This is a genomic window from Flavobacterium sp. FlaQc-28, from assembly GCF_044007415.1.
Taxonomy (GTDB): domain Bacteria; phylum Bacteroidota; class Bacteroidia; order Flavobacteriales; family Flavobacteriaceae; genus Flavobacterium.
This window is the reverse complement of sequence record NZ_JBIPCM010000004.1, coordinates 173015-230685: the sequence shown is the minus strand read 5'-3', so window position 1 is coordinate 230685 and position 57671 is coordinate 173015. Positions and strand designations below refer to the sequence as shown.

42 protein-coding genes (2 of these 42 running past the window's edge) are annotated in these 57671 nt (G+C 34.3%); 38 read left to right on the top strand and 4 right to left on the bottom strand.

The window, feature by feature from the left end:
- The 17 genes from ACHRVL_RS12895 to ACHRVL_RS12815 form a co-directional block, all read left to right on the top strand.
- Nucleotides 1-628, top strand: the final stretch of a protein-coding gene (locus ACHRVL_RS12895) for a SusC/RagA family TonB-linked outer membrane protein (RefSeq protein WP_395413325.1). It extends 2504 nt beyond the left edge of the window; 628 of the gene's 3132 nt are visible here — the last part of the coding sequence; its start codon lies beyond the left edge, outside the window; it ends in the stop codon at nucleotides 626-628.
- A 16-nt stretch (nucleotides 629-644) separates the two neighbouring features.
- Complete coding sequence (locus ACHRVL_RS12890; RefSeq protein WP_395413323.1) at nucleotides 645-2117, top strand: RagB/SusD family nutrient uptake outer membrane protein; 1473 nt, start codon at nucleotides 645-647, stop codon at nucleotides 2115-2117.
- Nucleotides 2118-2146: 29 nt separating this feature from the next.
- The gene (locus ACHRVL_RS12885; protein ID WP_395413321.1) at nucleotides 2147-4072 is read left to right on the top strand and encodes an arylsulfatase; all 1926 of its coding nucleotides are present in this window, start codon (nucleotides 2147-2149) and stop codon (nucleotides 4070-4072) included.
- A gap of 197 nt (nucleotides 4073-4269) precedes the next feature.
- Complete coding sequence (locus tag ACHRVL_RS12880; protein ID WP_395413320.1) at nucleotides 4270-5334, top strand: sterol desaturase family protein; 1065 nt, start codon at nucleotides 4270-4272, stop codon at nucleotides 5332-5334.
- Between the two features lie 70 nt (nucleotides 5335-5404).
- Nucleotides 5405-6121: a thioredoxin domain-containing protein gene (locus tag ACHRVL_RS12875; protein ID WP_395413318.1), complete on the top strand. Its 717-nt coding sequence runs from the start codon at nucleotides 5405-5407 to the stop codon at nucleotides 6119-6121.
- Between the two features lie 160 nt (nucleotides 6122-6281).
- Nucleotides 6282-7901 (top strand): sulfatase-like hydrolase/transferase, encoded by a 1620-nt coding sequence (locus tag ACHRVL_RS12870; RefSeq protein ID WP_395413316.1) that lies wholly within the window; start codon nucleotides 6282-6284, stop codon nucleotides 7899-7901.
- Nucleotides 7902-8022: 121 nt separating this feature from the next.
- Nucleotides 8023-9285, top strand: a complete 1263-nt coding sequence (locus tag ACHRVL_RS12865; protein WP_395413314.1) for a YeiH family protein — start codon at nucleotides 8023-8025, stop codon at nucleotides 9283-9285.
- A 215-nt stretch (nucleotides 9286-9500) separates the two neighbouring features.
- Nucleotides 9501-11156: an arylsulfatase gene (locus ACHRVL_RS12860; protein WP_395413312.1), complete on the top strand. Its 1656-nt coding sequence runs from the start codon at nucleotides 9501-9503 to the stop codon at nucleotides 11154-11156.
- A 771-nt stretch (nucleotides 11157-11927) separates the two neighbouring features.
- Complete coding sequence (locus tag ACHRVL_RS12855) at nucleotides 11928-15113, top strand: SusC/RagA family TonB-linked outer membrane protein (protein ID WP_395413311.1); 3186 nt, start codon at nucleotides 11928-11930, stop codon at nucleotides 15111-15113.
- 34 nt (nucleotides 15114-15147) lie between these two features.
- Entirely contained in the window at nucleotides 15148-16620 is a 1473-nt protein-coding gene (locus ACHRVL_RS12850; protein ID WP_395413309.1) for a RagB/SusD family nutrient uptake outer membrane protein, read from the top strand.
- Between the two features lie 38 nt (nucleotides 16621-16658).
- Complete coding sequence (locus ACHRVL_RS12845; RefSeq protein ID WP_395413306.1) at nucleotides 16659-18359, top strand: amidohydrolase; 1701 nt, start codon at nucleotides 16659-16661, stop codon at nucleotides 18357-18359.
- 18 nt (nucleotides 18360-18377) lie between these two features.
- Nucleotides 18378-18539 (top strand): hypothetical protein, encoded by a 162-nt coding sequence (locus tag ACHRVL_RS12840; RefSeq protein ID WP_395413305.1) that lies wholly within the window; start codon nucleotides 18378-18380, stop codon nucleotides 18537-18539.
- On the top strand, nucleotides 18532-19698 hold the full coding sequence (locus tag ACHRVL_RS12835) for an LLM class flavin-dependent oxidoreductase (protein WP_395413303.1): 1167 nt from the start codon (nucleotides 18532-18534) through the stop codon (nucleotides 19696-19698). The genes ACHRVL_RS12840 and ACHRVL_RS12835 overlap by 8 nt, the downstream gene beginning before the upstream one ends.
- 20 nt (nucleotides 19699-19718) lie before the next feature.
- The gene (locus ACHRVL_RS12830) at nucleotides 19719-21152 is read left to right on the top strand and encodes an APC family permease (protein ID WP_395413301.1); all 1434 of its coding nucleotides are present in this window, start codon (nucleotides 19719-19721) and stop codon (nucleotides 21150-21152) included.
- 74 nt (nucleotides 21153-21226) lie between these two features.
- Nucleotides 21227-22039: a serine O-acetyltransferase EpsC gene (gene epsC, locus ACHRVL_RS12825; protein ID WP_395413299.1), complete on the top strand. Its 813-nt coding sequence runs from the start codon at nucleotides 21227-21229 to the stop codon at nucleotides 22037-22039.
- Between the two features lie 181 nt (nucleotides 22040-22220).
- Nucleotides 22221-23141: a family 2A encapsulin nanocompartment shell protein gene (locus ACHRVL_RS12820; RefSeq protein WP_089053260.1), complete on the top strand. Its 921-nt coding sequence runs from the start codon at nucleotides 22221-22223 to the stop codon at nucleotides 23139-23141.
- A complete protein-coding gene (locus ACHRVL_RS12815) occupies nucleotides 23125-25059 on the top strand; it encodes a family 2A encapsulin nanocompartment cargo protein cysteine desulfurase (RefSeq protein ID WP_395413297.1) in 1935 nt (644 codons plus the stop codon). Before ACHRVL_RS12820 ends, ACHRVL_RS12815 begins: the two co-directional genes overlap by 17 nt.
- A 134-nt stretch (nucleotides 25060-25193) precedes the next feature.
- Here ACHRVL_RS12815 and rocD read toward each other — a convergent pair whose 3' ends face one another.
- The gene (gene rocD / locus ACHRVL_RS12810) at nucleotides 25194-26444 is read right to left on the bottom strand and encodes an ornithine--oxo-acid transaminase (protein ID WP_129056386.1); all 1251 of its coding nucleotides are present in this window, start codon (nucleotides 26442-26444) and stop codon (nucleotides 25194-25196) included.
- A gap of 194 nt (nucleotides 26445-26638) precedes the next feature.
- Between rocD and ACHRVL_RS12805 the strand changes: the two genes are divergently transcribed.
- From ACHRVL_RS12805 to ACHRVL_RS12785, 5 genes are all read left to right on the top strand, one after another.
- A complete protein-coding gene (locus tag ACHRVL_RS12805) occupies nucleotides 26639-27091 on the top strand; it encodes an Lrp/AsnC family transcriptional regulator (RefSeq protein WP_089059802.1) in 453 nt (150 codons plus the stop codon).
- Between the two features lie 10 nt (nucleotides 27092-27101).
- A complete protein-coding gene (locus ACHRVL_RS12800; protein ID WP_395413296.1) occupies nucleotides 27102-29303 on the top strand; it encodes a penicillin acylase family protein in 2202 nt (733 codons plus the stop codon).
- Nucleotides 29304-29404: 101 nt separating this feature from the next.
- Complete coding sequence (locus ACHRVL_RS12795; protein ID WP_395413294.1) at nucleotides 29405-30178, top strand: dienelactone hydrolase family protein; 774 nt, start codon at nucleotides 29405-29407, stop codon at nucleotides 30176-30178.
- 49 nt (nucleotides 30179-30227) lie between these two features.
- A complete protein-coding gene (locus ACHRVL_RS12790) occupies nucleotides 30228-31292 on the top strand; it encodes a DUF3667 domain-containing protein (protein WP_395413292.1) in 1065 nt (354 codons plus the stop codon).
- Between the two features lie 6 nt (nucleotides 31293-31298).
- Nucleotides 31299-32315, top strand: coding sequence for a M28 family peptidase (locus tag ACHRVL_RS12785; RefSeq protein WP_395413290.1), 1017 nt, complete (start codon nucleotides 31299-31301; stop codon nucleotides 32313-32315).
- Between the two features lie 169 nt (nucleotides 32316-32484).
- On the opposite strand, the gene rho is transcribed toward ACHRVL_RS12785, so the two are convergent.
- Entirely contained in the window at nucleotides 32485-34323 is a 1839-nt protein-coding gene (rho, locus tag ACHRVL_RS12780; protein ID WP_395413288.1) for a transcription termination factor Rho, read from the bottom strand.
- A gap of 183 nt (nucleotides 34324-34506) precedes the next feature.
- On the opposite strand from rho, the gene ACHRVL_RS12775 reads away from it, so the two are divergent.
- The 3 genes from ACHRVL_RS12775 (at nucleotide 34507) to ACHRVL_RS12765 (ending at nucleotide 36702) form a co-directional block, all read left to right on the top strand.
- Complete coding sequence (locus ACHRVL_RS12775) at nucleotides 34507-34923, top strand: DUF4293 domain-containing protein (RefSeq protein WP_089053251.1); 417 nt, start codon at nucleotides 34507-34509, stop codon at nucleotides 34921-34923.
- Nucleotides 34924-35086: 163 nt separating this feature from the next.
- Nucleotides 35087-35749, top strand: a complete 663-nt coding sequence (locus ACHRVL_RS12770; protein WP_089053250.1) for a response regulator transcription factor — start codon at nucleotides 35087-35089, stop codon at nucleotides 35747-35749.
- Nucleotides 35750-35808: 59 nt separating this feature from the next.
- Nucleotides 35809-36702, top strand: a complete 894-nt coding sequence (locus tag ACHRVL_RS12765) for a sensor histidine kinase (RefSeq protein WP_395413286.1) — start codon at nucleotides 35809-35811, stop codon at nucleotides 36700-36702.
- Between the two features lie 5 nt (nucleotides 36703-36707).
- Here the strand turns inward: ACHRVL_RS12765 and ACHRVL_RS12760 are convergent, their stop codons facing one another.
- Both ACHRVL_RS12760 and ACHRVL_RS12755 read right to left on the bottom strand, forming a co-directional pair.
- Nucleotides 36708-37202, bottom strand: coding sequence for a metallophosphoesterase family protein (locus ACHRVL_RS12760; protein ID WP_395413285.1), 495 nt, complete (start codon nucleotides 37200-37202; stop codon nucleotides 36708-36710).
- A gap of 270 nt (nucleotides 37203-37472) precedes the next feature.
- On the bottom strand, nucleotides 37473-39392 hold the full coding sequence (locus ACHRVL_RS12755; RefSeq protein ID WP_395413283.1) for an SPFH domain-containing protein: 1920 nt from the start codon (nucleotides 39390-39392) through the stop codon (nucleotides 37473-37475).
- Between the two features lie 475 nt (nucleotides 39393-39867).
- On the opposite strand from ACHRVL_RS12755, the gene truA reads away from it, so the two are divergent.
- The 13 genes from truA to ACHRVL_RS12690 all read left to right on the top strand — a co-directional run.
- On the top strand, nucleotides 39868-40602 hold the full coding sequence (truA, locus tag ACHRVL_RS12750) for a tRNA pseudouridine(38-40) synthase TruA (protein ID WP_370432931.1): 735 nt from the start codon (nucleotides 39868-39870) through the stop codon (nucleotides 40600-40602).
- Between the two features lie 82 nt (nucleotides 40603-40684).
- The gene (locus tag ACHRVL_RS12745) at nucleotides 40685-42439 is read left to right on the top strand and encodes an ABC transporter ATP-binding protein (RefSeq protein WP_089053245.1); all 1755 of its coding nucleotides are present in this window, start codon (nucleotides 40685-40687) and stop codon (nucleotides 42437-42439) included.
- Between the two features lie 23 nt (nucleotides 42440-42462).
- Complete coding sequence (locus ACHRVL_RS12740; protein ID WP_395413278.1) at nucleotides 42463-44028, top strand: sensor histidine kinase; 1566 nt, start codon at nucleotides 42463-42465, stop codon at nucleotides 44026-44028.
- A gap of 86 nt (nucleotides 44029-44114) precedes the next feature.
- Entirely contained in the window at nucleotides 44115-46709 is a 2595-nt protein-coding gene (locus ACHRVL_RS12735) for a zinc-dependent metalloprotease (RefSeq protein ID WP_395413277.1), read from the top strand.
- Nucleotides 46710-46725: 16 nt separating this feature from the next.
- Complete coding sequence (locus ACHRVL_RS12730; protein WP_395413275.1) at nucleotides 46726-50064, top strand: SusC/RagA family TonB-linked outer membrane protein; 3339 nt, start codon at nucleotides 46726-46728, stop codon at nucleotides 50062-50064.
- Nucleotides 50065-50075: 11 nt separating this feature from the next.
- Entirely contained in the window at nucleotides 50076-51395 is a 1320-nt protein-coding gene (locus ACHRVL_RS12725) for a RagB/SusD family nutrient uptake outer membrane protein (RefSeq protein ID WP_395413273.1), read from the top strand.
- A gap of 125 nt (nucleotides 51396-51520) precedes the next feature.
- Complete coding sequence (locus ACHRVL_RS12720) at nucleotides 51521-52285, top strand: LytR/AlgR family response regulator transcription factor (protein WP_395413271.1); 765 nt, start codon at nucleotides 51521-51523, stop codon at nucleotides 52283-52285.
- 237 nt (nucleotides 52286-52522) lie between these two features.
- On the top strand, nucleotides 52523-53107 hold the full coding sequence (locus ACHRVL_RS12715) for an NUMOD4 domain-containing protein (protein WP_395413270.1): 585 nt from the start codon (nucleotides 52523-52525) through the stop codon (nucleotides 53105-53107).
- Nucleotides 53108-53449: 342 nt separating this feature from the next.
- Nucleotides 53450-54838 (top strand): dihydrolipoyl dehydrogenase, encoded by a 1389-nt coding sequence (lpdA, locus tag ACHRVL_RS12710; protein ID WP_089053238.1) that lies wholly within the window; start codon nucleotides 53450-53452, stop codon nucleotides 54836-54838.
- 210 nt (nucleotides 54839-55048) lie between these two features.
- Complete coding sequence (locus tag ACHRVL_RS12705) at nucleotides 55049-55492, top strand: copper resistance protein NlpE (RefSeq protein WP_395413267.1); 444 nt, start codon at nucleotides 55049-55051, stop codon at nucleotides 55490-55492.
- Nucleotides 55493-55750: 258 nt separating this feature from the next.
- The gene (locus ACHRVL_RS12700; protein ID WP_395413266.1) at nucleotides 55751-56704 is read left to right on the top strand and encodes an SPFH domain-containing protein; all 954 of its coding nucleotides are present in this window, start codon (nucleotides 55751-55753) and stop codon (nucleotides 56702-56704) included.
- Nucleotides 56704-56946 (top strand): hypothetical protein, encoded by a 243-nt coding sequence (locus ACHRVL_RS12695; RefSeq protein ID WP_395413264.1) that lies wholly within the window; start codon nucleotides 56704-56706, stop codon nucleotides 56944-56946. Before ACHRVL_RS12700 ends, ACHRVL_RS12695 begins: the two co-directional genes overlap by 1 nt.
- 11 nt (nucleotides 56947-56957) lie before the next feature.
- Nucleotides 56958-57671, top strand: partial view of a hypothetical protein gene (locus ACHRVL_RS12690; protein ID WP_395413262.1) — the 5' portion only. 225 nt of this gene lie beyond the right edge of the window; the window shows 714 of its 939 coding nt (coding positions 1-714); its start codon is at nucleotides 56958-56960; its stop codon lies beyond the right edge, outside the window.

Sequence of the window (57671 nt, the reverse complement as noted above, 5' to 3'; positions counted from 1 at the left end):
AACGCAGGAAGAGGTAAATACACAGCCAAAAATAAACAGTCTAGCCAATACAAAAGTAGGAGACAGAAGATATGTTGATACTAATGGCGACGGCGTTATTACAGCTCTTGACAAAGGAGATCTTGGAACATCACAGCCAAAATTTGTTGGAAGTTTCAGTAATACCATTTCATACAACGACTTCGATTTAAATTTCTCTTTTCAAGGATCGTATGGCGGAAAAGTATTTAATGCTTTAAACCAACAATTAGAAATTTCGACTCTTGGTACAAACGCGGCTACAACTTTAGTCGATCGCTGGACACCAACAAACCCAAGCAACGAAATACCTAGAGCGTCAAGTTCTCCTTTAGGAATAGTTTCTGAACGTTACGTTGAAGACGCTTCTTTCTTACGATTAAAACTAATCACTCTTGGCTACACTTTACCAAAAAGTGTTTCTAAAAAATTGGGGACCAAAAGCGTAAAGTTTTATGTCTCTGCCGAAAACCTAATTACATGGACAAAATACACTGGTTATGATCCAGAGGTAAGTTCATACGAACAAAACAACTTATATCCGGGAATTGACTTTGGATCTTATCCAAACTCAAAAACATTCATCTCGGGCTTGAACGTAACTTTCTAAGTAAAAAAAATATAAAATGAAAAAGATTATTATAACATTCCTTTTAAGTGCCGGACTATTGGTATCGTGCACCGATCTGGAGGTAACACCAACCTCTTTTGTAACCGAAGACAACTATTTTAAAACCCAAGACGATGCCATTGCAAGTGTAACCGCAGTTTATGCTTCTTTAAGCCTTGATCCGGGAGAACAAAGTTTATTTGGTCGAAACCTTTATTTCCTGACTGATATGGCTTCAGATTATGCTGCTGCAGGAGTTTCAGCAACAAATCCGCAAGTTCGAGCATTAAGCAGTTTAACACATGATGCAACTTCAGATCGTGTTCAAGTAGCTTGGCGTCAAATTTATGCCGGAATAAACAGAGCCAATGTTTCAATCGATAACATTTCGAAAGTATCAGGTTCTGAAGTTGTTAAAACAAGATTAATCAACGAATCTAAATTTATTCGAGCCTTATTATACTTTCAAGCAGTTCGTCTTTGGGGCGCAGTTCCAATCGTTCTGCATGAACCAACTTCAATTCAGTTACAAAGTTTAAAAGCAAACAGAGCGCCGGTTGACGAAGTATATGCGCAAATTATTGCCGATTTAAAAGATGCCGAAAGTCTGCCTCCAACTTACCCAGCTTCTGATGCCGGCCGTGCAACATCTGGAGCAACAAAAGCTATTTTGGCTAAAGTGTATTTAACTCGAAAAGATTGGCCAAATGCCGTTTTAAAAGCTAGAGAAGTTGTAAACGGCGGTTATGGATATGCGTTGTTTGAAAACTTTCAAGACATATTTACTAAAACTAAAAAGAACGGAAAAGAACATATTTTTTCTGTTCAATTTGAACCGAATCAAGCAGGAAATGGATCTAGCGGAAGTACTTTTCAAGCCACTTCTTTTACGGGATTTACAGCGACAGAACCTGCTGATATTATTTCGGATGTAGCCTTGTTCTATGATATTTATGCTGCCGGCGATACACGAAGAGATGTTAGTTATGCCAAACAACTTCCTAATCCAGCAACGGGAACTTTGTACACTTTTCCTAAACCAATTTTCAAAAAGTATTTGGACTTAACCAATCTGGCAACTCCGGGTAACGTAGCAATTAACTTTCCTGTAATTCGCTATGCCGATATTTTATTATCTCTGGCAGAAGCAATCAATGAGCAGGGAACGCCAACTCCTGAAGCTTACGAATTGATTAATCAAGTAAGAAGAAGAGCTTTTGGCAAACCTATTACTACTCCAGATGCAGCAGTAGATTTAAAAGGTTTAACACAAACAACCTTTAGAGCAGCCATACAAGAAGAACGTAAAAAAGAATTTGTTCAAGAAGGACAGCGCTGGTTTGATCTGGTTCGTTGGGGTACGCTGGTTACAGAAGTTAAAAAAGTAACCGCCAAAAACTCAGTTTCAGAAAAAAACAACCTTTATCCGATTCCGCAAAGCGAGCGAAACATTAACCCTGACGGCTTACCACAAAACCCTGGATATTAATTAACATATAACCAAAAAACGAAGTAAAAATGAAAAATTCAAAAAATAACATCACAATCAAAAGTCCGAAAAAAGGGTTTTTGATTACTGCATTACTTATCGCACAATTCGGCTTTAGCCAAACAAATCCTAATGCTGAATTTAAAGGTGTAATTGGCAAAACTTTAGCCGAGTCTAAAGAATACTGGCCAGATCCCGTAAAAGCTCCAAAAGGCGCACCAAACATTGTTTGGATATTACTCGACGACGTAGGTTTTGGAGCTTCAAGTGCTTTTGGCGGATTAATTCAAACTCCAACATTTGATAATTTGGCAAATAATGGTTTACGTTACACCAACTTTCACACTACAGCAATTTGTGCTCCTACCCGTGCGGCATTATTAACGGGAAGAAACTCTGCAAGAGTTCACGTAAGCGGTTTTTCGCATACCGTAATGTCAGCAGGTTTCCCAGGATGGGACGGCCGTATTCCTTCTGATAAAGGAACGATCGCAGAAATTTTACGTGATAATGGTTATAACACATTTGCAGTTGGTAAATATGGAGTTACTCCAGATGAAGAAGCTACAGATGCGGGACCATTTGACAGATGGCCGACAGGAAAAGGTTTTGAACATTTTTACGGATTCTTAGGTTCGCAAACCGATCAATACAATCCTGATTTAGTAGAAGATCAGGTTCATATTAAACCTGATGGGCGTCATTTAAGTGAGTTAATTACGGATAAAGCAATCAGCTATATTCAAAAACAACAAAAAGCAGCACCAGGAAAACCATTCTTTTTGTACTATGCACCGGGCGCAGTTCACGCACCACATCAAGTTGCTGCAAAATGGAGCGATGCTTACAAAGGAAAATTTGATGAAGGTTACGACGCTTACCGCGAAAAAGTATTGGCTAACCAAAAGAAACTAGGCGTAGTTCCTGCAAATGCCGTTTTGCCAGAGCGTAACCCGTTAATTACAGATTGGAAAAAACTAACGCCAGATCAAAAGAAAGTATACGCTAGATTCATGGAAGTATATGCAGGTTATTTAACCTATACTGATTACGAAATTGGAAGAGTTGTAAATTATTTAAAAGAAAGCAACCAATTAGACAATACTTTGATTTTTGTTGCTATTGGAGATAATGGAGCCAGTAAAGAAGGGACTTTACAAGGTACAATTAATCAAAGTTTATTCACTCAAGGAAAATCTGACGAGCAAAATCTGCAAAGCAATTTAGATAATATTGGAGAAATTGGAACTGCAAAAGGTTTAAACACCAACTATCCTTTAGGATGGGCACAAGCCACAAATGTTCCTTTTAAAAACTGGAAACAAGACGCACATTCTGAAGGAGGAACTCGTAATCCGCTTATTGTATTTTATCCAAACGGAATTAAAGACAAAGGCGGTATTAGAAATCAATACAGCCACGTAACCGATTTGCTTCCAACAACTTTAGACATTGCCGGGATAAAAGCGCCAGAATATATTCGCGAAATTAAACAGGATATTATTCAAGGTTCATCGTTTCAAGCCTCTTTAGACAATCCAAAAGCCGAATCACTGCATAAGGTTCAATATTATTACATTTTTGGAAACAGAGCTATTTATAAAGACGGATGGAAAGCTGCGGCAGCGCATTTACCAGATTCATTTGCTTTGAAAAGCTCTTTGGGCAAAAATGAAAAACCAGAACCAAGCAATTTCGACAATGATGTTTGGGAACTGTATAATCTGAACGAAGATTTTAATGAGCGTAATAATCTGGCAAAAAAGTATCCAGAAAAATTAGCCGAGCTTAAAAAACTATTTGATGAGCAGGCAAAAGAAAATAATCTTTATCCGCTGATTGACTGGCAGGATGTTTTTAACCGTAGAATTCATAACAACGGTCAAGACAAAGGCAAAACCTTGCAGGAACTTGCTAGAAAAGCAACACAATCAGGTTCTGGAGCAACCCACTAAAAATAGTAATCAGGTCTTTTCACTAAAACAAAAGACCTGATTCAATTTTGAAATCAAAAAAATAAAACAGCATGAAACGAGTAGATTTTATCATTATAGGAAAAAAGATTGTCGTAGGCACAATCCTATTTTTAGTTCCGCTGGCCATATTAGCTGGAGGACTGGCAGTAATTAATCAATTTTTAAAATAAAAAATCATGGCAGCAGTACAAAACTCAAAACTAACAAGAGATTTAGCCATCAGCCTTTTGTTATACACATTGCCCGTTTTGGCAATATATTTATATTTCAAGTTAAGTAATAATCCCGTAACAGAATCGCATCTTACGATACCTTCATTTTTAGAATTTGCAAAACCGGCTTTCGCCAATATCAGAACTTGGGGATTAACTGTTTTCATGCTTGTTCTGGGTGTTATAGAATTTACAGCAGGTTTATATGACGATCAATGGACGGGTGAAGAACGCAAAATTGATATTGTTTCTTTCTTGGCTCCAAAATTACTTTTACCGCCCATTATTGCTTTTTTCAGCTTAACAGTTTTACCTTTTTTAATTCCTAATCTTGAAAACTCATTATCATGGGTTCCATTTTGGGGAGCATTTTTCTTAATTGCCGTAGCCGATGATTTAACTCAGTATTGGTACCATAGACTTCATCATCAAGTGCCTTTTTTATGGCGTTTTCATAGAACACATCATTCCGCTCCTTATATGGGAATGGCAATGCTTTCTAGACAAAACTTCATTTATACAGTGTTTTTCTCTCAGATATATTTAACCGCAACTTTAACCTATTTAGGTTTAGGTTTACCAGCTTTATTTGTCTTAGTAATAAAAAGTTTCATCACACTTGGTGCTCACTCAAGTATTGCTTGGGACAAACCGCTTTACAAATACAAAGTGCTTCATCCTATTGCTTGGGTTTTAGAACGTTTAATTTCTACGCCAGCTACACATCATGCACATCACGCAGATACGAGCGGAGACGGTATTGGACATTTTAAAGGAAACTTTGGAAATATGTTTTTCATTTGGGATGTGATTTTTGGAACGGGTTTAATTACTCGAAAGTTTCCAAAATCGTACGGAATCAAATCCTACAAACAAGAAGAATGGTATGCCCAATTTTTATGGCCGATATTCAAATCTAAAAAAGAAGGAAGCGCTTTGGCAGAAGGAGTTTTATCCGTTCCGTTAAAACCAAAACCTGTTTTAGCTGCAGATAATCCTGCTCCAATTTTAGAACAAGTTCAATCTTAAAAAAACAAAGTTAAGCAGTGCATTCAAAATTTAACTTGAATACACTGCTTATTTTTTAAAACTACTAATCATGAAAAATAAAACATTAAGAAACAGAATTATAGCTCTATTATTACTTTTTACCTTTATAGGATTTTCACAAAATAAAAGTTCAAACACTATTTCGTTAGAACAGTTTTATGCAAAAATTAAAGCCGAAAAAAATCCGCAGATAATCGATGCCAGAGGTTCTGAAGAATTTGCTTTAAATCATATTATTGGTGCCGTAAATTTTAATCTGGAATCAAAAGATTATGCAGAACAAATAGCAAAACTAGATAAAACAAAACCTGTATTTACCTATTCTATTGGTGCAGGAAGAAGCGTTTGGCTTGCTGATGATTTATTAAAAAAAGGTTTTAAAGAAGCCTATAGTTTAGAAGGCGGAATTGCGAACTGGATTGGTAACGGAAAACCTTTCTTTTCTAATTCTAAAAGCAAATTAACGCTTGCAGAATACAAAAAAATCATTGCCGAAAACAAAGATGTTTTAGTAGATATAGGTTCCGTTTATTGTGGTGCCTGCAAAAAAGTAAAACCAGTTTTAGAAACTATTAAAGCGCAATATGGCAATACACTAAAAATTGTAGAAATCGATCTTGAAGATAGTCCGCAGGTAATTGCCGACTTAAAAACAATAAAAGTTTTTCCGACTTTAATCTTATACAAAAACGGAAAAATTGTATTTAAAAAAGAAGGTTCAGCCGATTTGAAAAACGGTGTTGATGCGGCTTTAGCTTCTAGATAACCTCAATATTGTCATTTCGACGAAGGAAAAATCACAATAGAAGTTCCTCCAAAAATGTCAACAATCCTTGTCGAAGAGCGAGTGCGATTTCTCCTTCGTCGAAATGACAAAAATGACTATAAAACTTTTACAAAGTTCTTCATTCAAAAAAACTACCCCTATGGCAGTCAATAAAAAAACAACCAAGATTGTAATATCCATTTTAATAGTGCTTCTTATTTTCGCAGCATTTTTATTCTGGCCCATCAATACGGACGGAACTTTGATACAACCGGACAAAAAACTGCTCGAAGGGAAAGCTGCATTTCTAGCTGAAAAAGTTTCAGCAGACAGTTCCTTCAATAAACCAAATATCATTATTCTCCTTGCTGATGATTTAGGAAAATACGATATTTCGTTGTACGGAGGAAAATCTACACCAACTCCAAATATAGATTCTTTGGCAGCATCTGGAGTTACATTTCAAGACGGTTATGTTTCCGCTTCTATTTGTTCGCCGTCGCGTGCTGGAATTTTAACGGGGCGTTATCAGGAACGTTTTGGACATGAATATCAACCCGGAGATCGTTATCCTAAAAACAACTTAGAATATTATGGTTTTAAATATTTAATCAACACCAATAACTGGCGGTTAAATCCAAAAATAAAGTATCCGAATGAAGCTTCGATAGCCACTCAAGGTTTACCACAATCTGAAATTACATTTGCTGATCTTGCCAAAAAACAAGGTTACAGCACCGCAATTATTGGTAAATGGCATCTTGGACACAACAAAGGATTTTTTCCTTTAGATCGTGGTTTTGATTATCATTACGGATTTTATCAGGCGTTTTCGCTTTATACTCCCGAAGATGATAATCCAGATATTATTAACCATCACCACAAAGATTTCACCGATAAAATGATTTGGGGAAAAGGCCGAGTTGGCATTGGACAAATTCGTCGTGATACTGCAATAGTTCATAATAAAGCGTATTTAACCGAAACTTTTGCAGACGAAGCTGAAGCTTTTATTGATCAAAATAAAAAGAAGTCTTTCTTGCTTTATGTTCCGTTCAATGCACCGCACACGCCATTTCAGGTTCGTAAAAAATATTACGATCGTTTCCCCAATGTAAAAGACGAAAACAAACGCGTTTATTTTGCTATGATCAGTGCACTTGATGATGCCATAGGAAGAATTAGAGCAAAAGTAAAAAAAGAAGGTCTGGAAGATAATACACTAATCTTTTTTGTCAGTGATAATGGCGGAGCCGATTACACTTTTGCCACTACAAACGCTCCATTAAAAGCAGGGAAATTTTCTCATTTTGAAGGCGGAGTAAACGTTCCGTTTGCACTTTCGTGGAAAGGAAAAATCAAGCCGCACACGATCTATAAAACACCTGTAAGCACATTGGATATTTTTAGCACTATTGCCGCTGCCATACATTCAGATTTACCAAAAGACCGAGTTTATGATGGTGTTGATTTAGTAAAAACTGTAAATGAAAACAAAATCGCACACAAAGATTTATATTGGCGTTCCGGCGATGCAAAAGCCATAAGAAGCGGCGATTGGAAATTAATCATAAGCGGGAAAACACATGAAAAATGGCTTTATAATCTTGCTTCAGATAAATCAGAAACAAAGGATCTCGCTCAGCAAAATCAGCAAAAAGTAAAAGAATTAGAAAATGCATTACAAAACTGGGAAAAGGGTTTGATAAAACCTTTATGGCCAAATCTAACTTATTACGAATTTGATTTTGGAAAACAAAAATACTTTGTCGATTTGTAAACAATAGGCAAAACCAAAAATTAAAATATCCTAACAGGTTCTGAAAATTTTTTAAGCATTTAGAATCAATAAATAAATACCTAACAGGTTTTGAAAACCTGATAGGATAATAAAATAAACAATGTCAACCCAAACCAAAACATTCACCATTCACGAAGATTGGACCGTCGTTATTCTCGGATTTATAATAATCGGACTTTCGCTATTTGTATTTCTTCCTGAAGTTCCCGTTTTCAAATGGTCAAATCAAACCGATTTATTCGCTGATGTCTTCGACTCTGCAAACCTCAAAATCCTCTTATTTCAATTTTTATACCTCATTATCATTGGAGCATTGGGAGCATTTTTAATCGGGAAATCAGTAAAACATTTTCTGTCAGGCTTTCCAATAGTTTATCTCTTAACCGTTATTGCGCTCATTATTGCAGGAAATACCGAGGTAAAAGGACTTAATCTCGAAGCCGTAATCTTTAGTTTAATTATTGGTTTAGCCATCAGCAATTTCTTCAAACTTCCCGATTGGTTCAAATCGGCACTTTCTACTGAAGTATTTGTCAAAATCGGATTGGTTTTATTAGGAACCAGTGTTATTTTTTCAGATATTTTAAAAGCGGGTTCATTAGGGTTAATTCAGGCCCTAGTAGTTGTTTTATCCGTTTGGTATTTTGCTTTTTGGCTGTGTAAAAAACTAAAAGTCGACGACGAATTAACGATGATGATTTCGAGTGCTGTTTCTATTTGTGGAGTTTCTGCAGCAATTGCAACTTCTGGTGCTATCAAAGGCGATTCAAAAAAGCTTTCTTATGTTATTTCGATTGTATTGGTAACCGCAATTCCGATGATGATTTTTATGCCCATGATAGCCAAATATTTCAATTTCCCCGAAGAAGTTACCGGAGCATGGCTGGGCGGAAGCATTGATACTTCGGGCGCAGTTGTCGCTTCGGGTTCATTAGTTGGCGAAACTGCTTTAAAAATCAGCACTATTGTAAAATTCTCTCAAAACGTATTATTAGGAATTGCTGCTTTTGTCATATCGGTATATTGGACGTATTCACATAATTCTTCGGCTGAAACTGCAGCATCTAAACCAACATTAAAAGTAATCTGGGAACGTTTTCCTAAATTCGTAATTGGTTTTATTACAGCATCTTTACTCTTTTCTTTCCTGCTTACAGCCGAAACTAGAGATGGAGTAAAAGACAGCTTAAAAAATCTGCAGGGAATTTGGTTTGCCTTGGCTTTTACAAGTATTGGTCTCGAAACCAATTTTAAAGATTTGTTAAACAACAACAGCCGAAAACCTTTATATGCCTTTTTAATAGCACAATTATTCAATGTAATTATTACGCTGCTTATTGCTTTTTTACTGTTTAGTAAATGATTTAATCCTAAATGCTTATTTTTTTAAACATATAGAAACATAGTTTGGATTGTTTATGAAAGTCGTTTCACTCAAAATAAAACATTTAGCCAATAATAAAAAATAACAGCCATTATTGTCATCCCGAAGAATGACAAAATACGCTAACCAGCTTGAATACAAACTTTGACAAAGTTAAACTCAACGAATTCCAGAAATTAAAAATATCAACTCAAATGAAAAAAACACTTATTACACTAAACCTCCTGTTTGTTGCAGCAGCTTTAGTCTCGGCACAAAATAAAACAACTCAAGAAACCACTAAACCCAATATTGTTTTAATAATGGTTGATGATATGGGTTATTCTGATTTAGGAAATTATGGTTCCGAAATTAAAACACCCAATCTCGATAAACTCGCCAGCGAAGGTTTGCGTTTGCGCGAATTTTACAATAACTCGATTTGCGCGCCAACTCGCGGTTCCTTACTTACGGGACAATATCAGCATAAAGCCGGCATGGGATTTTTTGATGTCAATTTAGGACTTCCTGCTTATCAAGGTTATCTAAATAAAGAGTCGTTGACTTTAGGCGAAGTTTTCCGTTCTGGCGGTTACAGTACTTTACTTTCTGGAAAATGGCACGTAGGATCTGAAGATCAGTCGCAATGGCCAAATCAAAGAGGTTTTGATAAATTTTATGGTATTTTAAAAGGTGCTTCAAACTATTTTGATACCAAACCACTGCCTTTTGGAAAAACGCCATATCCCGTAAAATTGATTCGCAATAATGAAGAATTACATCCAAAAGACGATTCGTATTATTTTACAGATGAAATAGGAAATAATGCTGTCACTTTTCTTGATGAGCAAAACAAAGAAAACAAACCCTTCTTTTTGTATCTCGCTTTTACAGCTCCACATTGGCCTTTGCAGGCAAAACCAGTTGATATTGCCAAATATAGAGGAAAATTTGACGAGGGCTGGGATGTTTTAAGAGAAAAAAGAATTGAAAAACTTAAAGCAAACGGAATTTTACCTGCCAATCAGACCGTTGCTCCTAGAGATCCAGAAGTGCCTGAATGGAGTAAATTGTCGTATGATGAAAAACAATTTTGGAAAGCAAAAATGGAGGTTTACGCTGCGATGGTCGACAATATGGATCAAAACGTTGGAAAAGTATTAAACAAGTTAAAAGCTTTAAAAAAGGATAAAAACACTTTAATTATTTTTATTTCAGACAATGGTGCGCAAGGCGGTTTTAATACTTACAATCCGTTAGGGAGAAATTTTGTTAGAAATGAAGGACCAATTGGTACATCAGGATCGTTTGATTATCAAGAACAAAACTGGGCGTACTTGTCGAACACACCACTGCAGCAGTATAAAAACAATATGCATGAGGGCGGTTTTAGTTCGCCGTTTATCGCTTGGTATCCATTAAAAATAAAAGCGGGACGAATCGATAAAGGAACGGGGCATATTATTGACCTTGCTCCTACTTTTTATGAATTGGCAGGAATTACGTATCCCGCTGCTTATAATGGCGTCAACTCAAATCCGTTAGCGGGAAAAAGTTTGCTTCCAGTTTTGTTCGACAATGTTTCTGAAGTAAACCGCGGTGCGCCTTTATTTTGGGAAAGAGCTGGAAACAGAGCGGTAAGAGACGGAAAATGGAAACTGGTTTCAACATATCCTGCCTATCAATGGGAACTTTACGACCTTGAAACTGATCGCGGCGAAACAAATAATATTGCACAGCAAAATCCTGGAATTGTAAATGATCTCTCCGCAAAATATTTTGACTGGGCCGATAAAACAGGTGTTGTTGAATACAGTAAGTTTAAATTAAAAACAGAAGTTATGCCCGGCGGTGCCTCGTTAAAAAAATGATTTTTAAAATTAAAAACAGATTGAGTCTGATTTTTCTACCAACAAGAACTTTCATTAACTAATTTAAAGATCAAAACAGCAGTTTTCGCATTTCATAAAACACTAAAAGACAGAAAAATAAGTAAAAACGGATCTCCCAAACTTATTTTTTTGTCTTTTTTTACTTTAACCCTTTTGTTTTTAAAAGACTATAAATCAGTTAATTAAATACAAATTTCAATCATTTTATAAGTATCTGTTCTCTAAACATTTAAATAAAAATTAAAAAACTTTTGGTTTTTATTATATTAAATTTAACTTTGTCTATAGAATTAGTAGAGTTTAAAACTATAAACAACTGTATTTTGAAAACAACCGTTAGCATATCATCTTTTATTCTTCCTAAAAAGTATACCTATAACACTTTTCGTTATATGTGCTTCTGTTGTTAATTCTACATCAACATTTCGTTTTTAATTGTTTTTTCTGTAAAACCTTAAAAACGATTTTCTCAAAACCATAGGTTTCTTACTGACATAATTTAATCGTTTTGATTCAATATTTTTTGCATCAATAAGGATTCTTGTATCATAACCATAAATCATCAAAATAATAACTAACACCAACAAACATGACAAAAAACAACCATTTCAACTACACGTAAATACGTTTCTGCGGCAACAGAAATGAGACGGAATTAAAGAATATTTATCACTAAAATAAAAAAATGCAAACAAAGGTTTAAACGAACCTCTTTGTGCATTTTTTAATTGCAAAAACCTATTACCAAGAATGAAAAAAAGTACAAAACTTATTTTATGGATTAGCATTTTGTTTATCTCAGTTGGAATTAAAGCTCAAAACACAGAGCCTACAATTCAATCTAAACTAAATGGAACCATAGTAGATCAAATAACCAATCAGCCCATTATAGGTGCTTCTGTAAACATCAAAGGAACCACTCACGGCGTAGAAACAGATTTAGACGGAAAATTCTATTTTCAAACAGGTCAAAAATTCCCTTACACATTACAAATCAGCTATATCGGATATCTTTCTAAAGAAGTTATCGTAGACGGAAGTCCAATTGTAATAAAGCTGACTGAACAAGTCGAAAAATTAGACGAGATAGTTGTTGTTGGATACGGAACTTCGGCAAAAAAAACCTTTACAGGTTCTACCGCCAAAATCGATGCTAAACAAATTGCAAATCGTCCTGCACAAAGTTTTGACCAATTATTGGGCGGTCAGGCATCAGGACTAAATATTGTACAACCAAGCGGTTCATTAAACAATACTCCGGTTATTAGAATTCGAGGAATAAACTCTATCACCAGTTCGTTATATCCGCTTATTATTGTTGATGGAGTGACCGTATTTACAGGAACTGCAGGCGGAGCAATTGGCAATAACCCATTGTCAGATATTAATCCAAATGATATTGAATCTATCGATGTTTTAAAAGACGCATCGGCGGCGGCAGTTTATGGTTCGCGTGCAGCAAATGGTGTTATTGTAATTACTACTAAAAAAGGAAAAAAAGGAAAAGTAAATATCAATTATGATGTTTGGGTAAGCTGGAACAAAGCTAATAATTTACCCAAACTTTTAAACGCTCAGGATTATGTAACCATCAAAAATGAAGCTAGAACAAATGCCGGATTGACACCTGGTTTTGCTTTAGGACAAAATGCTGACGGTTCTACACAAGAAACCAATTGGTATGATGTTGCTTATCATACAGGTGTTTCTCAAAACCACAATTTGAGTTTTTCTGGCGCGACAAATTCTACCAATTATTTTGTATCGGCAAACTACTCAGATCAAAATGGTATTTTGAAAACAAACGAATTTAAAAGACAGGGAATTCGATTAAACTTTGAACAAAAAGTAACTAATTCGTTTATTCTAGGAACTAATTTCTCTTATAATAATACGCTGAATTCAGGACCAAATTCAGGTTCTTCGACTCCTAATTCTGTTGCTTCTTCATCTGGAAATAGTGTTAATACACAATACATAGGATTACAGCCGCTTGGAAGACTTACTTATATTTTGCCATCAAACGTTTCAGTTTACAATGCTGATGGATCATACAACATAAATCCAGCAAATGGAAATATTGGATATGGTCCAAATAGTCCATCATTAGGAGTTTTTAATGCTTACAACCTGCAGACGATTTTAGATTTAGACAAAAATACTTCTGAGAACAATACTTTTATCGGAAGTGTTTATGCGGAACTTGAAATCCTTAAAAACTTAAAATTTAAAACCGTTTACGGCATTAATAATTTTGTTGTCGAAAACAAAGAATTTAGAAACCCATACAGTGGTGACGGCTTTTCTACCAAAGGAGCTGCAACGAATTCGAACACAAAATACCAAAGATCAAACTGGACAAATACACTTACCTACTCTATTGTATTTAACGAAAAACATAATTTAAAAGCGCTTTTAGGGCAAGAAAAAAATGTTAGAACAATTGACGGCTGGGGAGCAATAAAAACAGGACTTACAGATCCGTTTTTTACCAGTTTTCAAGGCGGATTTACAACTATAAGTCCAGGCGTATCTGTTCAGACTGAAAATGTACTGCTTTCTTATTTCAGCAGTGTTGCTTACGATTATGACAAAAAATATTTATTGAATCTTAACTTCAGAAGAGACGGATTATCGGCATTGGCAAGCGGTAATAAATGGGGAAATTTTGGAGGTGCTTCTGTGGGATGGAATATATCTGAAGAAGATTTTTATAAAAACTCATCTATCAAAGAAGTGCTGAATGCGTTTAAAATTCGTGCCAGCTACGGAATTGTTGGTAACAGCGAATTGAACGATTATGCTTCGTTGTCGCAATATACAGCAGGAACTTATGCGGGAGTGCCTACTCTTAATTTCTCTCAATCTGGCAATTCTAACTTAAAGTGGGAAACCAGCAAAAAGTTTGATTTTGGAGTTAATTTGGCTTTGTTCAATAATCGTATTACTATTGAAGCAGATTATTATAAAAACAATATCAACGATTTAATTTTAAATGCTCCTCAGGCATTATCGCAAGGAATACCAAACAACTCTATTGCTGCAAATGTGGGTTCACTTTATAATAAAGGTTTTGAGCTTACTGTAAATGCCAATATTATAGATGACAATGATTTTCAGTGGAATGCGAGTTTGAATCTATCTACAATAAAAAACAAAGTTACTTCTCTTGGAGGATACGGCGATATTTATCCAACAGCTTTAAGCACTTTCGGAATCCAGAATATTACTAGAGAAGGTTATTCTGTAGGTTCTATTTTTGCGGTTCCAACAACTGGTGTAAATCCTGAAAACGGAAACCGAGTTTATGTAAATGCAAATAATGAAGAGGTGCAATATAATGCACTTACAAAAGCCTTTACATACTTAAACGGCACTGCAGCTCCTGCAATCGACAACTATCGTGACGGACGTATTCAAGGCCCGTCTTTGCCAACTTATTACGGTGGTTTGAACAATAATTTATCCTATCGAAATTTCGACTTAACGATTGGACTTACTTTTTCTGGAGGAAATAAATTGTACAACGGTACAAGATCTACTTTATCTGATCAACGCTTTTTTAATAACGGAACTTTCATAAAAGACCGTTGGACAACACCGGGACAAGTTACTGATATTCCAAAATTAGTGTATGGCGACAGTTTTTCTGGAGGTTTCTCATCAAGTAACTCAGCTTATGTGGAAGACGGATCCTATTTAAAACTTAAAAACATCATTTTAAGTTACAGAATTCCAGTTAAAAATGAATTGATTAATAAATACATCTCATCAGCAAAAGTATATGCTCAGGGATCAAATTTATTGACTTGGACTAAATACAGAGGTTCAGATCCTGAGATTTCAATAAACGGAAATTCAATTAATTCTGGAAAAGATCAAAATGTGCCAGCCAACTCATCTGTATTTACATTAGGCCTTAATGTAGGCTTCTAGGCGCTAATTAATTATACCATTAAATAAAAACATCATGAATTTCAATTATAAAAATTATAGAAAAAGCATCACAAAAGCCTTTATTATTACTCCAATTATAGCCTTATTATTGGCAGGATGCAGTGATGATTCTTTAGATACAGTGCCAGAAACAAGTATTTCTACAGAAACTGCTTTTAGCACGCCTGCAAAAATTTTAGCACAGGTTAACGGACTTTATGCCCAATTCAGCAATCCGTCATTGTACGGCGGCCGATTCATTATTTTTAATGAACAGCGAGGAAATGAATTTAGCCAAAATGACGGAAACAACTCAACTGGTGCCAATGTTTGGAATCAGTCTATAACCTCATCCGGCGATTTTGTAAACTCTGTTTGGAGTGTGGCTTATACCGTAATAAATTTTTCAAATATTCTAATCGATAATTTAGCAAACACAACTGTTGTTACCGACGATTTACGCAAAAATTATATTGCTGAAGCCAAATTTATTAGAGCCATTTCGTACTTGAGTTTAGTACAGACTTATGCAAAACCTTATGCTCAAAATAGTGCTGCGCCTGCGCTTCCACTGCGCTTAAAAGGAAATACATCTGGAGGACTAAATGACTTCGCGTTTAGCACTGTTGCCGATGTTTACACTCAAATACTAAAAGATCTTGACGAAGCCGAAGCCGATTTGCCGGAAAGTTATTCAACAGCAATTCTTAACGCTTCGAGAGCACATAAAGCTACAGCGATTGCCTTAAAAACAAGAGCCTATTTGAGTAAAGGTGATTATGCAAAAGTAGTTTCAGAAGCAAGTAAAATTGTACCGCAGTCGGCACCTTTTCAATATGTTTCAGGAAGCTTAACGCATCGTTTGGAACCCAACATAGCAACCGTTTTTGGAGGTCTTTATGTAGGCAGCGAAGCTATATTTACCATTCCGTTTACAACTGCCGCAGAAGCACCAGGGTTACAAAGTGCTCTTGGACCAAATTATTTAACTCCTGTTCTTTATTTTAATAGTGCTGGAATTATTGCAAATGATGTTTTTGCTTCGCCAACCTCAACAGATGCTAGAAAAGCTTTAGTAATTACCAATTCAACTGGTCAGAAACTGCTAAACAAATTCAAGAAAAACAGCGCTCCTTTTACTGATTTTGTACCCGTTATTAGATACGCCGAAATCATATTAAACTATGCCGAAGCCGCAGCGCAGAATAACAATCTTCCTTTGGCTAGAACTTTATTATCTGCTGTACGAAATCGTTCTGATGCTGCTTATGTTTTTACAACAGGTGTTACTACAAAAGACGAATTGATTGCCACTATTTTAACGGAAAGAAGAATAGAATTAGTTGGCGAAGGATTCCGTACACCAGACTTATTGCGACGTGTGCAGACCCTTCCGGGAAAAACAGGAAATGCAGGTGTAGCGCCAGAAGTGCTGCCAACAGCAGGCAATTATGTTTGGGCAATTCCTAGTAACGAATTGGCTTATAACAAACTGGCTCCGAGATAAAAAAACACTTTAGAAAATATCAATAAAAAAATAACGAAATGAAAAATAATTTTAAATATCTGGCTGTAATCTTTGCTTCGACGATTATTACCGCTCAACAAAAAAATACCGCTGATAAGGTTTTTATCAATGGAAATATAATTACTGTTGATGCCAAAAACAGTACAGCACAAGCCGTTGCGGTAAGTAATGGTAAAATTCTGGCAGTTGGCAGCAATAGCGCAATTGAAAAATTAAAAGACAAAAAAACAATTGTTGTTGATTTAAAAGGTAAAACTGTAGTTCCCGGGTTTATAGATGGACACAGCCATTTTATGGGATTGTCAAGATCTACTACCGTAAATGTAGGTTCACCGCCAATGGGCACGGTTAAAAATATTGCCAATTTGGTAAGTCGTATTCAGGATTTCCAGAAGCAAAAAAATATCGTTCCAGGCGAATGGATTGATGCTTATGGATACGATCAAGATCAATTAGAAGAAAAAAGACATCCTAATAAAGAAGATCTTGATGCCGCATTTCCTAATAATCCTGTAACGATTACGAACATCAACGGGCATATGTCAGTTTCAAATTCTTATGCTTTAAAAATTTCAGGAATTGATGCAAGTACTCCAAACCCTGCCGGCGGTGCCATCGAAAGAAAAAAAGGCACTAACGAACCTACAGGCTTATTACAAGAAAATGCCAGCCGATTATTAAAAAGACCTGCAAAACCAGCACCATCTTTAGAGGAACAGATAAAAAGTTTAAATGAACAGCAATTGTTTTACGCAAGCAATGGTATTACCACAGCTCAGGATGGATATACAAGTTATGAGTCACTGCAATTATTGCATAAAGCAGCCGAAAAAAATGCTTTGTTTATTGATATTGAGGCTTTACCTGGTTATCCAACTTTAGAAAAAGTACTAGAAAATCCTGAGTTTAAGTTTGGTGTACTAAAAAATCACTTAAAACTAGCAGGAACAAAAATGATTGCCGATGGTTCTCCACAAGGTAAAACAGCATTCTTTAGTAAATCGTATTTAGTAGAAGTACCGGGCTGTAATCATGATCAATGTAAAGGTTTCCCTAACATTACACAAGATCAATTTAATGACCTTGTAATTAAAGCTTTTCAAAATAATGTTCGCCCGTTTGTACATTGCAACGGAGATGCAACCATCGATATGTATTTAAAAGCAATCGAAAATGCTAATAAATCTTTAAACACAAACAGTAACGACCGCAGACCTGTAACCATTCACTCTCAATTTGTACGACCAGATCAATTAGACAGCTACAAAAAACTGGGCATAATTGCCGCTTTATTTAGTAATCACGCCTTTTTTTGGGGAGATGTACACGTTCGCAACTTAGGTGCAGAAAGAGCAAACTTTTTAAGCCCATTAAAAACAGCAATTAAAAAAGGAGTTGTCGCAACAAACCATACTGATTATCCTGTTACACCGCTAAACCAATTGTTTCTGTTGTGGACATCTGTAGAAAGAAAATCCCGCTCTGGACAAGTTATTGGTCCTGACGAACGCCTTACTCCTATCGAAGGTTTACGCGCCATTACTATAAACGGAGCATATCAGTATTTTGAAGAAAACAGCAAAGGCTCTATTGAAACTGGAAAACTAGCCGATTTAGTAGTTCTTTCTGATGATTTAACTAAAGTGGAGCCTTCTAAAATAAAAGACATAATTGTTTTGGAAACGATTAAAGAAGGAAAAACAGTTTTTAAAAAATAACCATCTAAAACTCAAAAAATGAATCAGATCAACATTAATCCTGCACCAGCTGTATCAATGAGAGCACCAAAAAAGTCTTCTGAATTTTTCTGGTTTAGTGAAACTGATACAGTAAACTCACAAGATAAAAAGACTACAAAAATAAAAAAGAGCTTAAAAAAGAAGAAAAAAAATGATTGAGGGAAAAATTGAAACTGTCGCCATTAGAACACCCGAAAGAGTCGCAGAGATCTCGTGGTTTAATGATATTATTGGCGGTGATACAGCATATTTAGGCGTTCTAGATAATGATCGTAGAAGCAGTTACGAGCATTGCCGTGACATTACGCTGGAAGCAGAAAAATTAGGTTTCAGTAATATTTTATATCCATCTGCTTATACTGTCGGTCAAGACGGATTGGCTTTTGCAGCAAGTGTTGCACCTGAAACCAACAAGATTACATTTTTGCTGGCAATTCGTACAGGCGAAATACATCCGCCCATGTTAGCGCGCGCCATTTCTTCGCTGGATCATATGCTGAAAGGAAGACTGATTTTGAATATCATTAATTCTGATTTACCCGGAACACGCGAAGATCCAAATGTAAGATACCAAAGATGTTCTGAAGTAATTCAGATTTTACAACAGGGTTGGACACAAGACAGAATCTCACATAAAGGCGAGATTTATCAGTTTGATCTTCCTTCTGATCCTGTAAAATCGTATCAGCAAAACGGTGGTCCGTTATTGTATTTTGGAGGAACTTCACCTGGTTCCAGAGCTGTTTGTGCCAAACATTGCGATGTATTTTTGACTTGGCCGGAATCTGAAGAATCGATGTATGCTACTCTTAAAGAAATGAGCGAACGCGCTGCTGCCGAAGGAAGAACTATTGATTTTGGATTAAGAATACATGTCATTGTTCGCGAAACACAAGAAGAAGCAAGAGCTTACGCCAAAAAGCTGATTTCAAAGTTTGACGAAAAGCGAGGTTTAGAAATTAGAAGCCGTGGTGAAGATTCACGTTCATTAGGTGTTTTAAAACAAGACGAATTAAGAGAAACTGCTGATGACGATGGTTATGTCGAGGATATTTTATGGACAGATATCGGTAAAGTTTTTTCTGGCTGCGGAAGCGGTTTAGTAGGAAGTGCTGATCAAATTATAGAGAAACTAAATCGCTATATGGATATGGGTTTTCGTTCTTTTATTTTCTCAGGATTTCCTTTGATTGAAGAAGCCAATTATTTTGCAAAGCTGGTTCTTCCGCGTTTACCAAATACCTCTTTACCGCATTTGCAAGGAAGAATTCCGCAAGAAACACCTACAACACCTTTAACCAATGCTGAATTGGTTTAGTTATAAAAATAAAATTTAGAATGTCTGAAATAGAAAAAAAACAAGAATACAAAAGAGAACTCGGTCTTGCCGATGCGGCCTTATTGGTTGCCAGCGGAATGATTGGTTCTGGAATTTTTATTGTGAGTGCTGATGTTACCCGAAACGTGGGATCAGCAGGATGGCTTATTTTAGTTTGGCTCATTGGCGGTTTCATGACTTTAATTGCTGCCGTAAGTTATGGTGAATTAAGCGGTATGTTTCCTAAATCTGGAGGCCAATATATTTATTTAAAAGAAGCCTATAATCCGCTTGTGGCTTTTGTTTACGGCTGGAGTTTATTTACTGTTATTCAAACAGGAACAATTGCCGCAGTTTGTGTTTCGTTCTTTAAATTTCTGGCTTACTTTTTTCCGTTTTTTAGTGAAGATTTGATTGCTTTTAGAATTGGAGAATCGTTTACAGTTTCTCCGGCACAGCTCTCCTCTATTGTCTTGTTATTTATTCTAACGTATATAAATACTAAAGGTGTAAAACTAGGAAAGGTCATTCAGAAGTTTTTTACGGGAACTAAGTTGATCAGCTTATTAGCATTAATTATTTTCGGATTTGTATTTTTTAAACCCGAAATCTGGCAGGCAAACTGGACGAATCCGTTTCATCTTCAAAAACTAAATCCTGACGGCACTTTTTTACAATATGCAAATACACCCGCTTTTTGGGGTGCAATAGCTTCGGCATTAGTAGGAACGGTAATTAGTTACGACGCATGGAACAATGTAACTTTTGTATCAGACGAAATAAAAAATCCAAAACGCAATATTGGTTTGAGTTTACTTCTAGGAACTGCAGTTGTAACAATAATTTATGTTTCATTAAATGTCATGTTTACCGCAGTTTTGCCTGTTGAAGCCATTGGAACACCAGAAAAAGATCGCGTTGGAATTGCTGCTGCGCAGGCTATTTTTGGTTCAAGCGGGACTTCGATTATTGCCTTAATGATTTTAATTGCTTCTTTTGGTTGTGCTAATGGAATGATTTTATCAGGTGCAAGAGTCTATCAAAGTATGGCAAAAGACGGCTTGTTCTTCAAAAAAACGGCGATTTTAAACAAACATTCAGTTCCTGCAAATGCACTTTGGATACAGTTTTTTATGGCGGTAATTTTGAGTTTAAGCGGACGTTACGGCAATTTATTAGACATGATTTCCTTTGTCGTGGTTTTGTTTTACGTTATCACTATTGCCGGAATTTTTGTGCTGCGTATTAACAAACCTAAACACGAACGTCCTTATAAAGCTTTTGGATATCCATTTTTACCCGCTGTTTATATTCTTTTAGGAGCTGCTTTTTGCATTTTATTAATCATTTACAAACCTACTTACACTTGGCCCGGATTGATCATTGCAGGAATTGGAATACCTGTTTATTATATAAGAGAGAAATTTTCGACACTTAAAAACTCAGACATTTAGCCTATTTTAAAAGTACAAATTCAGATTAGTTGATTTCTCGTAAATGTTAGTTACTAACCAAAAAACACTTTATTATGAATTCATTTTATCAAGAAATAGCAAAACAGCATCAGGAATTACTAATACTTCCTGAGAAGAAATTAATACATCTGTTTATTGATGACTTATTTGTCATTTTGTTTTCAAATACGTCGAAATCATACGAATCTGAAGCTACAATTAAATACAAATTCAATCAGCTGAAAAAGCGGTTTGATGAATTGGTTCAAGATTTTTCGCAAAGAAATGATCCTGATAAAGAGCAGACACTAACTTTTTTTAATGCCATACCGCATTTGCATAAAAAAACGATAAACGATGCTTTAAGCATTTTTACAAAAGATCCTGCTGCAAAATCGTTAGAAGAAGTATTGTATTCTTATCCCGGCTTTTTTGCTATTGCGATATACCGATTTTCACATCAATTATGGAAACAGGATTTAAAGCTTTTAGCTAGAACTATTTCAGAATATGCGCATATTAAAACCAGTATAGAAATTCATCCGGGCGCACAAATAGGAAATAATTTTGCAATTGACCACGGAACTGGAATTGTAATTGGCGAAACTACAATTATCGGCGATAATGTACAGCTTTTTCAAGGTGTTACGCTGGGTGCTTTGAGTGTAAAAAAAGAAGATGCTTTCATTAAAAGACATCCAACTATTGAGAACAATGTTATTATATATTCGAACAGCACCATTTTGGGCGGACAAACGGTTGTAGGAAGTGATTCAATCATTGGCGGAAATGTCTGGCTTACTTATACTGTCCCGTCAAATTCAATAGTATATCACAAAAATGAAATTAAAATAAAAGACAACAATGCGATCGCATTTAGTGAATAAGCAATTCATAAACACTGTATATCAATAATTTAAAACCAACTTTACTATAAATTAAATCCAATTTATTTTGAGTGCTTTTATTTTTAATCTAAATTTATATATCAAATTAAAAAATGTTTCTAAACATCTAATAATAAGCATTTTTAATCAAAAATCAATTAACCTTTTAAACCTTTAAATCATGGCGGAATCAAAACAACAGCAGACCGCATTAGGAGATGTAGCTGCAAGACAATTAGCAATTGCTACACGTACAGTTCCTCAAATTGGAACTATCAGTCCGCGCTGGCTGACGCATCTTTTACATTGGACACCGGTAGAATCAGGAGTTTTTCGTTTAAACAAAGTAAAAGATGCCAATCATATACAAGTTGACTGTTCTGCACGAGACGAAAGGGTTTTACCAAATACCTTTGTTGATTATATCGAGAATCCTCGAGAATATAATCTTGCTGCAGTACAAACTATTGTCGAAGTACATACTCGTGTTTCTGACTTGTACAGCAAGCCTTATAATCAAATTTCAGAGCAGCTTAGACTGGCAATCGAAACGATTAAAGAACGTCAGGAAAGCGAATTAATCAACAATAAAGATTATGGTTTATTAAGTAATGTTGCTTCATCCCAAATAATAAAAACCAGAACTGGCGCACCAACTCCAGACGATTTAGACGAATTATTGACGAAAGTATGGAAAGAACCCGGATTTTTCTTGCTTCATCCGTTAGCCATTGCTGCTTTTGGACGCGAATGTACACGTCGCGGTGTACCGCCGCCAACTACGTCTTTATTTGGATCTCAATTTTTAACTTGGAGAGGTATTCCGCTGATTCCATCAGATAAACTGCCAATTAAAAACGGAAAATCAAAAATCATTTTGTTGCGTACCGGCGAAAGTCGTCAAGGGGTTATCGGTCTTATTCAACCGGGACTGCAAGGCGAACAGTCTCCAGGATTATCAGTTCGTTTTATGGGAATAAACGAAAAAGCAATTGCTTCTTATTTGGTCTCTCTTTATTGTTCATTAGCCATTTTAGTAGATGACGCAATCGCAGTTTTAGAAGATGTAGAAATAGGCAAATATCATGAGTACAAATACTAACGATAACGGTTTACCAAACATTGACGATTTACAGCATTTAGCTAACGAATTGTTCAAGACGCTGCCTAACGAATTTCCTAAAGAAATCTCGTTAAGTCCAGATCGTACTGAACATCCTCGTGCCGCAAAAGTTGTAGAAACGTTTTTGCAAACTGGAAATTTAGGCAGCGGCGACCCTCCACTTTCATCACAAAGCGCAGTAAACATACCTTCGGCTTTGCCTGCATTTAGTGGTTTTGGAGCTTCACCTACAGTTGCAGATTATGGTTCAGGAGCTTCTGCATTATATCCTAATGCTGGAGCAGGATTTGATCCTAAAAGCGGCGTTGCAACATCGGGGGTTCAGGAAGATTATAATCTAAACCTCAACAATCCGCATACCGGTTTTTATGACACTAACTTAAAAAATGCAGCCACTCCGCAATTAAATGAGGAAAGTGTTTTTTCTCAACTGCTCTTAAACAATGAATATCTGCCATTTCAAACAGAGAATTCTTCTTTTGAGATTGAGTTAAAAGCTGCTTTAGCATTTGTTGATACACAATTTACGAAACGTGAAGCTTTTCCGTTAAATGGAAATGACGCTGCAAATTCGTATTATTTTTTAGATCAAAATCCATTTGCTTTTGATAAAAGAAATACAAATGCAATTGTTGGAAACACTTTCACGCCAAAAGAAATAAACGGTTTTACAACTTCTCATTTTGATGCCAATCTGATCAAAAAAGATTTCCCGATTTTAAGCGAAATAGTAAACGGAAAGCCATTAGTTTGGTTTGATAATGCTGCTACCACTCAAAAACCAAAATCAGTAATTGAGCGTATTGCTTATTTCTATGAACATGAAAATTCAAACATTCATCGTGCAGCACATGAATTAGCCGCAAGAGCTTCTGATGCTTATGAAGCAGCTCGTGAAAAAGTAAAAACCTTCTTGAATGCGTCTTCGGTAAACGAAATTGTTTTTGTACGAGGTGCAACAGAAGCTATAAACTTAGTAGCGTGTACTTGGGGTGATCAAAATTTAAATGCCGGAGATGAAATTATCGTAAGTAATTTAGAACATCACGCCAATATAGTTCCGTGGAAACGACTAGCAGACAAAAAAGGCTTAAAACTTAGAGTAATTCCTGTTGATGACGATGGTCAGATTTTGCTGGATGAATATGCAAAACTGCTAAACTCAAAAACACGTTTGGTTGCTTTTACACAAGTTTCAAATGCACTTGGTACTGTAACTCCTGCTAAAAGAATTACTGAAATGGCGCATGCTGTTGGAGCCAAAGTTCTAATAGACGGTGCACAATCCGTTTCGCATATGAAAGTTGATGTACAGGATCTAAATCCAGATTGGCTGGTATTTTCTGGACATAAGCTTTTTGGTCCAACTGGAATTGGCGCTTTGTACGGTAAAGAAGATTTATTAAATGAAATGCCACCGTATCAATCTGGCGGAAACATGATTCAGGATGTAACTTTTGAGGAAATAAAATACCACAAAGCTCCTAATCGTTTTGAGGCTGGAACAGGAAATATTGCAGATGCTATTGGTCTTGGTGCGGCGATCGATTATGTTACCAAATTAGGTATCGATGCAATTGGACAATATGAGCATTATTTACTGGAATACGCAACAAATCTTTTAAAAGAAATTCCGGGCGTGCGATTGATTGGAACTGCAAAAGATAAAGCGAGTGTGCTCTCTTTTAATTTACAAGGTTACAGCAACGATCAAGTCGGACAGGCTTTGAATAAAGAAGGTGTTGCAGTACGTACTGGTCATCATTGTGCACAGCCTATTTTACGACGAATGGGTGTAGAAACAACAGTTCGTCCTTCATTGGCTTTTTACAATACCACACAAGACGTTGATACTTTTATCAAGACATTGTGGGAACTTAAAAAAGTAAGATTTTAATAGAATTAAGAGTAAATGTCTCACGCATCTATTCAAAGAGATAATTACTTTTTTTGATATTTTAAGTAATTATAACCAAAAGGCGACTGTTTCAATACAATCGCCTTTTTATATAATAAAGTAAGCTGAATTAATTACTTAAATTCATTCAATGATTTTTCGATTATAACCAGACATTCCTGAATTTGAGTTTCTGTCATTACCAAAGGCGGTGCCAATCTAATTTTGTTACCATGAGTTGGTTTGGCAAGCAGTCCGTTATCTCTAAATTTTAAGCAAATCTGCCAAGCCAGATCAGAATCTTCGTCACAGTTAATAACAATTGCATTCAAAAGTCCTTTACCGCGAACCAGTGTAATTAAATTATTTCTTTCAGCGATTTCGTTTAATCCCTTTCTTAAAATAACACCTAAACGCTCTGCATTTTCAGCAAGATTTTCTTCTTTTACAACTTCTAAAGCAGCAATTGCAACAGCAGCCGCAACAGGATTTCCTCCAAAAGTAGATCCATGCTGACCCGGTTTAATAACGTTCATAATTTCGTCATTACATAAAACAGCCGAAACTGGATAAACTCCGCCAGAAATGGCTTTACCTAAAATTAAAATATCCGGCTGTACATTTTCATGATGAACCGCTAATAATTTTCCAGTACGAGCAATTCCTGTTTGAACCTCATCTGCAATAAATAAAACATTATGTTTTTCACACAATGCTTTTGCTTTTGCTAAATATCCTTCAGACGGTACATAAACACCAGCTTCACCTTGAATTGGCTCAACTAAAAATCCTGCAATAGTTTTTGATGACTCTAAAGCCTTTTCAAGAGCTTCAAGATTATCATATTCAATTTTTATAAATCCATCTGTAAATGGTCCAAAGTTTTTACGAGCCGATTCATCATTAGAAAATGAAATAATTGTAGTTGTTCTTCCGTGAAAATTATTCTCGCAAACAATAATCTGCGCTTGATTTTCTGGAATACCTTTTACTTCATAAGCCCATTTACGACACACTTTAAGAGCTGTTTCAACAGCTTCGGCGCCAGTATTCATTGGTAAAACTTTATCAAAACCAAAATACTTCGTTACAAACTCTTCGTAGTTTCCTAATTTATCATTGTAAAAAGCACGCGAAGTAAGCGTCAATTTTTGAGCTTGATCAACCATTGCTTTCACAATTTTAGGATGACAATGCCCTTGATTTACTGCTGAATATGCCGATAAAAAATCATAATACTTTTTTCCGTCAACATCCCATACATAAACGCCTTCTCCTTTTTCTAAAACCACAGGAAGCGGATGGTAATTGTGAGCTCCGTATTTGTTTTCTTTCTCGATTAAAATTTCAGATTTTGCCGAAAGTATTTCTTGAGTATTTGCCATGATAATTTCTTTTTTACTTCTACAAAAGTATAAAAATTATTTATTTTAAATCAAAAACAAAACAATTTAACTTAAAAATAGCTTTTTAAAAACCAAAATATTAATTTTAAAACACATATTAAGTCATTTTGTTTTTATAATTACCCAGACGAATCAGACTAATTTTTATCTTTACAGAAAATAAAAATTTTCACATGGATATTTTAGATGAGTTTGACGTAAAAATTATCAAAGAATTAGAAAAAGATGGCAGAATAGCTTATTCGACGATTGCTTCTAATTTGAAGATTTCGAATACAATGGTGCATCAGCGTATTAATCGTTTATTTGAACAAGGTATAATTACCGGCATCAAACCTATTTTAAATGAAAAGCAAATTGGCTATGACTGGGCTTCTTTTACTGGAATTACACTCAATAAAGATTCTGACTCAGAAAGAATTATTGAAGCCTTAAAAGCAATTCCAGAGATTACAGAATGTTATTTTGTTACAGGATCTTTTACACTTTATCTTAAGATTACGGCAAAAAATCACGAGCACATGCGAAAAATATTATATGAAAAAATCGATAATATCCCTGGAATTGCAAAAACAGATTCAATGGTTGAATTAGGATGTGCCTTTAAACGAAATGTATCCTTGTAAAAAAAACAATATGATTTATTCTGCTAAATTATTACAAACAACACTTCTTTTTTGCAGCTTTTCTGTGTTTGTTTTTTCTCAAAATCTAAGTAAAAAAGAAATTGCAAAATTGGAAGAAACGGCACAAAAAGTAACCATAATTCGAGATAATTGGGGAATTCCTCATATTTATGGAAAAACGGATGCTGCAGCTGTTTTTGGTTTAATGTATGCACAATGCGAAGATGATTTTAAACGTGTTGAGATGAATTATATAGAAAAACTAGGTCGTCTTTCTGAAATAAAAGGACAATCTGTTTTATATAATGATTTAGAAATAAAACTTTTAATAGATATCAACGAAGCTAAAACCGATTATAAAAATGCAGCTCCTTGGCTAAAGAAACTACTGGATAATTATGCCGATGGAATCAATTTTTACTTGTACAAACATCCTGAAGTAAAACCTTTATTACTAACTCATTTCGAGCCTTGGTTTCCTTTACTTTGGACAGACGGAAGTATTGGTGCAATTAGTACAGCTGATCTTTCAGTAGGAGAATTAAAAGCTTTTTACTCGGGCAGCAATGAAAAAACAGCCTACGTAGAAAGAGAAAAAAATGTACAGACGGGTTCAAATGGATTTGCCTTTGCCCCTTCAAAAACGGCTTCTGGAAATGCTATTCTTTATATTAATCCTCATACTACTTTTTATTTCAGACCCGAAGTTCAAGTTTCGAGTGAAGAAGGTTTAAATGCTTATGGCGCAGTAACCTGGGGACAATTTTTTATCTATCAAGGATTTAATGAAAACTGCGGCTGGATGCACACTTCCTCAAATGTGGATGTTGCTGATATGTATGCTGAAAAAATTGTTTTGAGAAAAAATAAAGTGTTCTACGAGTACGATAAAAAATTAATTCCTATAATTGAGAAAGAAATCACCATTAAATATTTAGAGAATGGAAAACTAGTCCCTAAAACATTTAAAACTTATTTTACCAATAATGGTCCAATAATGGCTAAACGAGACGGAAAATGGATAAGCTTAAAATCTAATAACCGCTCAATGAACAGTTTAATTCAAAGCTGGGTTAGAACCAAATCAAACGATTTTAACGACTACAAAAAAGCAATGGATTTGAAAGCCAATACTTCCAACAATACTGTTTATGCCGACAGTAAAGGAAATATTGCTTATTGGCACGGAAACTTTATTCCGGTAAGAGATAAAAATCTAAATTGGTCAAAAGTAGTTGACGGATCGATTTCTGCAACGCAATGGAAAGGACTGCACGACGTAAATGAAACGGTACATTTGTACAATCCAACAAACGGATGGCTTCAAAACTGCAATTCAACACCATACACCGCAGCGGGAGCTAATAGTCCAAAAAAGGAAGATTATCCTGCATATATGGCTCCCGATGGAGAAAATTTTAGAGGTATAAATGCTGTTCGTATTTTTAGTCAAGACAAAAAATATACTTTAGATGAAGTTATTAGAGACGGTTACGATTCTAAACTATCTATTTTTGAAATCTTAATTCCCGCTTTGACAGAAGTTTTCGAAAAAAACATAAAACCTACAGATGCCGCCTATATTGAACTTGCTGAACCAATCTCTATTTTAAAAAACTGGGATTATTATGCCAAAGAAAATTCTATAGCCACAACTCTAGCAGTCGAATGGGCATACAAACTAGATCCTATCATTCAAAAAGCTTATGTTAATGAAGGTGAAACTGATCAGGTCGAAAACACTAAAAAATTTGCTAAAAATGCAACTGCAGAACAATTGGTTCCGCAACTGCAGGCAGTAGTAAAAGACTTAAAAGCAAAATGGGGAACATGGCAGATTACGTGGGGAGAAATTAATCGTTTTCAACGTTCTAATGGTGATATTAATTTAAAATATGACGATTCAAAACCAAGTCTACCAATTGCATATGGTCCTGGTTCTTGGGGAAGTCTTCCCTCTTTTAAAAGCAGTTACCAAAATGGTTCTAAAAAACGTTACGGCTACAATGGTAATAGTTTTGTCTGCGTTGTTGAATTTGGGTCAAAGATAAAAGCGAAATCTTTATTAGCGGGAGGAAACAGCGGAGATATAAATTCTAAACACTTTTTTGATCAAGGTCAAATGTATCAAAATGGACAATTTAAAGATGTTTTATTTTATAAAGACGATGTCGAAAAAAATGCTGAACGCACTTATCATCCAGGAGAATAATCTCTAATGTCAGCTTTAAATAAACAAACCTCAGAAGAAATGTCTTTTGAGGTTTTTTTTTATTGTAATATTCCTCATATTTGTCTTAAAAATATCATTTTATGAAAATCATACAGCTATTTGTTTTAGGAATTTTACTAAATACTACCCTAATGAATGCACAATTGAAACCAATAAAATATTCTGACGGCAGGCAGGTTTTAAATGGCTTATACATAAAAGCTGCTGAAAAAAGCTCCAAAAACCCAAGCATTTTACTACTTCCGGCATGGCTTGGAATTGATAATGCTTCTAAAGGAATTGCCGAAAATTTAGCCAAACTGGGCTATAATGTTTTCATAGCTGATATTTATGGCGAAGGAAATGTTCCTAAAAACACTTCTGAAGCTGGAAAACAAGCCGGTTATTATAAAACAAATTATGAAGCGTACCAAAAAAGAATTGATATTGCACTTCATGAATTGATAAAATTAGGCGCAAATCAAGACAATATTGCCGCTATTGGGTATTGTTTTGGAGGAACGGGAGTTTTAGAAGCCGCTCGCGGAGGTTTAAAACTTAAAGGCGTTGCTTCGTTTCATGGAGGTTTAGGAAAAGATACTTCTAGAAAAAACGAACCAATTGCTGTAAAAGTTCTAGTATGTCATGGCGCTGATGATCCGTTTGTATCAAAAGATGAAGTGGCATCATTTCAGCAGGAAATGCGTGATTCTAAAGCAGATTGGCAGATGATTTACTATGCAAATGCAGTACATTCGTTTACAAATCCTGAAGCTGGAAATGACAATTCAAAAGGTGCTGCCTATAATCCCATTGCGGCAAAAAGAGCGTTTGAGCATTTACAGCTTTTTCTAAATGAAGTGCTCAAAAAGTAAATCTTAAAATACCAATCAAAAAACCAAAATCAAAACAATTAATACACCAATGTCACACAACAAAATTAGAGAAGACAAAACCTGCTTGAACTGCAGACATGTTGTTGAACAAAAGTTCTGTCCAAACTGCGGACAAGAAAACAGTGATTCCCGTAAAACTTTTCATCATTTATTTATTCATTTCATTGAAGATCTGACACACTATGAAAATGCATTTTGGAAAACCATAAAAAACCTTCTTTTAAAACCTTCAACTTTAACTAAAGAGTATCTTTCAGGAAAACGATTATCTTATTTGGCTCCGGTTAGACTTTATATTTTTATAAGTTTTATAACCTTTTTGTTAATCGCAATGTTTCCTATTCATGTAGAAGAAGACACAAACGAATCTGTAAAAACAGAAAAGGTTCAAAAAGAAATTTCAAAGCAGACAAATTCATTAAAAGAAAATGAAAACGTAAAAACCTTATTAAACTCTGATTCAGTATCACCAGAAGACAAAAAGGCGATTCAGAATATGTTAGACAATCCAAAATCAAGTGACGATAGTCTAATAAATTTAGGATATAAATCTGTTAAACAAATTGACTCCATTCAAAAATATGGTTCAAAATCTGAGAAACTTTCTGATTTTAGTTATTGGATAAATAGAAAAATACAAATCATAAAAGATAAAAATACCAATCAAGAACTTTTCAATAAATTCATAGAGTCTTTTATACACAACTTACCCAAAGTTTTATTTATTATCATGCCATTCTTCGCTTTCTTTTTATGGATTTTTCATAATAAAAAGCGTTGGTATTATTTTGACCATGGTATATTTACATTGCATTATTTTTCGTTTTTACTGCTGATTTTTCTAGTACTTTTCTCCGTTGGAAAAATAGGAAACGCAATAAACAATTCACTTCTTTCTATCGTAATTGACTGTTTCACATTTGCAGGAGTCGTATGGGCATTTTATTATTTTTTCCCGGCGCATCATAGATTCTATGGAGAATCAAGAATTGTATCCTTTACTAAAAGTGTAGTATTATTTTTCATAAATTCATTTTTTATTCTATTTTTACTAATTGCTTTTGCTTTTTACACATTTATCAATTTACACTAATACCAAATGAAAAAAATTGTAGTTTTATTATTAATTGCCTCAGCGTTTTCGTGTAAAAACACCCAGTCCGCTGCATCAAAAGACAACTCAGATCCAACGAAATACTTAAACTCGATTTCTGAAAAAGACCTAAAAAAAATGCTGTACGTTGTTGCATCAGATGAAATGCAAGGCCGCGAAACGGGTTCTCCCGGACAAAAAAAGGCTGGATTGTATATGATTGAGCAATACAAAAAAAGCGGTGTTTCATTCCCAAAAGGGGCAAAAGATTATTATCAGCATATACCTGCGTCTTTCCTAAATGCAAGACGTAACGAAAATTTACCAGACTCTGAAAATATCTGGGCATATATTGAAGGATCTGAAAAACCAAATGAAGTTTTAGTAATTTCAGCACATTACGATCACGTAGGCGTTAAAGGCGAAGACATATACAACGGTGCCGATGATGATGGTTCTGGAACAGTTGCAGTTATCGAAATGGCTAAAGCATTTGCAAAAGCAAAAAAACAAGGGCACGGACCAAAACGTTCAATTTTATTCCTTCACGTAACTGGCGAAGAACATGGTTTACATGGTTCACGTTATTACTCTGAAAATCCTTTATTTCCACTTGCCAATACTATTGCCGATATCAATATCGATATGATTGGCCGTCGTGACGTAGAACATACTAAAACAAACAATTATGTTTATGTAATTGGTGCTGATCGATTATCATCAGATTTACACAATGCTGTGGTATCTCAAAATGAGAAATACACTAAAGTAGATTTAGATTTTAAATTCAATGATCCAAAAGATCCAAATCATTTTTACGAGCGTTCTGATCATTATAACTTTGCTAAACATGGTATTCCTTCTGTTTTCTTCTTCAACGGGGTTCACGAAGATTATCACGGAAAAGACGACAATCCTGAAAAAATTGAATATGATGCTTTAACTAAAAGAACAAAACTAGCTTTTGTTGTTGCCTGGGATTTAGCCAATAGAGAAAATAGACCGGTAGTTGATAAAAAATAAGGTTCTTATTTTTAGCCACAAAGGTTCAAAGTTGCAAAGGTTCAGAGTTTTTTTTAAACTTTAAAACATAAAAAAAGGATAAGCTTAGCTTATCCTTTTTTATTTTTATATATTTCAGATTAGAGTTTCAAAATAAAATCTTTGCAACTTTGAACCTTTGCAACTTCCTCTAGTCATTCATAGAAATCAAAAACTCTTCGTTATTTCTGGTTTTTTTGAAACGATCGTTTACAAAATCCATAGATTCTACCGGGTTCATATCTGATAGATATTTACGCATAATCCACATTCTTTGTAATGTTTTTTCATCCAATAATAAATCATCACGACGCGTGCTTGACGAAGTAAGATCAATTGCAGGGAAAATACGTTTATTAGCAATTTTACGATCCAATTGAAGCTCCATGTTACCAGTTCCTTTGAACTCTTCAAAGATAACCTCATCCATTTTAGAACCAGTTTCTGTCAATGCAGTTGCGATGATACTTAATGAACCACCGTTTTCTACATTTCTAGCTGCTCCAAAGAAACGTTTTGGTTTTTGTAATGCATTTGCATCTACACCACCACTTAACACTTTTCCAGATGCCGGCTGAACTGTATTATAAGCTCTTGCTAAACGTGTAATCGAATCTAGTAAAATCACTACATCGTGACCACATTCTACTAAACGTTTTGCTTTTTCAAGAACGATATTAGCAATTTTCACGTGTTCTTGCGGCTCTCTGTCAAAAGTCGAAGCAATAACTTCACCACGAACACTTCTTTGCATATCTGTAACCTCTTCAGGACGCTCATCAATTAAAAGAACAATTAAATAAACCTCAGGATGATTTGCTGCAATTGCATTTGCAATGTCTTTTAATAACATTGTTTTACCCGTTTTCGGTTGTGCGACTATCATACCACGTTGACCTTTTCCTATTGGAGAAAACAAATCAATAATACGTGTAGAAACTGAACTTCCTTTTTCGGCTAACTTAAATTTTTCTGAAGGGAAAACCGGCGTCAAATGTTCAAAAGAAACTCTATCTCGAACAACTTGCGGATCGTGACCATTAATTTTAAGAACACGAACTAAAGGAAAAAACTTTTCTCCTTCTTTAGGAGGACGAACCACTCCTTTTACAGTATCTCCAGTTTTTAAACCAAACAATCTAATTTGTGAAGTCGATAAATAAATATCATCAGGAGATGCTAAATAATTATAATCTGATGAACGCAAAAATCCGTAACCGTCAGGCATCATTTCAAGAACACCTTCACTTTCTATAATTCCGTCAAACTCAAAATCTGAATCTCTGAAATTATTCTTTTTATTTTTATGGTTTTGGTTTGGATTCTGGTTTCCGTTATTCCCGTTTCCATTCCCGCTTTGGTTTGGGTTTTGAGCTGGATTTTGATTTGGGTTTTGATTTGGGTTGGGATTTTGATTTTTATTCTGATTAGGAACAATCTTTTTTGCTGGGGCAGGAGTTTCAGATTTCTCTGTATTTGCAACAATTGCAGGTGTTTCAGGTGTTTCAGACATTTCTTCGTTTGAAACTATTTCTTTTGCTGCTTCTTTTTCTTTTTGCAGGGCAACCTTTTTTTCGTAAGCTGATTTACTAAACTTAACTATTTTCGGTGCTTTCTTTTCTGCTGCCTTATTCTCTGCCGTTTTATTTTCTGCTTTTTCTTGAACTTGTACAGTTTCCTTTTTTTCTATCGCCGCAGGAGTTTCAATTTCCTTTGGAGTTTCTTCAATCTTATCAAATTCTAAAACTGGAGCATTTTTACTGACAATTTTCTTTGCCGGAGCAATTCTAGCTCTTTTTGGTTTATCATCAGTTATTTCCTTTTCAACAATAGTTGGTTCCGGCGTCGCTGAAGCTGCCTCTTGGTGCGCTAATATCTGAGTAATCAGTGTATCTTTTTTAACGCCATTAAACTTTATTGTTTTAGCTAACTTAGCTATTTCTTGAAGCTCAGAAAGCTTCATTTCTTTTAATGCAGAAATATCAAACATGAATGTTCTATGAATTTAATTATTTTAAAGGAAAAACTGTAAAAGAATAGGTAGATATATTTAATTCAATTGACCGCAGTATGAAGTGCTTACGGTATTATGATGCAATAATACGAATAAAATTTAATCATACAATAGTATTTTAAAAAAAGAAAATATATTTTTGTAAAACAATTTTAGATCATGATACAACGAATTCAAACCGTATATTTAATTCTTACCTTTTTAGTAACAGGGGTTTTAATGTTTTTTACGCCGCTTTGGACCTTAAATACTGGTAAAGCTTTTTACTTTATGCAAGATCAGCTTTACACTGTTTTATTAGGATTAAGTACAATGCTTAGCATCGTTAGTATCATTTCATACAAGAAAAGACAAAATCAATTTGTAATGGGCAGATTGAACATAATATTAAATTTAATTTTATTAGGATTATTTGTATATCGTTCTCTAAATTTATCTGGAGAGACAGTAAATGCTGTTTCTGAGAAAGGTATTGGGATGTTTCTTCCTATTGTTGCTATCGTGTTATTAGTTTTAGCTAATAAAGCCATCAAAAAGGACGAAGATCTTGTAAAATCTGTAGATCGTTTGAGATAAACCTATAAACTTAATTTTTATGTGCGAAGAGAACCCGAAATTTTATTTCGGGTTTTTTTGTGCTTTTAATTTACCCTTAAACTGATAATTCTAAAACGAAGATCAAAAACAAAGTTGTAAGATATTTTTTTCATAAATTTGTATTTCTGTTCCAAAAACCATTATGACAAATAAAATAAGGATTCATCTTGCCGACGATCATCAAGTACTGATTGATGGGCTCACCAATTTACTTCAAACTGTTTCTAATTTTGAAGTTGTAGGAAGCTCATTGAATGGCAGTACTATTTATGAAGATATCTTGCTCGACAAACCAGATATCTTGATTCTTGACATCAGTATGCCTGGAAAAGATGGTGTTGAAGTTTTAAAAGAATTCAGTCAAAAAGGATTTCCTGCAAAAGTGATTATTTTATCCAGTTATGATGATTTAAAAATCATAAAAGAAGTAATGAAATTAGGCGCCAAAGGCTATTTGACAAAAAAATGTGCGGGTCAAAATATCATCGAAGCAATTGAAGCTGTTTATCAGGAACAAGAATATTTTTGTGATGCTGTAAGAGAGAAAATATTCAACATTTTTTTTCAAAATAATCCAAAAGTAAACAAAGATGTTTATATCGAAAATCCCATTTTAAGTCCGCGTGAAATTGAAATAATCACGCTGATATGTCTAGAATACAGCGGAAAAGAAATAAGTGAACAGCTTTTTATCAGTACAAATACTGTTGAAACGCATCGCAAGAATATCATGAAAAAACTGCAGATAAAAAACACGATTGGATTGGTAAAATATGCCTTAAAAAATAATTTAATTAATTCATAGTTCAGAAAATACAAATAGTAACTATCAGAAATTTTATGGTGTTTATTAGAATTTTAATATTGATACTTTTCTTTGTTTCCAATGGAAACAGAGCTTTTGGTCAACAAAATATTCTTTCTGAAAAAACAAATACTGAATTACGAAGTGATTCCAATAAAACTACTGTTTCTCCTCAAGTAAAACGTGAGCAGTTAAGAAACAAAAAAGTTGTCAGCTTATTTGTTGTACTTATCATCATTATTTCGCTCCTATTTTATTTTGTTTATCAGAATAATAAACTCAAACAAAAAATCAGGAGAAAAGACATCAAACAGAAAATACTCCTAAATGTTATTAATGCAGGAATTGACAGCCAGGAAAACGAACAAAAAAAAATCGCATCTTTTTTGCACGATAACATCAACTCACTGTTAACTTCAGCTTCATTGCATTTAAACGTTTACACTACAAAATACAATGTAACATCAGAAGAAATCAGTAAATCAAAAACGATTTTGGCAGAAGCGCACGATTTATTGCGTGATATGTCTCATGACCTTGTTCCTACGCTTTTAGTCCGATTTGGGTTAATCTATGCTTTAGAAGATTTATGCGAAAAAAACAGTACTTCAAATATACCTTTTGAGTTTTCTAGTTCTGTTCCAACAGAAAAAAGATATCCTGAAAAATTTGAAATGAAGCTTTATTTTATTGTAACGGAACTGTTCAATAATATTATAAAACACAGCGGCGCTCAAGAAGCTAAAATCACATTACAAGAAAAAAACGAACACTTTGTAATCATTATTTATGATAACGGCAAAGGCTTTAAAACACTTAAATTAAATCAAATTGAAGGTTTTGGATTAAACCGTATTCGAGCTAGAATCAAAAAATACAAAGGCAGTTTTTCTATCACCTCAAAAGAAAATAATGGAACAACAATTAAGATACAAATTCCATTACCTCATTAATTTTTTTACTTTTTACCAATTTCTATAATCTCAAGATCCTTTATTTTGTCATCATCAATTACAAAACGAAGCATTGTTCTCATTTGATGAAATCCGCTTTTACCCGCAGCACCAGGGTTCATATGCAGTAAATTGTTTTTCTTATCAAACATTACTTTTAAAATATGAGAATGCCCGCAAATAAATAATTTTGGAGGATTCGAAATCATTTCTTCCCTAATATTTGGATTGTATTTTCCGGGATAACCGCCAATATGAGTTATCCAAACAGAAACATTTTCACACAAAAACCGATTATGAAGCGGGAATTCTAATCTTGCTTTTGCATCATCAATATTACCATAAACACAACGAAGAGGTTTCAGCTTTTTTATGATGTCTGTGACATTCAAATCTCCAATATCTCCAGCATGCCATACTTCGTCAGCCTGGGCCACATATTTTAAAATTGTTTCATCGATATGACTGTGAGTATCTGAAAGCAGGAGGATTTTTTTCATTCTTTTTTAAGGAGCTACAAAGGTTCTGAGGTGCAAAGGTACATTTTTATTAAGGTTCTAAGATTCTAAGAACCTAAGGTTATGAGTTTTTTTTTAGAGGTGTATTCCAATGCTTCTTTCATATGGTTTTCTTTTATTTTTGAACATAAAAAAATCCGATCTGCTTATAGACCGGATTTCAAACTTTGTGTTAGACCCACTGCTGTGCGCCTCTACATTATACGACGCACTTACATTATACATCGAACGTTTTACATTTTACAACAATTATTATTTTTTAGGATTTTGATTTTTCACATCCTTTACCTCTTTCGTATCCATCATTTCCATAAGCTTCATTCCTAATAAACCACTAATAGATCCATCAGAACCAGCATTTCCAGAAATTAAAACATCCGGAATTACTTTAATATTTCCTTTTCCAATTTCCTCTGTTACTTTGTAGCGGGTAAAATTATCACCACCCATTGCAGTAACTTGTAACTGATAAGATTCTGCAGTCGATTTACCAATTGCCATGATTTTTTCTGCTTCAGCAAGACCCGTTTTTGAAATTCGCTCCGCTTCTGCACTTGCATTTAGTTTAGTTGCTTCTGCCTGTGCTCCTGCTCTGGCTTTGGTTGCTTCCGCTTCAGCATTTGCGCGCATTTTCGTAGCTTCTGCTTCGGCATTTACATTCAGTTTCAAACTGGTTGCATCACCTTCTGCTTTTTTTACCGTTGCATCAGCAGTACGCTGTGCGATTTCAACGCTTTGTGACGCTCTAACAATTTCTTTCTGCATATCAGCAATCGCAGTTTCTTTTTCCATTCCCTGACGCTGTTCTTGCGCCATTCTTTGGGTTTGATATGTTTTTTGTTCTTCCTCAGCTAGTTTTCTATCTGTTAAAGTCTTCATTAATGAATCAGGTGGAACAATATCACCAATCAAAGTATCAACCGCATTTACGTTGTATTCGTCAAGCACCAATTTAATATGATTTTTTGCTGATTCTTGACGTTCTTTCCTGGTTGTTAAAAACGAAATCACATCACTGTCTTGAGCCGAGTTTCTAAAGTAGTTACCAATTGTAGGTTCTAAAACCTGAGAAACTAAATTGTTCATACTTCCAAAACGTGCAATAACTTTTGGTGCTTCGGCAGCTGGAACGTGAATAATTTGCGCCACATCTAGATTAAAAGGGAAACCATCTTTTGAGCGAACTGTAATTGTCGAAAGATTTTTATCTAAGTCATGCGATTCACTGCGTGCGTTAGCCCAGTTTAATACTAAATTCGTTGTTGGAACTGGCTCTAGTTTGGTCGTATATTTATTCAGTGCGTATTTTCCAGGTCCAAAAGGCTCCATCCAAACACCTCTTTGTCCTTTTGAAACAATATTTCCATGTTTAAAAGTATCCCCCGTAACATCCTGTCCGTCTTCTCCAATATAAGAAATCACAACTCCAACATATCCAATTGGCACATCGGTCATTGGGTTTTGTTCGATCAAAATTCCCCACGTGTTAATATAGTACGAACCTGCAAGCATAACCTGAGGCTGTAAACCACGATTTCCGCCATGCTCTAAAAACTTGTCAAAATCCTGAAAATTATTATGATCGTTGACAAACTTACCTGCAATTTGTCCTTGTGGAATAGGCTCTCCATCAAGCGCCGTTACGATACCAATCATGTTTTCATAAATCTTAATTTGATCAGCAATAATAATTTCGAACAAAAAAGTATTTATACGATACGATCCTGTTGTAATAAAAGCTGTCTGACGCCCTTTTTGTCCGCCATTATTCAAGAATGCAGTTGCGTCTTGAAAATTGTCACTTTCAACTTTTCTGGCTAAGATTCTTCCAGTTGGAATTTCTTTTCCATCTTTACTTAAAACCAAACCAATTTTTCCTTCGGGAATAATTGTAAATCCAGTCATATCGATTGAATACTGCCAAATCCACATTCCCCAATACAAACCTGGAGCTAATGTTTGTGCCTGATAACCAGCCTCACCTTTTGTAGCAATGATTCGGCCGTCTGGCAATGATTTGTCTGCGCCAAACAAAACAAATTTTTTGGTTACTAAACCAATTTTATCCTCAGGAACAATTACCATTCCGAAGAAAACGCGCAAAATAAATTTGTAAAATACAATGGCGAATAAGATTAAAATTATCCACCAATAAGAAGTAATTTCATTCATAGTTTTTTGATATTTAGACTACAAACATAAGAGAAATATTTCCTGTTAAAATGAAATATTTTCAAAAATTAACATTTAGTAATTTCATCTAAAAAACTCGTAAAAAAAGACTTTTTTAAATCGTTAGAATTGTCAATTTCTGACACAATTTTTCACCAAACAAACTATGATTGGTATTTTGGAGTTTAACGTTTTTTAACAGGTTCAAAGTGATAAAGAAACAAAGATTCAAAGGTTTTCTGTAAAAGCGAACATAAGTATATCTTACGTCATGCAAATCTATTGTGACAATCGCTGTATAGACGTGCTGCTGCATGCCTTTACAAAATCGGCATATAAAAACCTTTGCTTCTTTGAACCTCTGAACCTTAACAACTTCTAAAAAAACTTAGTCTCGATAGCTATCGGGAGAGCACCTTAGCACCTTAGCCACTTTTTTTCGTACCTTTGCACCTCAGAACCTCTGCACCTTAAAATGAGATATTTTATTCAATTTGCTTATAACGGAACACATTATCATGGCTGGCAAATTCAGCCCAACGCCTCATCTGTTCAAGAAACTTTAAATAAAGCGCTTTCAGTTTTACTGAACTCGCGTATCATTTTAATGGGCGCAGGACGAACTGACACTGGTGTTCATGCTGAGGAAATGTATGCACATTTTGATTACGATTCTGATATTGACAGCAAAATTCTGGTTCATAAACTTAATTCATATTTACCAAAAGACATTGCCATTTTTAATCTGATTAAAGTTCACGATGATGCACATTGCAGATTTGATGCTACAAAAAGAACTTATGAATATCATATAAACACTGTTAAAAATCCATTTTTGCAGGAGTTGAGCTGGTACTTTAATCAAAAATTAGATGTAGCTTTGATGAATGAGGCGGCGAAAATTTTATTACAGCACACCGATTTTCAATGCTTCTCGAAAGTACATACAGATGTAAATACCTTTGATTGCACGATTTTTGAGGCGTATTGGAAAGTTGAAAACAACAAATTAATTTTTACAATATCGGCCAATCGTTTTTTACGGAATATGGTTCGCGCAATCGTGGGAACTTTAGTCAATATTGGTTTACATAAAATTACACTGGCAGATCTTGAAAATATTATTGCCAGTAAAAACAGAGAAAAAGCGGGTTTTTCAGTTCCTGCGCACGGTTTATATTTAACCAAAATTTATTACGATTATCTATAGCTTTAGGCTGTAGGCTGTAGGCAATAAGCTTTAAACTTTTCGCCTAAAGCTTATTGCCTAAAACTTAAAGCTTAAAACATAAATGAAAGCAAAAGCATTTGATACCGGATTATTTAAACGAATTTTAAAATATACCAAGCCTTATAAATGGCGCTATTACGGCGTTATAATTTTTGCCATTTCGTTATCGATTTTTGCAGCGCTTCGACCTTATTTATTAAAACAAACGGTCGACGGCTATATTGCGACTCATGACAAACAAGGTTTACTATTATATATTATTTTAATGGGAGTGGTTTTACTGATGGAAGTTTTCTCTCAGTTTTACTTTGTGTATTGGGCTAACTGGCTTGGACAGGATATTGTAAAAGACATTCGTACGAAACTTTTCAAACACATTTTGAGTTTTAGAATGAAGTATTTTGATTTGGTTCCTGTAGGACAATTGGTGACCAGATCTGTATCAGACATTGAATCGATTGCTCGAATTTTCAGTCAAGGTTTGTTTATGATTATAAGCGATTTGATGAAAATGCTGGTGGTTTTGATTTTTATGTTTTATATGAACTGGAAATTAACTTGGATCGTTGTTGTTGCAATGCCAATTCTAGTTTACATCACTAGAATTTTTCAGCGTAAGATGCAGGTTGCTTTTGAGGAAGTGCGTACGCAAATTGCAAACATGAACTCATTCGTACAGGAACGTGTTACCGGAATGAAAATCGTACAGCTTTTTAATCGTGAAAAAATCGAAGCCGAAAATTTCAAAGAAATCAACAACAAACATAGAGTTGCTTGGATTAAAACTATTTTATACAACTCGATATTTTTCCCAATTGCCGATATTATTTCATCAATTACTTTAGGTTTAGTGGTAGTTTACGGCGGTTTTAAAATTTTAAACGGAGATCATTTCACTACGTTTGGAGATTTATTTTCTTATACTATGTTTATCGGAATGCTGTTTAATCCGTTAAGACAGATTGCTGATAAGTTTAATGAGATGCAGTTAGGAATGATCGCTGCCAATCGTGTTTTTGATATCATCGACACCCAAGATCATATTCAGGATACCGGAACTATTGAAGCTCCTGTATTTGAAGGAAGCATCGAATTTAAACAGGTTCGTTTTAGTTACATTCCCGAAGAAGAAGTTATTAAAGGAATTGACTTATCTGTTAATGCAGGACAAACAATTGCTATTGTAGGTTCTACAGGTGCAGGAAAATCGACTATTATTAACTTACTGAATCGCTTTTATGAAATTAACAGCGGCAGCATTTATATTGACGGTCACAATATCGAAAATTATACTTTGGCTTCGTTACGAAAACAAATTGCGGTGGTATTGCAGGATGTTTTTTTGTTTGCCGATACGATTTACAATAATATTACACTGCATAATCCAGAAATCACTCGTGAACAAGTTTTGGAAGCAGCAAAAAAAATTGGCGTTCATGACTTTATTATGAGTCTGCCTGACAATTATGATTTTGATGTTAAAGAACGTGGTGTAATGCTTTCGTCTGGACAAAGACAGCTGATTGCTTTTTTACGTTCGTATGTAAGTAATCCGAGTATTTTAATTTTAGATGAAGCCACTTCATCGATAGATACTTATTCAGAAGAATTAATTCAGCGCGCTACAGAAACGATTACGAAAGGAAGAACTTCAATTATCATTGCACACCGATTGGCAACAATTGTTAATGCTGATAAAATTGTCGTTATGGATAAAGGATTAATCGTAGAACAAGGAACACATCAAGAATTACTCACTAAAACCGATGGATATTATAAAAACTTATATGACTCACAATTTGCAGTTGCAAATTAGGTTTTAAACAATACAATACTTTTTTGAAATTTAAATACAATACTACTTCTCGTCGCGCCTTTTTAATTTATGTAATTATCTCTATACTAATTACCGTTACTTCTGTTTACATACTTAGTAAATTAATTACAGATCTTACGGAACAAGCAAGTGAAGATATGGCGCAGCGCAGCTTTTATAAAAAGCAGGAATTCATGTCGCAGGAATTTTCAAAATTCCTAGAACAAGAAAACCAGATAAAACATATTCTAAACATTAGTAATTCTAGTAATTTATCGACAAACTTAAAAGTTTTGTCTTCATTGCAGGCTACAAATGCAATGATCGATAACAACTGGTTTCAAATTAATGATGACAAGATTCAATTTGGAATTACTTTCCCTTCTGATTTAAGAAAAAAAGAAGCTGCTGATTTTATTCTTAAAAACAAAGATGCCAATCATGTAAGTACAGTTATATTTCAAAATAAGCAATGGCTTTGGAGAATTTATTTCAAATTAACTTCAAAAAACACCATTGTTCGTTATGGGTATGACATTAATTTAAGGAACCTCCACGCCTACTTGTCTACTATTGACAAAACGGTTTCTAATTATGCTTTTGTATTTGATAAAACCGGCGCTTGTATTTTTCACCCAGACTTAAAATTTGTTGGAAAAAATATATTTAATGTTTCTTCTGTCAAACCTTCAGATACTATTTTCAGTAAGAAAAAAGATTTCGTAAAAAGAATTACAATGTCTGAGTTTTTAAAACTTGATGTAATCCGATTTACCAAAAAACTAGACATTAAAGGTTCTCGATGGTTTGTATCTGTCAATTCTCCTAAAATTTTTGAAGTCGAAAATGTGTCACTAATCAAAAAATACTCGACTTGGATTTATTCGATTACAACGGTAACATTACTATTGATCTTTTCTATCTTCTCTTATGCAAATAGACGTGCCTTTAGAGAAAAGGAAATGATTGAGAATGAAAAGAACAAACTGCTTGTCGAGAATGAAAAAATTATAAAAGAAAAAGCACTTATTCAGTTACAACAATTAAAGGAACAGATAAATCCGCATTTTTTATTCAACTCGCTCAATTCACTCTATATGTTAATTGACAACGATGTTAAAACCGCGCAAAAGTTTACACTGAACTTATCGCGTATTTACCGCTATTTAATAGATCCGCCAGAAAAAAACATTGTACCGCTAAAACAGGAATTATTATTTATCGAAAAATATATCTTTTTGCAGCAAACCCGTTTTAAGGAAGAATTGTTCTTTTCGATTCAAATCGAAGACCAAGAAGCCTTAGAAAAATTCATTCCGTATTTGGCTCTTCAAGTTGTGATTGAAAATGCAATTAAGCATAATAAAGCGACGCAGGAAACTCCGTTGAGAACTCAAATTCTGATTCAGAAAGATCAAGTTATTATTACGAATAATCTCCAAAAAAAGGCTGACAGCGAGCCGAGCACTAAGTTTGGGCTGAATTATTTAAACAGTATTTATCAATTTTACTCGAAAACCAATTTTGAAACCTCAGAAAAAGAGGGCAATTTTGTTTGTATCCTGCCTTTAATACACATTCACTCCTAAAATAAAGCCACTCACTCCCTTTTGTTTTTTTTTCGAGCTAAAATCAAATAGCTTCGGCGGAAAATTAACTTAAACTTAACATCAAAATGAAGGAAAAGGCATTCCTGCATAATTTAAAATTATTCTGCTTACTAGTTCTGCTCTTATTTGTTCCCGTTACTGTTCTTGCTCAGAAGAAAAAGAAAAAAGAAACGGATACCGAAATTGCAAAAGATTCTACTGATTCTAAAAAAACAAAGAAATACGGTGACCTTATCAAAAAAGGAACCCTTAAAAAAGGTTTGTTTAATATCATTCAGGTTAAAACCGATGTTTATTTTGAAATTCAGGATAGTTTATTTAAAAGAGAATTTCTAGTTGTAAACAAATTATCTCAAGTTCCATTTCAAGTTAATGAAGCTGGATTAAACAAAGGGATGAACTATGAAAACAAAATAATTACCTTTTATAAAGATACAATTGCAAAGAAAGTTTGGGTAAAATCATATGTCCCAAAAGTTTCTTCTCCTAAAGAAGACGCTATTACAGCATCAGTAATCGACAATTTCTCTGAATCGATTATTGAAGTTTTTGATATTGAAACTAAAAACAATGATTCGACTGCTGTTGTAATTAAGGTAAACAAGATTTTTGACGGTAAGCAAAAAAGCTTCAATGATGTTTTGAGCAATATTGGTTTTGGAGGCTCTGTAAAATCTGATTTGTCTTATATTGAAAGTCTAAAATCATTTCCTAAAAACATTGTTGTAAAATCACAGTTAACCACTTCTGTAAGCGAAGGCGGACCAGCTTTGTCTGTTACTCTTGGCGTAACGAGCAATATTGTTTTGCTGGATAAAACACCTATGAAACCTCGTTTTTCTGATAGACGAATTGGTTATTTCACTGAAAAACATTGGTACTTTGCTGATGCGCAGCAGGCAATGCTCGAAAAAGAGCTTATTACACGCTGGCGTTTAGAACCCAAAAAAGAAGATGAAGAACGCTATTTAAAAGGTGAACTGGTTGAACCTAAAAAACAAATTGTTTATTATATAGATCCTTCGACTCCAAAACAATGGAGAAACTATATTATTGATGGTGTTCATGACTGGCAGATTGCTTTTGAAAAAGCGGGATTTAAAAATGCCATTATTGCTAAAGAACCAACTGAAAAAGATTTAGATTTTGACGTAGATGATGTACGTTATTCTGTAATTACATATGCAGCATCGCCAAAATCGAACGCAATGGGACCATCTGTTGTTGACCCTAGAAGCGGTGAAATTCTAGAAGCCGATATTATCTGGTGGCACAATGTAATGACTTCTTTACAAAGCTGGATGCGTATACAAACTGGTCCAATTGACCCGAAAGCCAGAGGAAATAAATTTAGTGATGAACTTATGGGAGAAGCCATTCGATTTGTATCATCGCATGAAGTTGGTCATACTTTTGGACTTAAACATAATATGGGATCTTCTTTTGCTTATGATGTTGAAGCTTTGCGTTCTAAAGATTTTACGGCAAAAATGGGCGGTACCGCACCATCTATAATGGATTATGCTCGTTACAATTATGTGGCGCAGCCAGAAGATAATGTTACTGTAATTACTCCAAAAATTGGAGAATATGATAAATATGCGATCGAATGGGGTTACAGATGGTATAATGTAAATGAAAATGAAACTTTAAAATTAAACGAGTTAATTGCCAAACATCAAAACGATCCGATTTATTTTTATGGCGAACAGCAAGAAAATATAATCGATCCGCGTTCACAATCTGAAGACTTAGGAAACGACGCTGTAAAAGCGAGCGAATATGGTTTAAAAAATCTAAAACGTGTTGTAGATAACATCTTAAACTGGACTTACGATAAAGATCGTACGTATTACGAAACTGGTAAACTATATATAGGAACTATTGGACAATGGCAATTGTACAATCGCCATGTATTGAATAATATTGGCGGAGTTTATTTAAATGAAACTGTTCACGGAGACAACAAACAAAGTTACATTCCAGTTTCGCCAGTAATGCAAAAAAGAGCTGCTGATTATTTGATCAAAAATGTACTTACAATTCCACAATGGTTATTCTTTAACGATATTTTAGACAAAACAAATCCGCTTAAAGATTCTCCTGTAGGACCTTATGAATACACGCCTTATACTTTATCAAGAGAATTGCAGTACGGTATTTTATACGATTTGTTTAGTGATGATCGTTTACTTCGAATAACAGAAAACGAATTGTACCAACGAAATAAAACCACTGAGAAGGTATTTACCGTAAATGATTTATTTAAAAAGATACATCAAAGTGTATTTGCAGGAACAATACAAGGTAAATCGCTGACAATTTTAGAGCGCATGACGCAAAAAAATTATGTGGATGTTTTGATTGTTTCTACAAATAAAATATTTGAAAAAACAGATGGTAAAAAATTAATCGACATTCAGGAAACACTAAATATGCCGCATTTATGCAATTATTTAGAAGATTCGAAAATGGTTCGAAATATCAATCAAACTTCTTTAAAAAGAGTTACAGAAGTTACCTCTGATAAAAAAGGAGAATTGACTACAGTCTTAAAATTACTAAAACTGAAAAAGAATACTGGAGATCAATCGACTCAAAATCATTATACCGATTTAATTCAAAGGATCGAAAAAGCGCTAAACAACACAATCAATTAATATACAAAACAAAAACATGAAAAATTTTCTAAATATCTTACTGCTGTTCCTAGCCATTGCAGGATACTCACAGGATAATAGAACCATTACGGGAATCATTCTTGATGAAGCTGATCAGTCGCCAATACCTGGTGCATCAGTTTTTGTAGAGAACAATTCTATCTCGAACAAAACTTCTCTAGCAGGAGTTATACACAGTGAAGCAATCGGAACTACAACTGATTTTGATGGTAAATTTCAATTAAAAATCAGCAAAAATGTTACTTCATTGAGAGTTACGTTTATGGGATACAAGCCATATACTCTTGAAATAACTTCTCAAAAAGAGTACACAATCCGTTTAAAATCTGATGTTGCACAGCTTCAAGAAGTGATCTTAACCGGATACCAAAAAATCGAAAAAAGAAAACTGACTTCGGCTATTACAAAGGTTGACATGGCTTCAATTCAGCAATCAGGAGTTTCTAGTGTCGATCAATTATTAATGGGACAAGTTGCGGGTGTTGCCGTTACAACTCCATCTGGAGCGCCGGGAGCACCGGCCAAAATTAGAATTAGAGGTACAGCATCTCTTAATGGTACGCAAGATCCTTTATGGGTACTTGACGGATTACCATTAGAAAATAATGATGTTCCTAAAAACTATGACAAGGAAAATATCGATCAACTTGCAAACTACTCTATTGCAGGTTTAAATCCAGACGATATTAAAGATATTACAATATTAAAAGATGCTGCTGCAACTGCAATTTATGGTGCGCGTGCCGCAAATGGTGTAATTGTGGTAACTACAAAAAAAGGACGCAGAGGTAAAATGGTTGTAAACTTCAACACGAACACCTTTATTACACGAAGACCTGATTTTGACAAATTGAACTTATTAAATTCAAATCAAAAAGTAGATTTAGAACTTAACATGGCAAGTCGCGCAGATTTGACATATAGAGACACCGGTGGTGAAGTTGCTCGTATCTTAAACGGAGCGAATGAATTAGATGCCTTCAGAACCGGTGGTTTCTCTTCTTTAAGTGCAGGAACGCAGCAGTCAATCAATAACTTAAGAAATCAAAATACAAATTGGGGTAACTTATTGTATCAAGACGCCATTAACACACAGCATGGTTTAAGTTTATCTGGCGGAGGCGAAAAATCGGATTACTATTTCTCTTTAGGATATTATGACGAAAACGGAGCTACTGTTGGTACAGGTTTCAAGCGTTACAACTTAACATTGAAAAACAACTACGAGATTACTGATAAATTTAAAGTGGGTATTGGAATTTTTGGTGCCGAAAACAAAACAACATCTTACTTGACAGATCTTGATGGATTTACAAATCCAGCAAATTATTCAAGAAATGTAAATCCATATTTAACTCCGTACAATGCAGACGGAAGCTATAAATATGACCCAGATATTGCTTCTTACTCTGATATTAAACTTCCGTTTAATTTCTTAGAAGAGAGAAACAATACTTCATACGATTTAAAAACGAGAGCAATAAAAGCATTGTTTGATGCTGAATATAAAATCACTAAAGATTTAAGAGTAACAAGCCAGTTAGGTTTACAGTTTGATAACTCTTCCAGCGAAAAATATGCTGGTCAGGAAACTTTTTACACTAGAAGACAAAGAGAAAGATCAAGTTATTTTGCTGATAATACGCAAAAATACTTCTTACCTGATGGTGGAATTATTCAAAACACAAACACGGACTTTTTTCAGTACAACTTAAAAACAATGGTGAACTATTCTAAAACTTTAGGAGAAAATCACGAAATTGAAGTAATGGCTGGTAATGAATTAAGAAGAAACAAAACGACTTCTATAGCAACTAAAGGTTTTGGTTTTGACGAAAATACCTTGACTACACAGCAAATTATTTTCCCAAATTCAACTTTTGCTAAAGAGGCATTTTACAAAACATATGTAAAAAAGGAAAACGAAAATGCTTTTGTTTCATTCTTTGCAACAGCATCTTATACGTATAACAAAAAATACAGTTTTTACGGAAGTGTTCGTTATGATGGTTCAGATTTATTTGGTGTAGATCCTAAATACAAATACTTACCACTTTGGTCAGCATCTGGATCTTGGTTAGTTTCACAGGAAAATTTCTTAAAAAACAGTAAAACAATTTCTAATTTAAGACTTCGTGCTTCTTACGGTTTACAAGGAAACATTGATAAAAACACTTCACCTTATGTAGTTGGAGATAACAAAACAGCTATTATCCTTCCTGGACAATCAGAACCTACAATTGTGGTATTGAGTCCGCCAAACAGCAAATTGCGTTGGGAAAAAACCCAAAATACTAACTTTGGTTTTGACCTTGGTGTACTTAACAACCGTATTACCCTTGTAACAGATATTTACGGAAGAAAAAGCACCGACTTAATTGGTCTAAAAGCATTGCCATTAGAAAATGGTTTTGAATTTACAAACATGAACTGGGCACAAGTAAGCAACAAAGGTTTTGAAATCGCTTTATCTACAAAAAACATCGATCGCCCTAATTTTAAGTGGAACACCAATTTTAACTTTGCACATAACAAGAGTAATATTGATCGTTTAGAAATAAGAGACAACAGTTATTTACCAAACCAAGAAGGACATGCTGTAAATGCGGTATTTGGTTTAAAAACAAACGGAATTGACGAAAACGGTTACCCGTTATTTGTTAATAAACAAGGAGAAACTGTAAATGCGCAAACTTTCTTTGGTTTATATGATCCGCTTGCTGGTGTTTTTCCAGGTATGTTCTCGCAATCAGATTTAAGTGCTGCAGAGTTTAGAGATTTATTTACTTATTTAGGAGATAGAGATCCAAAATTTACAGGAGGTTTAATCAATACTTTTAAAGTAAGCAATTTTGATCTTACCATAGCAGCGTCATTTAACATCAAACAAACCGTTACAAGAACTCCTCCATACAACGGAACACTTGTAGATAGAGGACAAAACTATACGACTGATATTTTAAACGCTTGGTCGCCAACTAATACTTCATCAAACTTACCAGGAATTACAAGTAAAGATTCTGGTACAGGAGATTCATGGATGGCTTATAATTGGTTCTCTGGCGGTAACCCAATTATTACTTATAACTATTTAGACACATGGGTCAGCGAAATGAGTTATATGAGATTAAGCAGTGTTCGTTTTGGATATACTTTCCCAAAAACATTCCTAGACAAAATCGACATTCAAAGTATTAGAGTAAATATTGAAGCAAGAAACTTATTCGTAATCAGCTCAGATTACAAAGGTTATTTCGACCCAGAAACATTCGGAAACATTTACGCGCAGCCAGTTCCTAGATCGTTGACTTTAGGATTTAATGTAACTTTCTAAAAATTAAAAAGATGAAAAAATTCTCAAAATATATAACACTTTTCGTTGCTGCTATTGCACTTAGCAGCTGCGATGACTATTTGGATATTACTCCGGTAGGAAAAGTAATTCCAGAATCACTAAATGAGTTTCGTGCGGTTTTAACCACAGCATATTCAATTTACCCAGAACACAAATCATTGAGCGCCGTTCGTACAGACGAACTATTACTAAATGAAGATAACAGCGAAACCGCTATTTACAAAGATGTATATATCTGGAAAGATCTAAATCCAGATCGAAATACACTAAATTTTCATTATCAAGATTTATATACTGTAATTTTTTATACGAACGTAGTTATCAACGAAGCGTCTAATAAAGTAGCAGCATCTGAAGAAAGAGATCAATTAATTGGAGAAGCTTATGCTTTGAGAGCAATGGCAAATTTTGATTTAATAAATCTTTTTGGAAAACCATATAATCCAGCAACTGCAGCTTCAGACAAAGGAGTTCCATTAGCTTTAGAGATTGATTTAGAACAAGTATTTGTTCCACAGAGTGTAGACGTTATTTACAATCAAGTTATTTCTGATACTAAAGAAGCTGAAAAATTAATTAACTTAAGTACACAGCCAAAAGGTTTAAATTACCGTTTCTCAAAAGTGGCGCTATACAGCTTAGAAAGCCGTTTGTATTTATATCAACAACAATGGCAAAAATCACTTGATGCTGCCAATAAAGCTTTAGAATTAAAAAATACTTTAATTGACTTAAAAGCAACACCAGTTTTAGCTACAAAATATGATGGAAAAGAATCTATTTTAGCCCTTGAAGATGGTTATATCGTTGGTATAAAAAGGGCTTCTTATGCATCTGCTGATTTAATTGCGGCTTACAATAAAACAACAGATTTGCGTTTCCCGCTTTATTTTGCAGCAAGCGGAAGCCGTTTTAGAATTTTAAAAGGCGGAAATGACGATCAAAAATCATCATTCAGATCTTCAGAGCTGTATTTGACAAAAGCTGAAACTTTGTTGAAACTTGATAATATTAACGATGCAAAAGCAACCGTTTTAACTTTTATTAAAAACAGATATACACCAGCAGGATACGATCAGCTTGCAAGCAGCATCAATACAATGAATGCGACTGATCTAACCAACTTCATTTTTGAAGAAAGACGCAGAGAATTTCCTGTAGAAGGTCACCGCTGGTTTGATTTAAGAAGAAGTACTCAAAAACAAATTGTTCATAAATTTATGAATATAGAGTATACTTTAATACAAAACGATCCGCGTTACACTATTATTTATCCAGCAGACGCAAGATTAAACAATCCGAATTTATAAGTTCGTTCAAAATCAGAAAAAAGGTCCAGTTCAAAAAACTGGGCCTTTTTGCATTTAAAAACAGAGTCAACTATCTTTGCAAAATCAACTTTAGAATTCTGGTTCTATAAATGAAGCTTTTAAAAATGAAAATTGCCATTGTTGAAGACGAATATCTTGCTTCAAGCTATCTAAAATCTATTTTAGAACAGCAGGACATTTTGCAAATAGCCGAAATTGCAGTTTTAAAATCTGTAAAAGAAGCTGTGGCCTTTTTTTCTGAAAATAATGTCGACTTGGCCTTTATGGATATTCATTTAGGCGACGGAAAAAGTCTTGAAATTTTTGAAAAAACAACGATCTCCTGCCCTGTCATTTTTGTAACCGCTTACGACTCCTACGCCATTTCAGTTTTTAAACACTTTACAATTGATTATCTTTTAAAACCTTTTGAAGAACAAGAATTATTTGAAGCTCTAATCAAATTCAAAAAAATAAAAGAAACTTTTAACAGCGATGCAACACTGCAATCATTAGTTGCAATCGAAAACCCCGAAACAAGCAAAATACAACGTCATTTTTTAGTAAACCACGGTTATAAGCTTATCTCTATAAACGAAGCCGAAATTACCTATTTTGCCGCATCTGGAAAACATTTGTTTATATATGTAAATTCTGGAAACAGTTTTTTATACAATAGCACCTTGACAGATATTATTAACAACCTCGATCCATTTACATTTTTTAAGATAAATCGTAAATACATTGTAAATCGAAGTACTATAAAAGAAGTCTTGAAACACTCTAACCAAAAAATCGAATTGATTCTTACCGTTCCTTCTATTGAAAATGACTCGATAATCATAAGCAAAAAAGAAATCAATAATTTCAAAAACTGGCTCGATCAATAAAATTCAGATCCTTTTTTTGAGTTCTAAAATGTGGTTTTATTAGAATATCTAAAATCAAAAAAGTGTATCATTCGCATTTTTTGATAGAGAAGGACTTTACAAATTGCCAAAAAAATTTAGAAAACGTTAAATTAGCGTTATAAGAATCATAAAACTGATGCTTCATAACCAGCACGATAGCGATCATTTTTGATCAATTCTTTATCTTTGAGATTCAAAAATCAAATGTAAACGAAAATGCCACAACACAGATTTTACCCTGACGAAAAATTCAAAGAAATAGAAATAAATGCCTCATTACAACTTAAATACGCCATTTCAAACAGAGGCCGATTAATAAGCTTCACTGATGAAATTGAAAACGGACGTCTTTTAAAAGGCGGTTTAAGCGATGGTTATCCTACTTTTAGATTTAAGGTAAAAAAAGACGATCAAATCGTTAACAAATACCTTTTTTTATACAAATTAGTTGCCCAGTATTTTATTCCTAAAGAATCAGAAGAACAAACTTATGTACTTCACTTAGACTACAATCGAAGTAATGACGATGTACACAATTTATGCTGGGCTACAAAAGCCGAAATGATGGCGCACAGCCGTAAAAGCCCGCGTGTAATTCAAGCCAAAAAAAACCTGATCGAGCATAACTTAAAAGCTGATGGAAGAAAATTAACCACAACAAAAGTCATGTTAATCAAGAAAATACTAGCAAGGCCAGAACAAAAAACACGTCTAAAAATGATCGCCAAACAATTTGGCGTAAGCGAAATGCAGATACGTAGAATTGCAAGCGGTGAAAATTGGGGACACGTCAAAGTATAATTATAAATTGTAAATTATTAATTCAGCACTGATGTCACTCTGAGCGAAGTCGAAGTCCTTTTCTACAAGAAAGGACTTCGACTTCGCTTATTTTGGTAAAGGGTATAATTTCGATTTAAATTTCTAAATCTGAATTTTCAATTCATAATTCACAATTTACAATTCACAATTCATTCAATTTCTGTGAAAAGGTCAAAATCAGCAGGGGTAAAAATAAAATTTCAAGCGTTTTTTAAAATAATTCCTTAAATTCGCAATCACAAATAACAAAAGAAAAAATCGTCAAGTGAGTTTCGGAATTATAAACCTCCTTTTCGATAATAAATACTAAAAACCAAAAAAATGAAATACGACGTTATTGTTTTAGGAAGTGGTCCTGGCGGATATGTTACAGCAATTAGAGCATCACAATTAGGCTTTAAAGTAGCTGTAGTTGAAAAAGAAAATCTTGGTGGTGTATGTTTAAACTGGGGATGTATCCCAACTAAAGCATTATTGAAATCAGCTCAGGTTTTTGATTACTTAAAGCACGCTTCTGATTACGGATTGAAAGTTTCTGAATTTGATAAAGATTTCCCTGCTGTTGTTCAAAGAAGCCGTGGTGTTGCTGAAGGAATGAGCAAAGGAGTTCAATTCTTAATGAAGAAAAACAAAATTGACGTTATCGAAGGTTTTGGAAAACTAAAACCAGGAAAAAAACTTGACGTTACAGATAAAGACAATAAAGTTACTGAATACAGCGCTGATCATATTATCATCGCAACTGGAGCTCGTTCTCGTGAGCTTCCAAACTTACCTCAAGATGGTGTAAAAGTAATTGGATACCGTCAAGCAATGACGTTGCCAACTCAGCCAAAATCTATGATTATTGTTGGTTCTGGAGCAATTGGAGTTGAGTTCGCTCACTTCTATAACTCTATGGGAACTGAAGTTACTATTGTAGAATTTATGCCAAACATTGTTCCTGTTGAAGACGAAGACGTTTCTAAACAAATGGAGCGTTCTATGAAGAAAGCTGGTGTAAAAATCATGACTAACTCTTCTGTAGAGAAAATTGATACTACAGGAAACGGAGTTAAAGCAACTGTAAAAACAGCAAAAGGAGAAGAAATTCTTGAAGCTGACATCGTACTTTCGGCAGTTGGAATTAAAACAAACATCGAAAATATTGGTTTAGAAGAAGTTGGAATCGCTGTTGACAGAGATAAAATCTTAGTAAACGCTTACAACGCAACTAACATTCCTGGTTACTATGCAATTGGAGACGTTACTCCGGGACAGGCTTTAGCTCACGTAGCTTCTGCTGAAGGAATTAACTGTGTGGAGAAAATTGCTGGTTTACATGTAGATCCAATCGATTACGGAAACGTTCCAGGTTGTACATATGCTACTCCAGAAATCGCTTCTGTAGGTTTAACCGAAAAACAAGCAAAAGAAAAAGGTTACGAATTAAAAATTGGTAAATTCCCATTCTCAGCTTCAGGAAAAGCAAAAGCTGCTGGTGCTGCTGACGGATTCGTAAAAGTAATCTTTGATGCTAAATACGGAGAATGGTTAGGATGTCACATGATTGGTGCTGGTGTTACAGATATGATTGCTGAGGCAGTTGTAGCTCGTAAACTAGAAACTACAGGTCATGAAATCCTTAAATCGATCCACCCTCACCCAACAATGAGCGAGGCAGTTATGGAAGCTGTTGCTGATGCATACGGCGAAGTAATTCACTTGTAACAATAACCAGAGACGCATTTGCATCTCTTCGGTTACATATTATTTTCAATTTAAAAAAGCCCGATTTGCTTACGCAAATTGGGCTTTTTTGTTAGTAAATTTATTTTTACAATAGTTAAAATACTGATAAATAAAAAACATACTGTAATAAAAAAATTACAAATGCGTTTTAAATATTAAATATCTTTCTCATCTTTAAATTTAGTAAAAATGAATCAAATTAAAAAAAATGCAGTACTTATACTTGTTATACTACTGTTTGTAAGTTGCAAAAATAGTAACGAACAAAAAACAGAGATTACAACAGACGAGCACACTTCTCAAAATTCATTAGACTGGCCAGGAACCTACAAAGGAACCTTACCATGTGCAGACTGTGAAGGAATAGAAAAAATAATTCAAATAAATGAAGATAATACTTATTCTTTAAAATCTACTTATCTTGGTAAGGGGAAAAAGGAAGAATTTGATGAAACAGGTACTTTTACATGGAATAAAGAAGGTAACACAATTACAACTATCCCAAAAGATAAAAGCATATCACAATCTTATTTCATTGGTGAAAAAAAATTAATACAACTCAATAATGAAAATAAAATAATAACCGGCCCTCTTGCTGACTTTTATATCTTAAAGCAAATTAAATCCAGATAAAACTAAATGTATTAACCTGTTGAGAATATATCTCAGCACATTGAAAAATAGATTAAACACTCTAAAAAAGGTATCCTCTTATTTCTAACACACAGAAAAAAACTATGTGTTAGAAATTTTATTTTTTATATTCTTTTGTACAAAATAGCAATATACCTTCATACTCATAATTTAACACAATAACAATTCAAAAAAGTGATCTAAAAAAAACATATATAGTAATATAATTCTTATTTTTAAGCCAAGAAATAAGAAATTATGAAACTACCATTTATCGAAATAATCGAAGCCGCAACAAGTGATCCCAACTTGTTAATGTGGAAATTTTATGATGAAGATAAAGAAATCAAAAACGGAGCAAAACTAACCGTTCGTGAAAGTCAGCACGTAATGCTTTTAAACGAAGGACAGCTTGCAGATGTTTTTTCTCCAGGACTTCATACTTTATCTACAGAAAACATTCCCGTTTTAAGTAAACTAAAAGGTTGGAAATACGGTTTCGAAAGTCCCTTTAAAGTCGATGTTTACTTTTTCAATACACACCAATTCATCAATAATAAATGGGGAACTCCCGCTCCTATTCTGCTTAATGACCCTCAGTTCGGGCAAATCAGAATTCGGGCTTTCGGAAGTTTTGATATTAAAATTGTCGATGTGGCCAAATTCTTCCGTCAATATGCAGGAACTTACAAACAGCTTACAATTTTTGAACTACAAAATCAGCTGAGAGATTTTGTTGCTCCAAAATTTGGTGAAGTTCTCGCAAACGAAAATATCACCGTTACAGACATTGCTGGAAATATTACACAATTAGGTAAAAAAATAGAACCCTATTTAAAGCCTTATTTTGAACAATTCGGGATCGAATTAACCCAATTTGTTATCACAAGCATAACATTACCCGAAGAAGTTACAGCACATTACGATAAAATTACCAATATGAATATGGTAACAGACATGGATAAGTTTACCAAATTTAATACTGCCACTGCAATTGGAGATAAAGGAACGGCCTTACACGACGCAACTCAAAACGCCTTAAGCATGGGAATTCTTTTAAATCAATTACAGCAAAACAAAGAAACTCCAAAACAAGAAACCGCAGACAATTTGACGGCTAAACTTCAAAAACTAAAATCTTTATTTGATGCTGGTTTAATTGACGAAGACGAATTTAAAACTAAAAAATCCGAATTATTAAGTCAGTTATAATGGAAGAAAAAAAAGTCAATTCATTTTTAGACAAACTAAAGCAAAAAGCACAAAGCCAAACTAATTACGGGGGCGAAACAGAAATCAACAATGCAAAAATGAATGCAAGAGACTGCCCTAACTGTGGTGCTGGGCGAGCAAAACAAGACGGTGTAACACATTGTGCCTATTGTGGATTTGAATTTATAAGTGTAAAGCTTACAGACGGAGTTTATATCAAGAAAGAGGATAATTCAATTTAAATATAAAAATAGTGTTAGGATTATTTAATAATACGCAAAAAGACGAAGAATCCATTCCAGAATGGTATTTAGAACTTCAGCAATCGCAAGAACGATGGTTTTCATTTTTAGAAAAACTTGAAGCAAAAATGGAAGAATTTGCAGCCGCCGCAATTCCAGAATTGAAAGAAATCTTGCAAAGTGATGATGATATATATAAAAGAACTTTTCAAAGAGTATATTCTGGTGTAAATGGTCAATTGTCAAATATAAGAGAAAAGGCCAAAGACACTTATGATGAAAAAATACTTAACGTTTATTACAATTACAATTCTCAGATTTCTGTTTTAAGCAAACATCACAATCTCGTTTCTGATTTCAGAACCTTTTGCTCTGATCGCTATAATGATTTTGACGATAAATATGAGTATTGGAGAAAGCAAATCGAGAAAACACAAGAACGCGATCTCGAAATCGAATATCAAAAAATATTAACCGAATACGAAGCCATCAAAAACAAATTCAACTGTACACAATGCGGCGGTAATATCGAAATTGCAAAAATCTTTTTAATCGAAACTTATATTTCATGTCCGTATTGCAAAACACAAAATACATTTGCTCCAAGCACACAGGCAAGAAACCTGCAGAATATAGCTAGAAGTTTAGCCGAACAAAGAACTGTCCATTTGTATAATGAATTTGAAACCGAAAACAACAAAGAACGGGAATTGTATCATCAGAAT

What these genes read in the sequence shown, in the direction of transcription:
- ACHRVL_RS12705 (WP_395413267.1), top strand. Translation starts at nt 55,049, where the DNA reads ATGAATCAAATTAAAAAAAATGCAGTACTTATACTTGTTATACTACTG.
- ACHRVL_RS12885 (WP_395413321.1), top strand. Translation starts at nt 2,147, where the DNA reads ATGAAAAATTCAAAAAATAACATCACAATCAAAAGTCCGAAAAAAGGG.
- ACHRVL_RS12890 (WP_395413323.1), top strand. Translation starts at nt 645, where the DNA reads ATGAAAAAGATTATTATAACATTCCTTTTAAGTGCCGGACTATTGGTA.
- ACHRVL_RS12725 (WP_395413273.1), top strand. Translation starts at nt 50,076, where the DNA reads ATGAAAAAATTCTCAAAATATATAACACTTTTCGTTGCTGCTATTGCA.
- ACHRVL_RS12700 (WP_395413266.1), top strand. Translation starts at nt 55,751, where the DNA reads ATGAAACTACCATTTATCGAAATAATCGAAGCCGCAACAAGTGATCCC.
- ACHRVL_RS12715 (WP_395413270.1), top strand. Translation starts at nt 52,523, where the DNA reads ATGCCACAACACAGATTTTACCCTGACGAAAAATTCAAAGAAATAGAA.
- ACHRVL_RS12860 (WP_395413312.1), top strand. Translation starts at nt 9,501, where the DNA reads ATGAAAAAAACACTTATTACACTAAACCTCCTGTTTGTTGCAGCAGCT.
- ACHRVL_RS12795 (WP_395413294.1), top strand. Translation starts at nt 29,405, where the DNA reads ATGAAAATCATACAGCTATTTGTTTTAGGAATTTTACTAAATACTACC.
- ACHRVL_RS12850 (WP_395413309.1), top strand. Translation starts at nt 15,148, where the DNA reads ATGAATTTCAATTATAAAAATTATAGAAAAAGCATCACAAAAGCCTTT.
- ACHRVL_RS12840 (WP_395413305.1), top strand. Translation starts at nt 18,378, where the DNA reads ATGAATCAGATCAACATTAATCCTGCACCAGCTGTATCAATGAGAGCA.
- ACHRVL_RS12730 (WP_395413275.1), top strand. Translation starts at nt 46,726, where the DNA reads ATGAAAAATTTTCTAAATATCTTACTGCTGTTCCTAGCCATTGCAGGA.
- rho (WP_395413288.1), bottom strand. Translation starts at nt 34,323, where the DNA reads ATGTTTGATATTTCTGCATTAAAAGAAATGAAGCTTTCTGAGCTTCAA.
- ACHRVL_RS12760 (WP_395413285.1), bottom strand. Translation starts at nt 37,202, where the DNA reads ATGAAAAAAATCCTCCTGCTTTCAGATACTCACAGTCATATCGATGAA.
- ACHRVL_RS12790 (WP_395413292.1), top strand. Translation starts at nt 30,228, where the DNA reads ATGTCACACAACAAAATTAGAGAAGACAAAACCTGCTTGAACTGCAGA.
- ACHRVL_RS12875 (WP_395413318.1), top strand. Translation starts at nt 5,405, where the DNA reads ATGAAAAATAAAACATTAAGAAACAGAATTATAGCTCTATTATTACTT.
- truA (WP_370432931.1), top strand. Translation starts at nt 39,868, where the DNA reads ATGAGATATTTTATTCAATTTGCTTATAACGGAACACATTATCATGGC.
- ACHRVL_RS12735 (WP_395413277.1), top strand. Translation starts at nt 44,115, where the DNA reads ATGAAGGAAAAGGCATTCCTGCATAATTTAAAATTATTCTGCTTACTA.
- ACHRVL_RS12755 (WP_395413283.1), bottom strand. Translation starts at nt 39,392, where the DNA reads ATGAATGAAATTACTTCTTATTGGTGGATAATTTTAATCTTATTCGCC.
- ACHRVL_RS12720 (WP_395413271.1), top strand. Translation starts at nt 51,521, where the DNA reads ATGAAAATTGCCATTGTTGAAGACGAATATCTTGCTTCAAGCTATCTA.
- ACHRVL_RS12835 (WP_395413303.1), top strand. Translation starts at nt 18,532, where the DNA reads ATGATTGAGGGAAAAATTGAAACTGTCGCCATTAGAACACCCGAAAGA.
- ACHRVL_RS12805 (WP_089059802.1), top strand. Translation starts at nt 26,639, where the DNA reads ATGGATATTTTAGATGAGTTTGACGTAAAAATTATCAAAGAATTAGAA.
- rocD (WP_129056386.1), bottom strand. Translation starts at nt 26,444, where the DNA reads ATGGCAAATACTCAAGAAATACTTTCGGCAAAATCTGAAATTTTAATC.
- ACHRVL_RS12775 (WP_089053251.1), top strand. Translation starts at nt 34,507, where the DNA reads ATGATACAACGAATTCAAACCGTATATTTAATTCTTACCTTTTTAGTA.
- ACHRVL_RS12845 (WP_395413306.1), top strand. Translation starts at nt 16,659, where the DNA reads ATGAAAAATAATTTTAAATATCTGGCTGTAATCTTTGCTTCGACGATT.
- ACHRVL_RS12865 (WP_395413314.1), top strand. Translation starts at nt 8,023, where the DNA reads ATGTCAACCCAAACCAAAACATTCACCATTCACGAAGATTGGACCGTC.
- ACHRVL_RS12815 (WP_395413297.1), top strand. Translation starts at nt 23,125, where the DNA reads ATGAGTACAAATACTAACGATAACGGTTTACCAAACATTGACGATTTA.
- ACHRVL_RS12880 (WP_395413320.1), top strand. Translation starts at nt 4,270, where the DNA reads ATGGCAGCAGTACAAAACTCAAAACTAACAAGAGATTTAGCCATCAGC.
- ACHRVL_RS12770 (WP_089053250.1), top strand. Translation starts at nt 35,087, where the DNA reads ATGACAAATAAAATAAGGATTCATCTTGCCGACGATCATCAAGTACTG.
- ACHRVL_RS12800 (WP_395413296.1), top strand. Translation starts at nt 27,102, where the DNA reads ATGATTTATTCTGCTAAATTATTACAAACAACACTTCTTTTTTGCAGC.
- ACHRVL_RS12785 (WP_395413290.1), top strand. Translation starts at nt 31,299, where the DNA reads ATGAAAAAAATTGTAGTTTTATTATTAATTGCCTCAGCGTTTTCGTGT.
- ACHRVL_RS12855 (WP_395413311.1), top strand. Translation starts at nt 11,928, where the DNA reads ATGAAAAAAAGTACAAAACTTATTTTATGGATTAGCATTTTGTTTATC.
- ACHRVL_RS12820 (WP_089053260.1), top strand. Translation starts at nt 22,221, where the DNA reads ATGGCGGAATCAAAACAACAGCAGACCGCATTAGGAGATGTAGCTGCA.
- ACHRVL_RS12830 (WP_395413301.1), top strand. Translation starts at nt 19,719, where the DNA reads ATGTCTGAAATAGAAAAAAAACAAGAATACAAAAGAGAACTCGGTCTT.
- ACHRVL_RS12745 (WP_089053245.1), top strand. Translation starts at nt 40,685, where the DNA reads ATGAAAGCAAAAGCATTTGATACCGGATTATTTAAACGAATTTTAAAA.
- ACHRVL_RS12870 (WP_395413316.1), top strand. Translation starts at nt 6,282, where the DNA reads ATGGCAGTCAATAAAAAAACAACCAAGATTGTAATATCCATTTTAATA.
- ACHRVL_RS12695 (WP_395413264.1), top strand. Translation starts at nt 56,704, where the DNA reads ATGGAAGAAAAAAAAGTCAATTCATTTTTAGACAAACTAAAGCAAAAA.
- lpdA (WP_089053238.1), top strand. Translation starts at nt 53,450, where the DNA reads ATGAAATACGACGTTATTGTTTTAGGAAGTGGTCCTGGCGGATATGTT.
- epsC (WP_395413299.1), top strand. Translation starts at nt 21,227, where the DNA reads ATGAATTCATTTTATCAAGAAATAGCAAAACAGCATCAGGAATTACTA.